This window comes from Salipaludibacillus aurantiacus (assembly GCF_900111295.1).
Taxonomy (GTDB): Bacteria; Bacillota; Bacilli; order Bacillales; family Salisediminibacteriaceae; genus Salipaludibacillus; species Salipaludibacillus aurantiacus.
In genome coordinates this window covers 1-57,671 of the sequence record NZ_FOGT01000019.1, presented here as the reverse complement: position 1 = coordinate 57,671, position 57,671 = coordinate 1, and the positions used below count along the sequence as shown (strand labels likewise).

Annotated in this window: 56 protein-coding genes, 10 tRNA genes and 1 riboswitch (1 of these 67 running past the window's edge); of the genes, 47 read left to right on the top strand and 19 right to left on the bottom strand. The window is 42.4% G+C overall.

All coding sequences use genetic code 11. From position 1 onward, the window contains the following. Window positions 1-165, top strand: partial view of a cold-shock protein CspD gene (gene cspD / locus BMW59_RS18180; RefSeq protein WP_093055155.1) — the 3' portion only. The gene continues 33 nt to the left of window position 1, outside the view; only the last 165 of its 198 coding nucleotides appear in the window; the start codon falls outside the window, past its left edge; its stop codon occupies window positions 163-165. A gap of 107 nt (window positions 166-272) precedes the next feature. Here cspD and BMW59_RS18175 read toward each other — a convergent pair whose 3' ends face one another. Beyond that, entirely contained in the window at window positions 273-581 is a 309-nt protein-coding gene (locus BMW59_RS18175; RefSeq protein WP_093055153.1) for an STAS domain-containing protein, read from the bottom strand. Between the two features lie 369 nt (window positions 582-950). On the opposite strand from BMW59_RS18175, the gene BMW59_RS18170 reads away from it, so the two are divergent. The 4 genes from BMW59_RS18170 (at window position 951) to crcB (ending at window position 4,681) form a co-directional block, all read left to right on the top strand. After that, a complete protein-coding gene (locus BMW59_RS18170; protein WP_093055151.1) occupies window positions 951-1,943 on the top strand; it encodes a LacI family DNA-binding transcriptional regulator in 993 nt (330 codons plus the stop codon). A gap of 132 nt (window positions 1,944-2,075) precedes the next feature. Then, window positions 2,076-3,488, top strand: coding sequence for a sucrose-specific PTS transporter subunit IIBC (locus BMW59_RS18165; protein ID WP_093055149.1), 1,413 nt, complete (start codon window positions 2,076-2,078; stop codon window positions 3,486-3,488). Between the two features lie 405 nt (window positions 3,489-3,893). Beyond that, window positions 3,894-4,301, top strand: a complete 408-nt coding sequence (locus BMW59_RS18160; protein ID WP_093055147.1) for a fluoride efflux transporter FluC — start codon at window positions 3,894-3,896, stop codon at window positions 4,299-4,301. Further along, entirely contained in the window at window positions 4,298-4,681 is a 384-nt protein-coding gene (gene crcB / locus BMW59_RS18155; RefSeq protein ID WP_093055145.1) for a fluoride efflux transporter CrcB, read from the top strand. Before BMW59_RS18160 ends, crcB begins: the two co-directional genes overlap by 4 nt. A 36-nt stretch (window positions 4,682-4,717) precedes the next feature. Here crcB and BMW59_RS18150 read toward each other — a convergent pair whose 3' ends face one another. Then, window positions 4,718-6,736 carry a BCCT family transporter gene (locus BMW59_RS18150; protein WP_093055143.1) on the bottom strand — a complete coding sequence of 673 codons (2,019 nt, stop codon included), beginning with the start codon at window positions 6,734-6,736 and terminating at the stop codon, window positions 4,718-4,720. 462 nt (window positions 6,737-7,198) lie between these two features. Between BMW59_RS18150 and csaA the strand changes: the two genes are divergently transcribed. Further along, window positions 7,199-7,531: a chaperone CsaA gene (csaA, locus tag BMW59_RS18145; protein ID WP_093055141.1), complete on the top strand. Its 333-nt coding sequence runs from the start codon at window positions 7,199-7,201 to the stop codon at window positions 7,529-7,531. Window positions 7,532-7,708: 177 nt separating this feature from the next. Here the strand turns inward: csaA and BMW59_RS18140 are convergent, their stop codons facing one another. Then, window positions 7,709-8,608, bottom strand: coding sequence for a DUF2628 domain-containing protein (locus BMW59_RS18140; RefSeq protein ID WP_177174423.1), 900 nt, complete (start codon window positions 8,606-8,608; stop codon window positions 7,709-7,711). Between the two features lie 200 nt (window positions 8,609-8,808). Between BMW59_RS18140 and BMW59_RS18135 the strand changes: the two genes are divergently transcribed. Together BMW59_RS18135 and BMW59_RS18130 are read left to right on the top strand one after the other, a co-directional pair. Beyond that, window positions 8,809-9,174 carry an ArsR/SmtB family transcription factor gene (locus tag BMW59_RS18135; protein ID WP_093055137.1) on the top strand — a complete coding sequence of 122 codons (366 nt, stop codon included), beginning with the start codon at window positions 8,809-8,811 and terminating at the stop codon, window positions 9,172-9,174. Continuing rightward, the gene (locus BMW59_RS18130) at window positions 9,167-11,287 is read left to right on the top strand and encodes a heavy metal translocating P-type ATPase (RefSeq protein WP_093055135.1); all 2,121 of its coding nucleotides are present in this window, start codon (window positions 9,167-9,169) and stop codon (window positions 11,285-11,287) included. Before BMW59_RS18135 ends, BMW59_RS18130 begins: the two co-directional genes overlap by 8 nt. A 28-nt stretch (window positions 11,288-11,315) precedes the next feature. On the opposite strand, the gene BMW59_RS18125 is transcribed toward BMW59_RS18130, so the two are convergent. Then, a complete protein-coding gene (locus BMW59_RS18125) occupies window positions 11,316-11,876 on the bottom strand; it encodes a flavin reductase family protein (RefSeq protein WP_093055133.1) in 561 nt (186 codons plus the stop codon). Window positions 11,877-12,441: 565 nt separating this feature from the next. Then, window positions 12,442-13,233: a GerMN domain-containing protein gene (locus BMW59_RS18120; RefSeq protein ID WP_177174422.1), complete on the bottom strand. Its 792-nt coding sequence runs from the start codon at window positions 13,231-13,233 to the stop codon at window positions 12,442-12,444. A 248-nt stretch (window positions 13,234-13,481) separates the two neighbouring features. Between BMW59_RS18120 and BMW59_RS18115 the strand changes: the two genes are divergently transcribed. Further along, window positions 13,482-14,591 (top strand): DUF4097 family beta strand repeat-containing protein, encoded by a 1,110-nt coding sequence (locus tag BMW59_RS18115; protein WP_093055129.1) that lies wholly within the window; start codon window positions 13,482-13,484, stop codon window positions 14,589-14,591. Between the two features lie 173 nt (window positions 14,592-14,764). Here the strand turns inward: BMW59_RS18115 and thiO are convergent, their stop codons facing one another. From thiO to BMW59_RS18080, 7 genes are all read right to left on the bottom strand, one after another. After that, complete coding sequence (gene thiO / locus BMW59_RS18110; RefSeq protein ID WP_093055127.1) at window positions 14,765-15,877, bottom strand: glycine oxidase ThiO; 1,113 nt, start codon at window positions 15,875-15,877, stop codon at window positions 14,765-14,767. Window positions 15,878-15,898: 21 nt separating this feature from the next. Then, window positions 15,899-16,678, bottom strand: a complete 780-nt coding sequence (locus BMW59_RS18105) for a thiazole synthase (RefSeq protein WP_093055125.1) — start codon at window positions 16,676-16,678, stop codon at window positions 15,899-15,901. Window positions 16,679-16,681: 3 nt separating this feature from the next. Then, complete coding sequence (thiS, locus tag BMW59_RS18100) at window positions 16,682-16,879, bottom strand: sulfur carrier protein ThiS (protein ID WP_093055123.1); 198 nt, start codon at window positions 16,877-16,879, stop codon at window positions 16,682-16,684. Continuing rightward, the gene (gene thiE, locus BMW59_RS18095) at window positions 16,879-17,505 is read right to left on the bottom strand and encodes a thiamine phosphate synthase (RefSeq protein ID WP_093055121.1); all 627 of its coding nucleotides are present in this window, start codon (window positions 17,503-17,505) and stop codon (window positions 16,879-16,881) included. Before thiE ends, thiS begins: the two co-directional genes overlap by 1 nt. A gap of 127 nt (window positions 17,506-17,632) precedes the next feature. After that, a riboswitch (TPP riboswitch) is annotated at window positions 17,633-17,741 on the bottom strand. A 174-nt stretch (window positions 17,742-17,915) separates the two neighbouring features. Beyond that, the gene (locus tag BMW59_RS18090) at window positions 17,916-18,866 is read right to left on the bottom strand and encodes a glycine betaine ABC transporter substrate-binding protein (RefSeq protein ID WP_245733219.1); all 951 of its coding nucleotides are present in this window, start codon (window positions 18,864-18,866) and stop codon (window positions 17,916-17,918) included. Between the two features lie 205 nt (window positions 18,867-19,071). Next, on the bottom strand, window positions 19,072-19,962 hold the full coding sequence (locus BMW59_RS18085) for an ABC transporter permease (RefSeq protein ID WP_093055119.1): 891 nt from the start codon (window positions 19,960-19,962) through the stop codon (window positions 19,072-19,074). After that, window positions 19,955-21,151, bottom strand: coding sequence for a quaternary amine ABC transporter ATP-binding protein (locus BMW59_RS18080; protein WP_093055117.1), 1,197 nt, complete (start codon window positions 21,149-21,151; stop codon window positions 19,955-19,957). The genes BMW59_RS18085 and BMW59_RS18080 overlap by 8 nt, the downstream gene beginning before the upstream one ends. A gap of 296 nt (window positions 21,152-21,447) precedes the next feature. On the opposite strand from BMW59_RS18080, the gene BMW59_RS18075 reads away from it, so the two are divergent. From BMW59_RS18075 to BMW59_RS18060, 4 genes are all read left to right on the top strand, one after another. Then, on the top strand, window positions 21,448-22,011 hold the full coding sequence (locus tag BMW59_RS18075; protein ID WP_093055115.1) for a GbsR/MarR family transcriptional regulator: 564 nt from the start codon (window positions 21,448-21,450) through the stop codon (window positions 22,009-22,011). Window positions 22,012-22,388: 377 nt separating this feature from the next. Then, window positions 22,389-22,943 carry an RNA polymerase sigma factor SigX gene (sigX, locus tag BMW59_RS18070; protein WP_093055113.1) on the top strand — a complete coding sequence of 185 codons (555 nt, stop codon included), beginning with the start codon at window positions 22,389-22,391 and terminating at the stop codon, window positions 22,941-22,943. Further along, window positions 22,933-24,183 (top strand): hypothetical protein, encoded by a 1,251-nt coding sequence (locus tag BMW59_RS18065; RefSeq protein WP_093055111.1) that lies wholly within the window; start codon window positions 22,933-22,935, stop codon window positions 24,181-24,183. Before sigX ends, BMW59_RS18065 begins: the two co-directional genes overlap by 11 nt. Before the next feature lie 356 nt (window positions 24,184-24,539). Further along, window positions 24,540-25,829 carry a mechanosensitive ion channel gene (locus BMW59_RS18060; protein ID WP_093055109.1) on the top strand — a complete coding sequence of 430 codons (1,290 nt, stop codon included), beginning with the start codon at window positions 24,540-24,542 and terminating at the stop codon, window positions 25,827-25,829. A 113-nt stretch (window positions 25,830-25,942) separates the two neighbouring features. Here BMW59_RS18060 and BMW59_RS18055 read toward each other — a convergent pair whose 3' ends face one another. Further along, window positions 25,943-27,352 carry a sigma-54 interaction domain-containing protein gene (locus BMW59_RS18055; protein WP_093055107.1) on the bottom strand — a complete coding sequence of 470 codons (1,410 nt, stop codon included), beginning with the start codon at window positions 27,350-27,352 and terminating at the stop codon, window positions 25,943-25,945. A 222-nt stretch (window positions 27,353-27,574) separates the two neighbouring features. Here BMW59_RS18055 and pruA point away from each other — a divergent pair, with 222 nt between their 5' ends. The 5 genes from pruA (at window position 27,575) to BMW59_RS18030 (ending at window position 32,805) form a co-directional block, all read left to right on the top strand. Next, complete coding sequence (pruA, locus tag BMW59_RS18050) at window positions 27,575-29,125, top strand: L-glutamate gamma-semialdehyde dehydrogenase (protein WP_093055105.1); 1,551 nt, start codon at window positions 27,575-27,577, stop codon at window positions 29,123-29,125. Window positions 29,126-29,142: 17 nt separating this feature from the next. Beyond that, window positions 29,143-30,336, top strand: coding sequence for an ornithine--oxo-acid transaminase (locus tag BMW59_RS18045; protein ID WP_093055103.1), 1,194 nt, complete (start codon window positions 29,143-29,145; stop codon window positions 30,334-30,336). Between the two features lie 183 nt (window positions 30,337-30,519). Further along, a complete protein-coding gene (locus BMW59_RS18040) occupies window positions 30,520-31,425 on the top strand; it encodes a proline dehydrogenase family protein (RefSeq protein WP_093055101.1) in 906 nt (301 codons plus the stop codon). Window positions 31,426-31,455: 30 nt separating this feature from the next. Continuing rightward, entirely contained in the window at window positions 31,456-32,358 is a 903-nt protein-coding gene (gene rocF / locus BMW59_RS18035) for an arginase (RefSeq protein ID WP_093055099.1), read from the top strand. Between the two features lie 207 nt (window positions 32,359-32,565). Beyond that, window positions 32,566-32,805: a hypothetical protein gene (locus tag BMW59_RS18030; protein ID WP_093055097.1), complete on the top strand. Its 240-nt coding sequence runs from the start codon at window positions 32,566-32,568 to the stop codon at window positions 32,803-32,805. A 55-nt stretch (window positions 32,806-32,860) separates the two neighbouring features. Here BMW59_RS18030 and mgtE read toward each other — a convergent pair whose 3' ends face one another. The 4 genes from mgtE to BMW59_RS18010 all read right to left on the bottom strand — a co-directional run bounded on the left by mgtE (window position 32,861) and on the right by BMW59_RS18010 (window position 36,688). Continuing rightward, entirely contained in the window at window positions 32,861-34,204 is a 1,344-nt protein-coding gene (gene mgtE, locus BMW59_RS18025) for a magnesium transporter (protein WP_093055095.1), read from the bottom strand. 137 nt (window positions 34,205-34,341) lie between these two features. Beyond that, window positions 34,342-36,042 (bottom strand): b(o/a)3-type cytochrome-c oxidase subunit 1, encoded by a 1,701-nt coding sequence (locus BMW59_RS18020; protein ID WP_093055093.1) that lies wholly within the window; start codon window positions 36,040-36,042, stop codon window positions 34,342-34,344. Beyond that, complete coding sequence (locus BMW59_RS18015; RefSeq protein ID WP_093055213.1) at window positions 36,042-36,509, bottom strand: cytochrome c oxidase subunit II; 468 nt, start codon at window positions 36,507-36,509, stop codon at window positions 36,042-36,044. The genes BMW59_RS18020 and BMW59_RS18015 overlap by 1 nt, the downstream gene beginning before the upstream one ends. 23 nt (window positions 36,510-36,532) lie before the next feature. After that, window positions 36,533-36,688 (bottom strand): cytochrome c oxidase subunit 2A, encoded by a 156-nt coding sequence (locus BMW59_RS18010; protein WP_093055091.1) that lies wholly within the window; start codon window positions 36,686-36,688, stop codon window positions 36,533-36,535. A 389-nt stretch (window positions 36,689-37,077) separates the two neighbouring features. Between BMW59_RS18010 and BMW59_RS18005 the strand changes: the two genes are divergently transcribed. The 3 genes from BMW59_RS18005 (at window position 37,078) to BMW59_RS17995 (ending at window position 41,233) form a co-directional block, all read left to right on the top strand. Further along, a complete protein-coding gene (locus tag BMW59_RS18005) occupies window positions 37,078-38,136 on the top strand; it encodes an ABC transporter ATP-binding protein (RefSeq protein ID WP_093055089.1) in 1,059 nt (352 codons plus the stop codon). Window positions 38,137-38,368: 232 nt separating this feature from the next. Next, the gene (locus tag BMW59_RS18000) at window positions 38,369-39,526 is read left to right on the top strand and encodes an extracellular solute-binding protein (RefSeq protein WP_093055087.1); all 1,158 of its coding nucleotides are present in this window, start codon (window positions 38,369-38,371) and stop codon (window positions 39,524-39,526) included. Between the two features lie 21 nt (window positions 39,527-39,547). Next, on the top strand, window positions 39,548-41,233 hold the full coding sequence (locus BMW59_RS17995) for an ABC transporter permease (protein WP_093055085.1): 1,686 nt from the start codon (window positions 39,548-39,550) through the stop codon (window positions 41,231-41,233). A gap of 228 nt (window positions 41,234-41,461) precedes the next feature. Here the strand turns inward: BMW59_RS17995 and BMW59_RS17990 are convergent, their stop codons facing one another. Next, window positions 41,462-42,217 carry a rhomboid family intramembrane serine protease gene (locus BMW59_RS17990; protein WP_093055083.1) on the bottom strand — a complete coding sequence of 252 codons (756 nt, stop codon included), beginning with the start codon at window positions 42,215-42,217 and terminating at the stop codon, window positions 41,462-41,464. Between the two features lie 147 nt (window positions 42,218-42,364). On the opposite strand from BMW59_RS17990, the gene acpS reads away from it, so the two are divergent. The 15 genes from acpS (at window position 42,365) to BMW59_RS17915 (ending at window position 55,084) form a co-directional block, all read left to right on the top strand. Then, complete coding sequence (gene acpS / locus BMW59_RS17985) at window positions 42,365-42,733, top strand: holo-ACP synthase (protein ID WP_093055081.1); 369 nt, start codon at window positions 42,365-42,367, stop codon at window positions 42,731-42,733. Between the two features lie 70 nt (window positions 42,734-42,803). Next, window positions 42,804-44,336, top strand: coding sequence for an NAD(P)H-hydrate dehydratase (locus tag BMW59_RS17980; RefSeq protein WP_177174421.1), 1,533 nt, complete (start codon window positions 42,804-42,806; stop codon window positions 44,334-44,336). A gap of 53 nt (window positions 44,337-44,389) precedes the next feature. Continuing rightward, window positions 44,390-45,427 (top strand): LolA family protein, encoded by a 1,038-nt coding sequence (locus BMW59_RS17975; RefSeq protein ID WP_093055077.1) that lies wholly within the window; start codon window positions 44,390-44,392, stop codon window positions 45,425-45,427. 149 nt (window positions 45,428-45,576) lie between these two features. Further along, window positions 45,577-46,746: an alanine racemase gene (gene alr / locus BMW59_RS17970; protein ID WP_093055075.1), complete on the top strand. Its 1,170-nt coding sequence runs from the start codon at window positions 45,577-45,579 to the stop codon at window positions 46,744-46,746. A gap of 138 nt (window positions 46,747-46,884) precedes the next feature. After that, entirely contained in the window at window positions 46,885-47,157 is a 273-nt protein-coding gene (locus BMW59_RS17965; RefSeq protein WP_177174426.1) for an antitoxin, read from the top strand. Between the two features lie 4 nt (window positions 47,158-47,161). Next, window positions 47,162-47,512: a type II toxin-antitoxin system PemK/MazF family toxin gene (locus BMW59_RS17960; RefSeq protein WP_093055071.1), complete on the top strand. Its 351-nt coding sequence runs from the start codon at window positions 47,162-47,164 to the stop codon at window positions 47,510-47,512. A gap of 253 nt (window positions 47,513-47,765) precedes the next feature. Then, window positions 47,766-48,590 carry an RsbT co-antagonist protein RsbRA gene (locus BMW59_RS17955; protein WP_093055069.1) on the top strand — a complete coding sequence of 275 codons (825 nt, stop codon included), beginning with the start codon at window positions 47,766-47,768 and terminating at the stop codon, window positions 48,588-48,590. A gap of 14 nt (window positions 48,591-48,604) precedes the next feature. Beyond that, on the top strand, window positions 48,605-48,961 hold the full coding sequence (locus tag BMW59_RS17950) for an STAS domain-containing protein (RefSeq protein ID WP_093055067.1): 357 nt from the start codon (window positions 48,605-48,607) through the stop codon (window positions 48,959-48,961). A 3-nt stretch (window positions 48,962-48,964) separates the two neighbouring features. Continuing rightward, on the top strand, window positions 48,965-49,366 hold the full coding sequence (locus tag BMW59_RS17945; RefSeq protein ID WP_093055065.1) for an anti-sigma regulatory factor: 402 nt from the start codon (window positions 48,965-48,967) through the stop codon (window positions 49,364-49,366). A gap of 15 nt (window positions 49,367-49,381) precedes the next feature. Further along, window positions 49,382-50,395: a PP2C family protein-serine/threonine phosphatase gene (locus tag BMW59_RS17940; RefSeq protein WP_093055062.1), complete on the top strand. Its 1,014-nt coding sequence runs from the start codon at window positions 49,382-49,384 to the stop codon at window positions 50,393-50,395. A 69-nt stretch (window positions 50,396-50,464) separates the two neighbouring features. Beyond that, window positions 50,465-50,797 carry an STAS domain-containing protein gene (locus BMW59_RS17935; RefSeq protein WP_093055060.1) on the top strand — a complete coding sequence of 111 codons (333 nt, stop codon included), beginning with the start codon at window positions 50,465-50,467 and terminating at the stop codon, window positions 50,795-50,797. A 1-nt stretch (window position 50,798) separates the two neighbouring features. Then, window positions 50,799-51,293 carry an anti-sigma B factor RsbW gene (rsbW, locus tag BMW59_RS17930; RefSeq protein ID WP_093055058.1) on the top strand — a complete coding sequence of 165 codons (495 nt, stop codon included), beginning with the start codon at window positions 50,799-50,801 and terminating at the stop codon, window positions 51,291-51,293. Beyond that, the gene (gene sigB / locus BMW59_RS17925; protein WP_093055056.1) at window positions 51,253-52,056 is read left to right on the top strand and encodes an RNA polymerase sigma factor SigB; all 804 of its coding nucleotides are present in this window, start codon (window positions 51,253-51,255) and stop codon (window positions 52,054-52,056) included. Before rsbW ends, sigB begins: the two co-directional genes overlap by 41 nt. Next, on the top strand, window positions 52,057-52,659 hold the full coding sequence (locus BMW59_RS17920; protein ID WP_093055054.1) for a SpoIIE family protein phosphatase: 603 nt from the start codon (window positions 52,057-52,059) through the stop codon (window positions 52,657-52,659). A 238-nt stretch (window positions 52,660-52,897) separates the two neighbouring features. Next, window positions 52,898-55,084: a Tex family protein gene (locus BMW59_RS17915; RefSeq protein WP_093055052.1), complete on the top strand. Its 2,187-nt coding sequence runs from the start codon at window positions 52,898-52,900 to the stop codon at window positions 55,082-55,084. Window positions 55,085-55,570: 486 nt separating this feature from the next. On the opposite strand, the gene cmpA is transcribed toward BMW59_RS17915, so the two are convergent. Then, window positions 55,571-55,690 carry a cortex morphogenetic protein CmpA gene (gene cmpA, locus BMW59_RS17910; RefSeq protein WP_093055050.1) on the bottom strand — a complete coding sequence of 40 codons (120 nt, stop codon included), beginning with the start codon at window positions 55,688-55,690 and terminating at the stop codon, window positions 55,571-55,573. 123 nt (window positions 55,691-55,813) lie between these two features. Between cmpA and BMW59_RS17905 the strand changes: the two genes are divergently transcribed. The 11 genes from BMW59_RS17905 to BMW59_RS17855 all read left to right on the top strand — a co-directional run bounded on the left by BMW59_RS17905 (window position 55,814) and on the right by BMW59_RS17855 (window position 57,522). Next, window positions 55,814-56,287: a SprT family protein gene (locus BMW59_RS17905; protein WP_093055048.1), complete on the top strand. Its 474-nt coding sequence runs from the start codon at window positions 55,814-55,816 to the stop codon at window positions 56,285-56,287. Between the two features lie 165 nt (window positions 56,288-56,452). Further along, window positions 56,453-56,527 (top strand) — tRNA-Asn (locus BMW59_RS17900). A 3-nt stretch (window positions 56,528-56,530) separates the two neighbouring features. Then, window positions 56,531-56,621: transfer RNA gene (locus tag BMW59_RS17895), tRNA-Ser, on the top strand. Window positions 56,622-56,641: 20 nt separating this feature from the next. Then, window positions 56,642-56,716: transfer RNA gene (locus BMW59_RS17890), tRNA-Glu, on the top strand. 8 nt (window positions 56,717-56,724) lie between these two features. After that, window positions 56,725-56,800 (top strand) — tRNA-Val (locus BMW59_RS17885). A gap of 29 nt (window positions 56,801-56,829) precedes the next feature. Further along, window positions 56,830-56,905, top strand: a tRNA-Asp gene (locus BMW59_RS17880). 8 nt (window positions 56,906-56,913) lie between these two features. Continuing rightward, window positions 56,914-56,998: transfer RNA gene (locus tag BMW59_RS17875), tRNA-Leu, on the top strand. Window positions 56,999-57,024: 26 nt separating this feature from the next. Then, a tRNA-Leu gene (locus BMW59_RS17870) sits at window positions 57,025-57,110 on the top strand. A gap of 82 nt (window positions 57,111-57,192) precedes the next feature. Further along, window positions 57,193-57,269: transfer RNA gene (locus BMW59_RS17865), tRNA-Pro, on the top strand. A 34-nt stretch (window positions 57,270-57,303) separates the two neighbouring features. Next, a tRNA-Gly gene (locus tag BMW59_RS17860) sits at window positions 57,304-57,377 on the top strand. A gap of 68 nt (window positions 57,378-57,445) precedes the next feature. After that, window positions 57,446-57,522, top strand: a tRNA-Ile gene (locus tag BMW59_RS17855). Window positions 57,523-57,671 lie beyond the last annotated feature (149 nt).

Sequence of the window (57,671 nt, the reverse complement as noted above, 5' to 3'; positions counted from 1 at the left end):
AAAGGTTTTGGTTTCATCGAGCGTGAAGATGGCGACGATGTATTCGTACACTTCTCTGCTATCCAAGCTGAAGGTTTCAAAACTCTAGAAGAAGGTCAAGAGGTTGAATTCGAAATCGTTGAAGGTAACCGTGGACCACAAGCTTCTAACGTAGTTAAACTATAATTTAGTTTTATAAAACTAACACTCATATAACCTGCTCCCCAGAGGAGCAGGTTTTTATAATTCCGTGGACATTCCATACGAGTGCATGAGAAATAAAACTTTTCATTTTAATTTTCTTCAACTCGGAAGAGGCCGTCCAGTTTAGTAAACTCAAAGATCTCTTTTACCGGTCCTTGAGGATTCGATATTTTAACTTGTCCGTTATGCTCGGCTGCCCGTTTATAAATAGCTGTCAAAACTCCCAGTCCGCTGCTGTCCAGTGAAGTAACGTTTGAAAAATCGAAATCAAAATAAACACAGCCCGATTCTGCATACTTAATCAGTTGCTCTCTAATAATGGAAGCCTCTTCAAAATAGATATCACCTTCTAATTGTACTTTTACCCAGCCATCCTGCTCCTGAATTGTTTTTATCATCCAATCGCTCCTTCCTCGTGCTGAATCCCTCCTGTAAAAATTTCCCTTGTCTCATATTATCTTTTCCCGGGTATGTTGTTAACACCACGTCTCTTTTAAAATAATTATACCACTTTAAAAACAGGTATTGCTTGCAGCTCCTTTCCCTGACTAATTAATGACGAAACTAAAAGCAGGCCTGGTTATGGTCTGATAATAGAAATCTTTTGGCTACCTGTTATATTATATTAGTAACTGAGTAAGTAAATTTCCCCCTTTTTAAGAAAAAAGCCACTTATGCCCCTTTGAAAAGCAGGACATTAAAACTATTGAAAAAAATGGATTAATTACCCATAGTAGTAGTGATATGTAAATGAGAGGTGAGTCATATTGGTAACGATAAATGATATAGCTAAATTATCAGGGGTCTCCCGCACGACCGTGTCACGGGTGCTTAATAATTCCGGTTATGTCAGTGAAAAAGCTAAAAAGAGAGTACTGGAAGTTATAAAGGAGACAGGCTACGTTCCGAGTGAACAGGCAAAGTCCCTCAGAACAAAAAAGTCAAAAGTAATCGGTGTTATTCTTCCGAAAATCAGCACTGAAACTTCAAGCCGGGTAGTGGACGGGATCGACAGGGAGTTAAGCAATCACGGGTACCATATTCTACTTGCAAATGCGAATTTAGACACAGACAAAGAAATTGAGCACTTTAAGCTTCTTCAAAGCAGACGGGTAGACGGAATTATTCTCGTAGCCACAAATATTGAGGACAGATTGATTCAAACCATTAAGGATGTTAATGTTCCGGTTGTGGCACTAGGGCAGGATGTGCCAGGAGTGTCCTCTGTTTTATATGATGATTACCACGCAGCATTTGATGTGACCTCGCTGTTTATTAAACGCGGCCATAAACGTATTGGTTTTATCGGTGTGGATGAAACTGACAGAGCGGTAGGCTACGAAAGGAAAAAAGCCTATTTTGATGCAATGGAAAAAGCGCGGTTAAATGTCGACCCGGCGTGGGTTCAAAAAGGGGTATTTGATATTGAATCGGGAGAAAAAGCGATGTTAACTATGCTGGCTGATTCCAAAGAAGCACCTACTGCTATTTTTGCCGTAACTGACAGGCTGGCAATTGGAGCGATGCAAGCTTTAAAGAAAAAAGGTATAAAGATTCCGGAAGAAATGTCGGTAATGGGTATAGGTGCATCGGACTTGTCGAAATATGTCACTCCTTCTTTGTCAACAGTGGATTATTATAATGAAAAAGCGGGAACAGAAACAGCAAAGTTAATGATTGAGCACATTAAAAATATCACAGAAATGACAAGAAAATTGTCGATGAGCTATGGACTTATAATAAGGGATAGTTTATTATAGGTGGTGGAATCGATTACATAACGATTTTCTTATTTTTTACACGTTATGGAATCGATTACACATTATTTGAACTCATTGTATGGCTCTTATCAGTCAGGGCATAATGTAAAAGAATGAAAGGAGAGTTTTATGATGGCAGATGAAAATCGGAAAATAGCAGAAGAACTCATTGAAGCTGTTGGCGGATTAGAGAACATTGACTCTGTTGCTCATTGTGCTACAAGATTGCGTATCATGGTTAGAGACAAAGAAAAAATTGACCAGAACAAAGTAGAAGACCTGGATAAAGTGAAAGGCGCGTTTTATACCGCTGGTCAATTCCAGGTGATTTTTGGAACGGGCACAGTAAACCGGATTCATGAACAGGTAATTGCTCTCGGTGCGCCGGAGTCTACTAAATCAGAACAAAAGCAGGAAACGAAAAAGCAGGGTAACAAGTTCCAAAGACTTCTGCGTACGTTTGGTGACATCTTTGTTCCAATTATTCCTGTTTTAGTTGCGACGGGTTTGTTTATGGGACTTCGCGGTCTTGTGACCCAGGAAGATATTCTCGCTTTATTCGGTACGACTCCTGAAGCGATCCCGGAGAATTTTATTCTCTATACTCAAGTATTAACTGATACAGCCTTTGCTTTTTTACCGGCATTAATTGCCTGGTCGGCGTTCAGGGTGTTTGGAGGAAGTCCAGTTATTGGTATTGTCCTCGGTTTAATGCTTGTTAACCCGGTGCTTCCTAACGCTTATGCAGTAGGTGCGGGGGATGCAGATCCGCTTTATTTCTTAGGATTTATACCGGTTATTGGCTATCAGGGTTCCGTATTACCAGCATTTATTGCAGGTTTCCTTGGAGCTAAACTGGAAAAATGGCTAAGACAGCGTGTACCGGAATCACTGGATTTAATTCTTACACCATTTTTAACGTTACTTATCATGATTACAGGTGCGTTATTCTTAATCGGTCCTATTTTCTCCATTGTCGAAAATGTCATTATGGCAGGAACGTCTGTCGCTCTAGAATTACCGTTAGGATTAAGCGGCCTGATTGTCGGTGGTCTTCACCAGCTGATCGTAATTACAGGTGTCCACCATATTTTCCACCTGTTTGAGATCCAGCTTCTTGCTGAAGACGGATTAAACCCGTTTAACGCACTTATTACCGCGGGTATTGCAGCTCAGGGTGGTGCAGCGCTTGCTGTTGGTTTAAAAACAGCTTCAGGTAAGCTAAAGGCCTTGGCAATTCCTTCTTCTATCTCTGCGTTTTTAGGGATTACAGAGCCTGCGATCTTTGGTGTTAACTTACGTTATATCAAACCATTTGTTATGGGTCTCATCGGAGGGGCAGCCGGCGGTTTCTTTGCGGCACTCTTCAACCTTCAAGGTTCAGGGATGGCAATTACCGTTATACCGGGAACGCTTCTTTATATTTATGAAATCCCAAGCCTGATTTTATACCTGATTACAAATGTTATTGCTATTGGAGTGGCTTTCACACTTACATGGTTATTCGGTTACTCAGATAAAATGAAAGAAGAAATGGACGGTTAATAGTTTGTATGAAATATGGGGTTGTTCCGAAATCCGGACTTTTGGGACAACCCCTTTTTTAGTGTTTACGCGGAAACGAACCACTCAGTCAGAGCCGAATCTGCTAATTTTATAATAAACAGAAAATTAAACCCTCTCAGAAGGCATACAGCAAATGAGTGCCTAAACAGGCATTATAACCAAAAGGGGATACAGCTCGAAAATAGTGATGAACCTCACTAGTCAGTCTCTCGGGGCTTTAAGGAAGCTTTTTAAATACATGAAGTGCCTCCCGATTTAGATCGTCTCCTCATACAAATTCTGATAAAATAGAAAGTCAGCAGAGCAGCCTTGCTGTGCTTATTTTATAAATAGATCAAGCTGTGTGAAAGTTATACATAAATTTTTTATAATAAGGTGATACAGATGAAGAGTAAGCTTCTCGTAATAGCAGCTGTTTTTGCCGGGGGGGCGGCAGGTACCTTATTGAGGTATGTGATTAACTTACAAACAATAACCCTCCTTTTTCCTTTAGGCACCATAATAGAAAATCTCGCCGGGAGTTTGTTGCTCGGCTTTCTTACAGGCTGGGTGCTCGTGAAAATGGTCCCCTCTTTTGTAAAAGAGGGACTTGGTGTGGGGTTCTGCGGAGGTTTCACGACAATGTCCACGCTTGCCGCGGATACTGTTTTTCTTACAGAAGGAGGTTCTTTATATATGGCAGGCCTGTACCTTATTATTTCTTTGACAGGCGGGGTTACGCTCGCTATAGCCGGCATGGCTTTAGGCCAGCATGCCGCACATAAGAAAAGGGAAGCAGGTGAGGGGGCTTGAATGTTTTTCTGGTCGCTCTTGGCGGAGGAGCCGGAGCAGTGGGGAGATACTTGCTCGGTCTGTGGATTAAAGATAGAATGCCGCAAAAAAAGATCCCAACTGCCATGCTCTTCGTTAATTTAACAGGCTCTTTAGGTCTGGGGCTGTTTTTTGGGTTTATTTACAATGAAGTGCCTATACTCGCTTATAATGATCCGCTTTTCCTGCTAGTTGGTATCGGATTTTTCGGTGCATTTACGACATTTTCCACTTTCAGTATTGAAACTTCTGCTCTGCTTCAGAAAAAGAAGTGGCCTGAGGCCGCTCTCTACACTGCATTGACCATAGGAGGGAGCATAGCAGTTTTTTTAACAGGTATGACACTTATGACACTATTTTAAAAAAAACCGCCCTTTTAAAGGACGGGTTAATAACTCTTATTTCTTTCTCCACTTTCTCTTTCGTTTCGGCTCATTGTTTTCTTTGGCTTCTAAGTCCCCTTTCAGCTGGTCACCGATGTCATCACGTAAATCTTCGTAAATTTTTTGTTTAAATTCTTCATACACTTCTTCCTTAATATCATCATAAACTTCGTCTTTAACTTGTTCATATACTTCATCTTTTATATCTTTGTATGCTTCTTCTTTGAAGTCTTCGTAAACTTCATCTTTTACCTGTTCGTAAACTTCGTCTTTAATTTCATCGTAAGCTTCTTCTTTAAAATCATCATAAACATCATCTTTTACTTGCTCGTAGACTTTGCCTTTGATGGTGTCTTGGGCGTTGTCTTTAAAGTCATCATAGACTTCGCCCTTCATTTGTTTATAAACTTCATCCTTCATTTCATCGTAAGCTTCTTCTTTAAAATCCTCATAAATGTTTTCTTTCATGCCGCCGTATACTTCTTCTTTAACTTTCTTCCGTTCCCGTTTAGTTGAACGTAATTTTTCTGCATGCAAATCTTTTCCCATCATAATAAGCAGGGAAAAAAGCATGACAACCATTATGATGGCAAACGGAAGAGCAGCGACAATGGAAGCAGTCTGCAGTCCCTCCAGACCACCACTGATTAACAGCACACTGGCTGTACCTGCAATCAGGAATCCCCAAATGACTTTAATGCTTAGTTTAGGGCTCAGACTTCCTGCACTTGTCATGGCCCCTAAAACATAAGAGGCGGAGTCGGCAGACGTAATGAAGAAAATGATAATAAGTATGACTGCAAGGACACTCATTATTAGACTAAACGGTAAATTCCCTAAAGTAGCAAACAGGGCAACTTCCACGTCTTCCATTACAAGGTTTCCGATCTGTTCATTCCCTCCAAGAATCATATCCAGGGCAGTTCCGCCAAATGCGGTAAACCAAAGGGCGGCTAACACAGACGGTACGATAAGTACACCCGCTACAAACTCCCTGATTGTCCGGCCCCTGGAAATACGGGCAATAAATATGCCCATGAAAGGCGCCCAGGAAATATGCCACGCCCAAAAGAAAATAGTGTTGTTACCTAGCCATTCTCCGTCTCCGAAGGGATTTAAATCAAAACTCATCTGAACAACATTCGTCATATAATCGCCTATTGTGGTTACAAAGTTCTGAGCGATTAACAATGTTGGCCCAGCTATAATAACAAAAAGCAGTAAAACAGTTCCTATAGAAAGGTTAATCGTACTTAAGATCTTAATTCCTTTATTAACGCCTGAGGCTGCGGAGAAAATAAATAAAACAGTAATAATAGAAATAATAGTCAGCTGTGTTCCCCAGTTATTCGGAACGCCGTCAATTAAGTAAGAAAAGCCGCCGGAGATTTGCAAGGCACTAAGACCAAATGTCGTAGCAACCCCTGTGGATGTCGCAAGGACGGCTAAAGTGTCGATCCCTTTTCCGAACGGCCCGTATGCTTTATCACCCAAAATCGGCTGAAAAGCTGAACTGATTAAGGCTGGCTGGTCTTTTCGAAACTGGACATATGCTAATGTAAGAGCGACTAATGAGAAAATTGCCCAAGGGTGCATTGCCCAATGGAAAACGCCGTAACGAAGCCCTGCAGCAGCTCTTACGCCATCAGGGGCACCCACATAATCCGGATGGGGATCAAAGAAATACAGGACAGGTTCCGCGACTCCCCAAAAGATAAAACCTACACCAATTCCTGCGGAAAAAAGCATTCCGAGCCATGTGTAGAACTTATATTCAGGTTTTTCGTGTGGCTTGCCAAGTTTTAGTTTTCCGAAAGGGCTGACAGCTAAAAAGAGTACAAATGCAATAAAAAAGGCAGTAGAAAGCATGTAAAACCAGCCGAAGTTGTCTAAAGTAAAAGCTAAAGCCCTTTCTGAGACTGCAGCTAAAGATGCTGGTCCTACCGCGCCCCACAGTACAAACAGGGCAACTAATGGAGCTGAAATATAAAATACGATATTAGGTTTTTTCGTTTCATATTCGTAGTTTTTCATAGTGATGGCATCCGAAGCGGATGGCCCTCCTCCCGTATTGTTAATTACTGGCTATAAAAAGAATACCACTTGTCATGATAAATATATTTACCCCGTTTGTCTATAGCATGAAACAATTCGTGGAATAACCATCAATAATTAAGATATTGGTTATAAACAGGGCGCTAAAGAAAGACTGATATATGAAACCATATAAACAAATCTAAAGGAAATAGAGCGTCTTAAAAGAAATAATTAAAGAGCGGGCACTGGAAGAAATATAGTTAATGAGAGCCGTGCCCGTAACATGCAGCCAAGATAAAGTTTGCTCTATTTTTTAGCTGGTAGACCATAGGGTAAAAGCCTATCGGCGGGGAGAATTAATTATTAATATCATGGAGGAGGTGCTTGTTGAAGTGCTTCTTTAAACGTGAAAGGTTGGCCGGAGAATAAGGTAGTAAAAAAATTAAATGAGGTGACGTCATGGCGACAATTGATGATTTTCAAAAAATTGATATGAGAATTGGCACAGTTGTAGAAGCTGAGCCTTTTCCGGAAGCAAGAATCCCTGCTATTAAATTAAAAGTAGACTTCGGAGAAGAGATTGGAATAAAACAGTCTAGCGCTCAAATAACAAAACGTTACGAGCCAAAAGACCTGATGGGGCGTCAGGTCATGGCCGTGGTTAATTTTCCCCCAATGAAAATAGCCGGGTACTCTTCGGAAGTACTGGTCATGGGCGGAGTGCCCGAAAAAGGTGATGTTGTGCTGTTAAATGTGGATGAAGAAGTACCCAACGGAACAAAAGTCAGTTAATAAAATGAATCAAGTAGTAGGAGGTTTTTAGCCATTTAGATTTGTCAGCCTAAGAGCATATGGGCCGGGCCCGAAGATGCCCGAGCGGTGTGCAGGACAGATGAAAAGGCAAAAAGACCATCATTCCAAATAAGCATCCATGCTTTCATGTGCCGCTGCCAAATACTTAACCCGTATTTACTGGGGAGGAGTAATTGTAAACTCCTCCTCAGCTTCCAGGCTGCCGTCTATATGGATTTCAAGGCGGTACTTTCCTGTTTTGGCAGCAGGATCTTCAGCATCAATCAAATCGAGGGAGACACGGTCAGAAGTGAAAAAGGTATACGTCCGTTCCCGCTCCAATGTCCAGCTGTTATCCTCCTCTTCTTTATAAAAAAGCAGCACATCGAAACGGCGGTTATCTACAGGTTCGTCCCCGTAATACAGGAAATTAATTCTGGCAGAGTATTTTTCAAATGACGGAGTTCTTTTAACATCCAAAACACCTTGGGGGGAAGGTTTGTCGTCTGAATAGACGTAAACCCCATATTCCAAAGGCGGGTTGTAAACCCAGGAATCTACTGTCTGATACGGCACAAACAGGAGAAGCCATACGATTGCCGGGGTAACAAAAGCGCTCAGCCAGGAGCCTCCCGTTTTAGTAAACAAAGGTGCCATAGGTTTATCAATCTTTCCTTCTTTCCATTGCACAAGTTTTGCTGTACGTTTTCCGTATAAAGCATTTCCTTTTAAACCGAAAAACACATTGATCAGTACAGGATAGACCATTTGCCACACAGGCAGAACATACTCAGGAATTCCCCCGTAATAAATCATGGCAGGCAAGAATGCGATCACGGCTATACCTGATAAATAGAGCAGGAAAAAAACCATGACCCAGACATACATATGACGATAGGCAAGCCAGAACGGAGTAAAGAAAAAAGCGGGCCAGTTCCAGCCGCTGTATACACCGGGATTTTTATACTTTTGCCATTTCCCGGTATAATAACTGGTGTTTTTTTCGATAATGCTCTGGACCACAGGGTTTTTATTAGTAAGAAGCACATTATTTATATAGGGGCCCGGTCTGTTCATACTCATTAGCTCCTTCAACATTTAAATCTGAGTCTATTTTACCTTAAAACCCGCGGCCTGAAAAACATTTGGAAAAAAGACTGCAGAGCCCCTGCTTTCCCGAACATTCAAATATATATTTGAATATATTCCCCTGATAAAGTATACTATATTCAAACTACCGTTTGAATATAAACTATACCCGCAGAGGAGGCGGTAAGATGGCTAAAGATACTTGTGATGTCTATTGTTATGATCCTGAGAAAGTCTCACGTTTAAAAAAACATATGGATAAAGACATGCTTCGCGGGACGAGTCTGATTTTTAAAGTTCTGGGGGATGAGACAAGGCTGAAGGCGGCTTATGCGCTGTCGAAAGAGGAGGAGCTTTGCGTGTGCGATGTTGCCAATATACTTGGCAGCTCCGTAGCAACAGCTTCCCATCATTTGCGTATACTAAAGAAACATGGATTGGTTAAATACAGAAAAGAGGGAAAGCTTGCTTTTTACAGGCTTGATGACCACCATGTCCGGGAGCTTATTGAAGTGGCGTCAGAGCATATGAAAGAAGGCAAAATAAATGAGTAAAAAACACATTTACAAAATTTCAGGATTTACATGAGCAAGCTGTGCTGCTCGGTTCGAGCAGAATGTGGAGGCCCTCCCTGGTGTTCAGGAGGCTAAAGTAAATTTTGCTGCCGAAAAACTGACTGTTGAAGGGACAGTTACAGTTTCAGAAATTGAAAAAGCAGGGGCGTTTGAAAACTTGAAAGTCCTTCAGGGCAATGAACGATCAGATGACCTGCCTGTCTGGCGAAGAACAAAGTGGCTTAGGGTAGGGGCAGCCGCTTTACTCGTCACAGCCGGCTGGATCAGTCACTTATTATACGGTGAATCGCACGGGTTAACGGTCTTATTATTTTTATCAAGTATGGTTATCGGCGGTTACGCTATGTTTTGGCAGGGTTTTAAAAATCTAACCCGGTTAATTTTTGATATGAAAACCTTAATGACAATCGCTATTATTGGGGCTGCAATTATTGGCGAGTGGGGAGAGGGAGCACTTGTAGTCGTCCTCTTCGCAATCAGTGAAGCCCTCGAAAGTTATTCAATGGACAGAGCGAGACGATCGATCCGCTCTCTCATTCATAAGAGCCCTAAAGAAGCTATAGTTATCCGTCATGGGAGCGAAGTATCTGTGCCTGTGGAGGATGTCGGCGTAGGGGAAAGAATCATCATTCGTCCGGGAGAAAAAATACCGTTGGACGGAGTAGTTACTGATGGTTATTCTACAGTTAATGAAGCTGCTATTACAGGTGAAAGCATCCCCGCAGGCAAAGAGCAAGGTGACAGTTTATTTGCCGGGACGTTAAATAAAGAAGGGGTGCTGACGGCTGAAGTAACTAAACTGGTGAAAGATACCACCCTTGCTAAAATCATTCATCTGGTAGAAGAAGCGCAAGGGGAGAAAGCTCCGGCACAGCAGTTTATAGACCGGTTTGCGGCTTATTACACCCCGGTCATTATGCTCCTTGCTTTTATGGTAATGACCGGGCCTCCTCTTCTGGCAGGTGCTCCATGGGAGCAGTGGATATATTTAGGGCTGGCTACTCTTGTGGTTGGCTGCCCGTGTGCGCTGGTTATTTCGACCCCTGTGGCGATCGTAACGGCGATTGGGAATAGTGCCAGACAAGGCGTCCTTATTAAAGGCGGAGTGTATTTAGAAGAGGCGGGACGAATAAACAGCCTCGCATTTGATAAGACAGGGACACTGACAAAAGGATTTCCTGAAGTTACTGATGTGATCCCTTTTAATCCCGTCTCCCGTTCTGATTTGCTGAATTATATTTACAGCCTTGAAAAACACTCGACACACCCTTTGGCTAAAACCCTTGCAGCGTATGCGGCGTCGTCAGGCTGTGAAGGAATTGGCTGTGAGGTCAGCGAAGCGGAAGCCATCGCTGGGAGAGGCGTATCAGCTAAAGTTAACGGAGAGTTTATTTATCTTAGTAACCCTTCATATGTTGATAAGTATTACCAGGACATTTTTTCACCCGCTGTGAAAAACCAGGTGGAAGATCTGGAAAAACAGGGGAAGACGGTCATCCTGGCAGGAAAGCCGGGCCGGTTACTCGGTCTGGTAGCATTACGGGATGATGTCCGGAAAGAAGCCGGAGATTCCTTAAAAAAATTAAAGCAGCTTGGCATAAAGCAGATCATAATGCTTACAGGAGACCAGCCGTTCACTGCAGAAGCAGTTGGAAAAAAAGCGGGAGTTACAAAAGTGGAGGCAGGGCTTTTACCTGAAGAGAAATTAAACAAAATTAAGGAATTGAAAGAAGAGGGAAAAATAGTAGCCATGGTAGGGGACGGCATAAATGACGCGCCGGCAATGGCTCAGGCCGATCTCGGCATAGCTATGGGGGGCGGCGGGACTGATACCGCCCTGGAAACAGCAGATATTGCACTTATGGGAGATGAACTTCATAAACTGCCTTATTTAGTATATTTAAGCAGGAAGACACTTAAAATTATTAAACAGAATATTGCTTTTTCGATTGGTTTAAAAGTGATGGCCCTATTACTTGTCCCATTTGGGCTGCTTACCTTATGGATTGCGATTCTTGCAGACATGGGAGCCACGCTTCTTGTAACGTTTAACAGCTTACGTCTTATAAAAAATAAAAGAAATCTGTTGTGACCATAAGCACAACAGATTTTTTTATAATTTATTTATCCAAATGGATCTCTTTCATAGTCGTTGCTTTGTCGGCAATTAAGTATTTGGACTGGCCCAGGAACAAAGGGAGCTGTAGTTTGCTAAAGTCAGGCAAGCCATTCTCCTCAAACCTTTCTTTGTCCTGATGAAACAATGTGATCTTTCCAACTATCCAGTCGTGATCTCCGTAAGTATTTATATCCATTACTTCACACTCATAGGCTACATAGGCGTTTTCCAGAATTGGCGCCCCGGTAGCTTCGCCTTTTTTCCACTTTGCCATCAGCTTAGTAAATTTATCTCCGTCAGAACCGGACTTTTTACCTGATGCTTCAATAAAATGAGCGTATTCCGCAGGGACAAAGTTAATGGCAAAGTTGCCGCTTTCTTTAATGAGATGATGTGTAAAACGCTCTTTTGCAACAGCTACCCCATAAATAGGCGGGTCATACGATATGTATGAGTGCCAGCCTGCAGCCATAATATTTTGTGTTTCATCATTTTTAGCTGTGACGAGGGCAATTAATCCAGGATAACAGTGCATCACAGTTCGCGGGGTGCTTTCTAACATTGAACATTCCTCCCAGTGTTTTAAATGCACCTTAATTATAATCGACAGACGCTTGAGTTGCACTTTTTTTATTATTTGAAAAAATAGGAAATCCAGCCAATTAAGAAGAGGCTGGGACAAAACTAAATTAAATCCAGGATAACCGAAGAATGAATTCACAATAGACCATAACATGAGATGAAGGTTCATAAATGCACTCGCTTGCCGCAGGCATCTCTTCAGCTCCTCGGCAAAGATCGCATGCGGGATCTTCAGAAGATGCTTTTCCTGCAGGCGTCTCGTGATTTTTGAACCTCATCATTTTTTAGTTTTTTTTGATTGAAGGACAGAAGGCGGCGACGCCACAGGGATGAAGTGCAGTCTGAAGATCCAATTCAACGAAGCTACCGGCTGAGTTGAATTTAGCTGAAGACAAGCCCCTGGGCAAGCGTCCGCCTGGCGGACTGATATCACTGCCATTACTATTTATCATATTAAGTACAAAAGCGAAAAGCCGAACAAAAATCATAAGATTAGTTCGCCTTTCTTTATTATTACTATTCTTTTGTCCCGGCCTCTTCTTATATTATTCAATCCACTCGAAGTCTTCAGGGTTTCCTGCTGAGACAGGTTCGGTGAGGTCGGCATGACCAAGAAAGTCGTCTACTTCTTCTCCTGAAATAAGGATTTTAGTCTGATCATAACCAAATTGCTCCATCATCATAGCAATTTGTTCAATAAGCATTAATTCACCGCTTGAACCGAGGTTTGCTTCTGTAATCTCTTCAGAAAAAGAAATATGGGCTGTATCACCCTGAAAATTAATATGTTCAACGGCAGTGCCCTCAGGTAATAAAGTATACAAGTCGTCATGTGACGGACCTGCTGTCCATAAGTCCATGGCTTCCATAGCTCCATGCTCATCCGCGCTGACTGAAAGATCAGTTTTTTCCCGGTAAGTATTTAACAGCTGGTCGTCGGAAAAGTAAAGTGTCACCGGATCCACGACTCCGTCTTCGTCTTCAGCTGCTCCTTCTTCATTGGCTTCTTCGTTAATATCCTCGTTCATATTGCCTGCATTACCTGCTCCTTCCTCAGCAGTTTCTTCATTAGCTTCGTTTGAAGTGATGTTATTTTCATTGTCGTTATCAGCATTATCATTATTATTATTACCGGCAAGGTTATTTTCATTTTCTTCATTATTTGTTTCTGCAGCGTCATTTTCATCGGTCTCTTCTACTTCTGTTTCGTTTGATTCCAGTCCTGAATTCTCTGTGTCATTACCATTTTCTTCTTCAACTACGTTCTCATTTTGTCCGCAGGCTGCTAAAACCAGCAATAAGGACAAACTTAATACAATCATTTTTAAATGTTTCATCATCCAGTCCCCTTCTTTTTGTATGTATAATTCAACTGATTAGTCGTTATAAGTAAACAGATGTTACAACTTTTCGAAGAAATATTGTCATTTATGAGAAAAGAACAGCTGCAAGGACGATTCTGGGACTATTAATTTTTATAATTGTACGCCTTAAGACGTACGAAATATATTTCCCAGGACCATACTTTCAAACCGTAAAATCGTATAAAATAGAATTAAAGAACAATATACGAGGAGGGCTAATTATGAAAAAGCTTGGCCGCAGGACATTAGGTCTTTTGTTTATACTGACTGGAGGTATATTTCTGGCTCAGCAGCTGACTGGTATTTCCTTAATGGAAGCTTTTGGTTATGTGTGGCCGATTATTTTAGTCGCCCTCCTTATCGAAGTCATATTTTTTTATCGCAACAGGGAGGATGGAGAGACCATTTCCTTTGATAAAGGAGCTCTCGTCATTATCATTATGGCGATGGTTGTTAGTGGAAGTATCCAGAACACCCAATGGTCAGGATCTGGTTTAGCACAGGGTATTCCGTTTTTCCAATGGACAGTTAACGGGGCGGAAGCAGAAGTGGAAGAAGCATACGACATACCTGCTGATATAAACGAAATCATTCTTGAAATCCCAAACGCGAAACTGCGTATAGAGGGAACGTCGGAAAATGTTATGACACTGGAAGGTATTGTCCGGGGTAATGGAAATGAGGCAGAAGTGATAAAAACTTTTGAGGAAGTAAGAAACGCTGAAATGAAAGGCGGCAGTTTCAATTATACTGTTGAAAAGCCCGGCTCATTCTGGTTTTTCCAGACGGATCAGATAATTGCAGATTTTATAGTTTACGTGCCGGAAGACAGAAAGCTGGAGGTGGCTGTCACCAATGGCTCAGTTGATGCCGGCCATCTGTTAGATGATCTGGCAGTCCGGACAACCAATGGCAGGGTGCAGGCCGAAGAGATAAAAGGAAATGTTGAAGTCGTAAATACTAACGGTCTCGTTTCTCTGAGAAATATTTCAGGGGACGCAGATGCTGCAACAACTAACGGGCGGATGTCCGCTACAAATGTGATGAAAAGCGTTAAATTAAAAACAACAAACGGCACGGTAGATGCGGAAAGCGAAAAAATTGGTGGAAACTGGGACATCAAAACTACTAATGGAAATATTACGGTTCTTATTCCAAGAGACAGCGATTTATCAATTGACGCCAAAACGACAAACGGTAACGTAGGCGGAGATGTAGAATGGACGGATAAAACAGAACGGAAAGAAGGGTCAGCTGCTATAGGCGCCGCGACCTATCATCTACAGGCGAAAGGAACAAACGGTTCTATCCAGGTGTCGTTTCTGGATTAACTTTTTTAGGTAATCGTTCTGATTAAAGGCTTCCACGCTTTCGGAAGGAAGACCTTATTCGGGAAAAGAATATGCAGTTGAGCAAGTGATATCGAAATTAAGGCCCGCTCGGATGGCATCAAAGCATCCGAGTGGGCCGAAAAATAATGCTTGTCCTTTTTATAGAACCTTGATCACGTAAACCTTTCCGGTTGAAAGGCCGTTCGGTAATGGTCATCTATCTGCTTTCCGGAGATATAGTCAGCTACTGTTTCTCCAGTGACAGGACTTAATAAAATTCCGTTTCTGTAATGGCCGGCAGCAAAAATGATATGCGGATGATCTTTAAGAGGGCCTATTAAAGGAAAGCCGTCCTGGGTAGCTGGACGGAGGCCAGCCCAGGTATGAAAAGGGCTTTTTTCTTTTAAAAAAGGCAGGATACGGCTGTTCCAGTTAACCAGCCGCGAAATCCCTTTGTCAGTCACTTCTGTATTAAACCCGGCTATATCTTCTGAAGCTCCGTTAATAAGTGTGCCATTCGACTTTGGAACAAGATAGCCCTGGCTGGTGGTTATAATATGATTAACTGTTTCATCCCCTTTATCATAAGCACAAATTTGCCCGCGTATCGGATAAACCGGTATACGGATATTAAAAACTGTTTCCAATTCCCCGCTCCAGGCACCTGAGCAGACAACGAGGGTATCCCCTGTAAAAGTCCGGCCAGACTCGGCCTCCAGCACCGGCGCTGATTCCCACTTTTTTATACGCACCTTTTTCAGGTTATCAACAATACTTACGCCATTTTTTTCGCAGGCTGTCTTTAAAGCTTTTACATAGTCCGGGGCGAATACGTGACTTTCTTCATCTGAATATATCCCGGCAATGACCTCGTCTGACAGGTTTGGCTCAAGGGATGTTAGTTGTGTTCCTTCAATAATTTCAGCCTGAGAACCGAATTTTTTCTGCCAGGCAATCCTTGATTCCAACGGAAGGGTGTCTGATTCATGATAAACAGCATGTATACTTCCGCTTTCTGTATACTCAAAATCCATGCCTGACGTCTCTTTTACATCCTGCTGCCATTTTTTAAACATACGCAGGCTATCGAGGCAAAATAAGAAAAAAGGGTCTGGATCTTCACTAATTTCAGAAAACGGAGCAAGCATTCCTGCAGCAGCCCCGGACGCCTGTCCTCCGCATTGGTTTTTCTCGAGAACTGTGACGTCGTAATCCCGCCGGCTTAATGAAAAGGCTGTAGCCAGGCCGATGACGCCCCCGCCCAAAATCAAAATTTTCTCTTTCAAAACCGGTCACCACCTGTCTGCTTAATAAGAAATAAAAGAAGGAAGACCGCTTGAAGCAGTGGCGTATCTTTTCTTTGGTATTCTTCCTGCTTCATATGACAGTCTGCCTGCGTTGATCGCATGTTTCATGGCCAAAGCCATCTTCACTGGATCTTTCGCTTTAGCTACCGGTGTATTCATTAACACACCGTCTACCCCTAATTCCATGGCTTGTATAACATCCATAGCAGAACCGAGACCGGCATCCACGATTACAGGGACAGCAGCCTGTTCGGTAATTAAGGACAAATTATACGGATTTAATATTCCAAGTCCTGTGCCTATAGGCGAGCCTCCAGGCATAACAGCAGCTGCCCCTGCTTCTTCAAGTCTTTTACACAATACAGGGTCATCAGAAGTATAAGGGAGAACAGTAAAACCTTCCGAAGCAAGGATTTCGGTAGCTTTCAGCGTTTCTACCGGATCAGGGAGCAGCGTTTTTTCATCAGCGCTGATTTCAACTTTAATCCAGTCGCTGAGACCTGACGCTTTGGCAAGCCTTGCTATTCTTACAGCTTCTTCAGCTGTTTTAGCACCAGATGTGTTTGGAAGATAGGTGAATGAATGATTATCGTCCAGATGCTGTAAAATCGCGTCTTCCCCTGGTGTTTCCAAGTTAACTCTTCGGATGGCAAAGGTAAGCACTTCTGCTTCCGAAGCCCGAATGGCTTCATTTTGTACATATGGATTAGGATAGCGTCCGGTCCCGAGAAAAAAACGGGAAGAGAGCTGTTTTCCTGCAATTGTTAATTGTTGTGCCATCTGTTATCCTCCTCCAATAAATTCAACGATTTCAATCCTGGAACCATCCTGCAAAGCAGTGCGGTTCCATGCTTCCTGATCGACAATTTCACCATCTACTTCGGTAATAATAAGGTTTGGTTTCAATTTAAAGTGGGAGACGACATCTTTAACTGTCTGAACATTAATTTCATGCTGTTCTCCATTAATCGTTAAGTTCATTAGTTACCTCCTTCAAGTTTGGCGCGAAGCTCCATGCAGACACTGCGAACGTCCTTAGCTCCTGATATTTCGCTGATCATGCAAATGCGTTCTGCTCCGGCCTCAAGCACCTCATTGACGTTATGACGTTTTATTCCGCCTATCGCTACAAAGGGGATAGAAATTTCTGCTTTTACCTGCTTAATATAATCGGTAGTCACAGGAGAGGTCACGTCTGCCTTGCTATTAGTGGCGAAAACAGGTCCTGCTCCTATATAATCAGCCCCTTCTTTTTCGGCGGCTTTTGCTTCATCGATGTGATGAGTGGAGATGCCGATGATCATGTCCTTACCTGTGATTTTCCGCGCTTCAGTTAAAGGGAGATCATCCTGGCCCAGATGGATACCGTCTGCATGAACTGCCATAGCCACGTCAATATGATCATTTACAATAAATATCACGTTGTGCTTGAGGGTAAGTTCCCTTAAAGCTTGTGCTTTCTCCAGCACTTCACGTTTACTGCCCGTTTTATCCCTGAGCTGAATAATGTCAGCGCCTCCGATAATTGCTTCTTCCATAACATCCACCACATTTTTACCCGGATGGAATTCTTCACCGGTAATGGCGTATAAACTGAATTCTTTCAAAACTTTCCCACCTTCCTGTAATAGCTTGAATTAAGAAAACCTGGGGGAATAAAAGTTGTATATAAGCTGCGAAAAATAAAAAAGCCGCATTCCGGAGCATATGGAATACGGCTGCAATCAATTTGTTTATTCGTTGCATCGACTTCCCTACGCTGGTATAAGCCAGATCAGGTTCGAGGGTAAAAGGAGTCTACCTTTTTCTCAGTTTATTTCAATAAACACCCCTAGTCTTAAAAGCTATTAAATTTTGACTCAGTTATATTGTAAACGATTTACAAAGATGGGAAAAGGGAGATGCTTAAATAAATAAACCAGCTGTACGCGGAAGGCTGCCAGGTGTCCGAAGGCGTAATAAAAAAATGTCCCCTGAGTGCATTGTCAGTACTCAGGGGACATCTTAAAAGATAATATTATTGGAGATCTTCAATAGAATCGATATCCATATATTCAGGTACTACAAGCCCTACTCTGGCTCCTTCAAGGTTAACTCCAAGATCCACCATTGTATCACCGTATTGTTCAAGAAGGTGGTCATGAGTATGAGGCAGCCATGCTGCTACCATGGCATCTGCCTCCCCTTCTGCCACTGCCTGGAACATATAAGTCGCTTCAAGAGGAGTGAGAGAGACATCATACCCGATGTCTTCAAGTACGAGACCGATCATATTGGTAGACGCGATTTCAGAATCCCAAGCGACAAATACGAGTTCGATGGCTTCACCATCTACTGAATCTACTCCATCAGTCCATTCACTGACAAGATCTTCATTATTGTCAATCCATTCACGGGCAGCTTCTCTTTCATCTGCACCTTCGTTGACGTCCATCATAATTTCTCCCATGTCTTCTTCAGACCATTGGAAGTTTTCAAGCACAGTGTAAGCTTCAGGCATGTCGTCTTCCAGACCTTCACGCACAAAAGTTTTAATATCTTCGGCATCACCGAATACACCCTCAGGATCTTCGAGATATTTCAGGTCATAAGCAGCGAACTTCCAGTGAGGAGTCCAGCCTGTGACAACAATCGGTTCCTCATTTTCGTAAGCGTCACCGAGTGCCTGAGTCATAGCCGCGTCTGAACTTGCTTGTACAGTCCAGTCTTCCAGATCGTAAACTTCTAAAGCTTCTTCAGCGGCAGACATAATTCCAGCCCCTGCATCAATACCTGTAATGGTGTAATCCAGTTCTTCACCAGCATTTGCACCTGCATTGTCTTCTGTTTCATTGTTGTTACCTGCATTGTTATTCACATCGTTGTTATCATTTGCAGGTGCGTTATTTTCTTCATTGTCTGTTCCGCATCCTGCCGCAACAAGTGCCATTGACATACCTGCTGCGATACCTAATTGACGTAGTTTCAATTTGACCCTCTCCTTTTCTTTTTTCCAGGCTCTGTTAAATTTTGCTGATTTTAAAATAAATATTCATCTTTAGCAGAGCCTTTTTAAAATTTGATAAACCTTTTTTATATACCAGGCAATGTTGAAGAGCATTGCAGCTTTATCACCGAGGTGAGGCATACACCTCACCTCTACTATTCAACAGCGCCTAATAAAACCAGTTAAATTATTTCTTAGCAGGATTCAGCGCTTGAGTAAGCCTGTCTAAAATAATAGCCAGAATAACAAGACAAATACCTGCTTCAAATCCCATAGCTATATCGTTTCGGCCAACTGCATAGTAAACCTGGCGTCCGATACCGTCTGTACCGATCATAGCGGCGATAACAACCATTGATAAAGCAAGCATAATTGTCTGGTTGATCCCGGCCATAATGGTGACTTTCGCCATCGGCAGCTGGACTTTATAGAGTTTCTGCTTCGGTGTAGAACCGAAAGCATCAGATGCTTCAATCATTTCAGTCGGCACCTGGCGTATTCCCAGGTTAGTTAAACGCACAGTCGGAGGCATAGCGAAAATAACGGATGCTACCACCCCTGGCACAATACCGATACTGAAGAAAGCTACCGCCGGAATTAGATAAACAAAGGCCGGCATGGTCTGCATGAAGTCCAATATCGGAGTGACTATTTTCTGAACTAAATTGTTTCTAGCCATCCAGATTCCAATAGGAACACCTAATAAAACAGATATAAGAGTAGCGGTTAAAACAAGTGATAAAGTTAACAAAAGGTCGTCCCAATAATCCACACTTTCGATTAACAAAAGTCCGAAAAATACTAAAGCGGGCAGGCCGTAAGACTTCTGCTTTCTAACAAGTAAATAAGAAAGCCCTGTTAATACTAAAATAAATATTATCGGCGGGATGAGCTGGAAAAAATTCAAAAACACATCTGAAGCAATAAATGCAATGAGACCTCTTACACCGTCGAAAAGAAACTGGGCATTCTTCAGCCAATCTACAAAACTTTCAACCCAGGACCCTAATGGAATTCTAGGTACAAAATTTAACAAACTTTCAAACCACGCATAAATTGATTCATACCATTCAGGCATTCCCATTCACCTCGTTTCCGCTTAATGCAGACAGTACTGCACTTCGGATAATAATACCTTTAAGACGGTTGTCGTCGTCTAATACGGCTATCGGAACAGGGGAATTGGAAACAGTATCAAACAAATCATGCATTGGTGTATCTGTATGAACTGTCGGCACATCTTTTTGCACAAGCGGCTTAAGGTCAGCAGCATTTTCTTTTACGGCTTTTGAGACCTCATTAGCGTGCACAATTCCCACCAGTTCTTTATTTCGTTTAACAACATAAACACTGGAAATCCCTGCATCTTTCATTCTTTGTAAAGCCACACGCGGACCGTCTTTCTCAATAGTTATCATTTCCGGGCGAACCATAATGTTTCCGGCTGTGAACACTTTCGAGCGGTCAACGTCTTCAACAAACCGTTCAACGTATTCGTTTGCCGGATTTGTAAGAATTTCTTCAGGCGTCCCGACCTGAACGACTGCACCGTCTTTCATAATGGTTATCCGGTCGCCTATACGTAAAGCTTCATCCAGATCGTGCGTGATAAAGATAATCGTTTTCTGCATTTTTTCCTGCAGTTCAAGAAGTTCATCCTGCATATCTTTTCTGATTAACGGGTCTAAAGCTGAAAAAGCTTCATCCATTAAAAGAACACTTGGGTCATTGGCAAGTGCTCTTGCTAACCCGACACGCTGCTGCATTCCTCCGGATAACTGATCCGGATATTGGTTTTCATAGCCTTTCAGACCTACCAACTCTAATGATTGAATAGCTTTTTCGCGGCGTGTTTTTTCATCTACACCCTGCACTTCCAGCCCATATTCAACATTGGAGAGAATGGTACGGAAAGGGAATAAACCGAATTTCTGGAAAACCATACTCATTTTTTCCCTGCGTACTTTCCTTAATTCTTTTTCATTCATTTGGGCGAGATCTTCGTTGTCAATCCAGACTTTTCCGTCGGTAGGGTCAATGAGTCTGTTCAGTAAACGGACAAGTGTGGACTTCCCGCTTCCGGAGAGACCCATAATTACAAAAACCTCGGCATCCTTAACTTCAAAGGATGCCTGGTTTACCCCAACTGTTAAACCTGTTTCCTTCAGAATCTCGTCCTTGGTTTTTCCTTCCTTTAAGAGCTTGAGACCTTGTTTCGGTTTTTTGCCGAATATCTTGGTTAAACCCTCAACTTTAATTTTAGCCACGGTTATACACCTCTGCTTTTATAATTGTTAAAATGTGGGACTTTGTTTCAAAATGTGAATGATTATGGGATTTGTCGACCTTTATTACTATAACCGTTCGCCCAAGTAAGAGCAAACGGCGTATATGTCGAATTTTGTAGTAAAAGTTCGTACAGAAAAAACTGTACAGAGTTTACTGAAGTACATCTGCTAAATACTCTGTTTTACTTATGTATGATAGGCAGGACGCTACTTTCTTTTACTAAAGTCGTTTTGTTAACATCATATATGAAGAAAAAAAGCAAAGGAGGCAGACGATGGAATCGAATGGGGATTTAGACGCAGATTTAAATAAATTAGAAAAAGCGCGCCATCGTTTTATCTCGGAAATCGCTAAGAACGTTCATTTATATGGTATTAGCCCCTCGGTTGGACGGCTTTACGGGACTGTTTTTTTCTCTGATAAACCTATGACGCTGGATGAGATGAGCGAATCACTGGGAATGAGTAAGACGAGTATGAGTACCGGGATTCGAGCTTTATACGAAGCCAATATGGTCGAGCAAGTATGGGAGAAGGGGGTACGGAAAGATTTATACAAGACAGAAGAGGACTGGTATAAATCTTTCTCGACAGTATTTATTACGAGATGGAGAAACGCGACTGAAAAAAATGTAACAGCGATTAAAGAAACGAAAAGCATGCTTCACGAGCTTGGAGAAACAACTTCCTGCGATGAGATTAAGGAGAAGGTGACCAGGGATTTAAATAGATTAACTGAAGCTGAAGCGTACTATGGATGGATTAACGATGTTATTTCCTTATTTGAAAGCGGTAAAATATTCGATATTGTGCCTAAGAAGCAGAAAGTGAATACTTAAAAGGGTTAATTCAGCTGTTGTTCATGTTTTTAAATGAGCAGCAGTTTTTATTATGGGTAAATTTCTTCTCATAGTTTGAAGGTGAAAAACCGGTCTTGCGCACTCCCGGTCCAACTTCCCAGTGGCTAACTGTTTCTTTCTTCTATATAATGTGAAGCGGGAACAATAGAAAAAGGGTTGGTGAAAAATATGAAACTAAAAAACTGGCAGGTAGCAGTGCTTTTATTAATATATGCCTTTGTAGGCGGAGCCATATTTTGGATTTGGGCGTTGGCCAGATAACTTGTTCATTGTCGTCATCTTTTACTAAAGAATAAATAGTTTGTAACGCTTCGTTTGTTAATGACGACAAAGACAATAGCCAGGGAGGGAATGACGTGAGAGAGGAGTTTGAACGGTTGTATGAAACATACCACCATCAGCTTTTCCAGTATCTTTTTTATCTTGTGCGCAGCCGTGAAACAGCCGAAGAGCTGGTTCAGGAAGTATATATTAAAGTATTAAATTCATATGAAACATTTGAGGGTAAAAGCAGCGAAAAAACTTGGCTTTACTCAGTAGCAAAACATGTAGCTATAGACTGGATAAGGAAACAGACACGAAAAAAACGAAAATCAGACGGAAAAGAATACGAGTGGACGGAGAGGGAATTTGAAGTTGAAGACAGAGCCCCTCTTCCTGAAGAAATCATTGTGCAAAAAGATGAAGTTCAGCAAGTATACCGCATGCTGGAAAAGTGCAGTGAGGACCAGCAGCAAGTGGTCCTTTTGAGATTTGTTCAGTCTTTATCTATTTCAGAGACGGCAGAAATACTCGGGTGGACTGAAAGTAAGGTGAAGACGACGCAGCACCGGGCGATAAAAACACTTAAGAAGCATCTTGAAAAGGCTGAAGAGGATTATCTGAAAAGGAGGCAAGCAAATGAACAATAAATGGGATGAAAAAGAAATAGAAAAGACGTTATCGAAGCTTCCTCCCGTCAAAGATCATCAGTCAAAAGATGATTTATTTCAAGCAATTGAAAAAAAATCAAAAAAGGAACTCCCTTCACGTTATTCGCCCCGTAAAAAAAGACCTTGGATCGTTCCATCACTGGCAGCCGCTGCAGCGATGTTCCTGCTATTATTAATCGTTCCTCCTCTGTTTGATAATGGTGACCAGCAATTTTCTTCAGATGAAGCAGCTGAACAAAACATGATAAATACAGCCATATATAATGATAATGAAGAAAATGAACGGAATGAAGAAGAGGGATTTCCTGAAGAGAATCCACCTGATGAGGAATCAGCCTCTAATAACAGCCTGAATGAAACCGAGGAAGAAACAGGTGAAGAAGCAGAGGAACACAACTCCTCTTATGAGGAAAATAATGAAAGTGATACATCTCCGGATGCTGAGCAGCCCGCACCGGTTTATGTAGCAACGATCTACACAGTGGAAAATGAAGACTCTGTTTCCGAATATGTTGTACTTGTAGAAAGTGCGTTAAATAGTGAAGCAGGTATAGAAGAGGCAGTTAAGCATTCTCTTCAGGAAAGTGATTTGACATCTGGCCAGTATATGGATAATCTAGCCGATATTTCTGCAGAAGGCGACACCGTCGTTCTCAATTTCGCAGATGAAGCTGCTCTTGAGTCTTTAACGAGTGCCGAAAGCCATTTTTTAAATGATCTGTTCCAGGAACTATTTACGGTTTATGGCTTTAATCAAGTAAGTTTTGAAGCAGAAGGGGAACCGGGAATTATTTATGGCCAGCACGGAGAAGTTGAATCGATCCCCGTTTCTTCTCATAACAGAGGCTATTATCTTATTGAAGGGGAAGAAGACTTTTACCTTATCAGTGGAATAGCGGCTGGCGAGCAAATAGAGGACAATGATAGTGGAAATCCATTGACCTTTGAACAAACAGTGGAAAAAATGAAAACAACCAGTGAAGACGCAGACTGGTACGATTCAGCTATCCCGCCGGAAGTGGAAATTAAAAGTGTCCGTATACCAGGAGACACTGCCAGAGTTTCTTATATACTCGACAGAGATGAAGAAGAAGTAAGTGACGAAAAGCTGGATACGTTTTTTGAGGCTCTGAAGTTGAGCGCAGCTCCCTTCACGCTTGATTCTCTTGAAATAGTCAATGAGGAAACAGGCGAGAAGGTTGAGTTTGAATTAGATTAATAACTGTTGGCTGATTGGCCAGGCGGCTCTAAACTGCCTGGTTTTTTTAATGCAAAGAAAATTGCCCTCCTGTAAAACACGTTTATGCTTTAAATTCGAAGTTTCCAAAAAGGACCAGACTTAATTACTTTTCTCAAGTTTTCTTTTTTAGTTTTTAAGTAAAAATACCACAATTTTCAACATTTACAAATCAAATCCTTTAATACTGGGCGTTATAGGTACTGAAAGGGCAGTTTATCTGGATATATAAGGAAGAAACAGACGCTTAGCAAGGCATGTCTTCAAGAAACCAAGTTTATCTCTTCTCTTTAGTGGAAATGGACTTTGTAACTTTATTATAAGGAGGAGATAAATTTATGGATAACATAGGAGATCAATTCCAAGCGATGCTTAGTGATTTAATATCGCTTATCCCAAATCTGATTATTGCGCTTCTTTTACTGCTTTTAGCATGGGGTGTAGCGACACTGGCTAAAAATGTCATTGCAAAAGGTCTTGTAAAAATGGGTGCAGCCCGAGGGCTTGCAAAAACACGCGTAATTGAAAATGAAGAGAAAGGCGAAGAAACTCTCAAGTATATTTCAAAAATTGTTTATTTCCTCGTCTTTATTTTGTTCCTTCCAAGTGTATTGGATGCACTAAACATGGAAGCTGTTTCGCAGCCAATCACAAATATGGTACAAACCTTCCTTGCATTCTTACCTAATGTGTTTGCGGCAGGGATCATTCTGTTTGTCGGTATTTTTATTGCCAGACTCGTGAAGGATTTAATTTTTAAGTTTCTTGAAAGCCTTGATATTGACCGTTGGTTTAATAAAGTAACAAAATCTAAACAGACGGCAGAAGGGTCAACAAAGTTATCATCTATTTTAGCTAACATCTTATTTGTTGTTATTTTAATTCCAATTATTACAGTGGCATTGGAAACATTGAATATTGATACGATCTCCCAGCCGATTGTATCTGTACTCGACAGTGTATTAAGCATGATTCCTAATGTATTTGTAGCTATTGTGCTTGTACTTGTAGGTTATTACCTTGCTAAGTTTGTAAGCGACTTGTTAACGAGCCTGCTGCAGCGAACAGGCATTGACAATATTTACAGTTATTTCAATGTTGATACTTCCAAGGCGCCGAATTTTAAAGTATCTACTATTCTGGGGCATATCACCAATGTCATTATCATTCTGTTCTTTACAGTTGAAGCATTGGGTGTCCTCCAATTAGAGGTTTTAAATAATATCGGTAATGCCATCCTAATGTATCTTCCGCTGTTAATCAGTGCACTCGTTATTTTGGGAATTGGCTTGTTTGCAGCCGACTTCCTTGGATCTCTAGTAAGAAAGTATACTAACAGTTCTTTCTATTCATCAGTTGTTAAGTATATTATCATTATTGTGGCTGTATTTATGACATTTGACCAGCTTCAGTTTGCAAGCACAATTGTCAATATCGCCTTCTTACTGATCCTTGGCGGTATTTCAGTAGCATTTGCGATCGCCTTTGGTGTAGGAGGCAGAGACTTTGCAAAAGGCAAACTGAATGAACTGGATAACAAAATCAAAAAAGAGAATAAAACAGGATCTCAACCAGGTTCAACGGAAAAACAGAACAATTTAAAAGATTTAGACGGACCTGATGTTTAAACTATAAAAAAACGGGACGGCTCAGAAAAGCCGTCCCGTTTTTTACAGTTCAGAAGAAAGTAATGTTTCCCGGGAAATAAATTTGTAGAAACAAGCATTTAATTCGTTTAATTTTAGGAATGCCGTATATTGAGCCGGTATTTTCTCAGTCTGTACTGCAGGCTTTGGCGACTCAGGCCGAGCTCATCTGCAGCTTGTGTCACATTTCCGCTGTGGCGTTTCAGAATCTGTTCGATATACACTTTTTCGACTTCTTCCATATATTCCTGCAGCGGCTTAGTAGGAGGAGCGTTTGGAACGACAAGCGCTTCCGGAGCGTGGGATATGTCGTTATAGGAAGGAAACTTGTTACGGACATGAACCGGCAGATGAGTATAGTCAATCCTTTCGTCGTAATAGATTAAATTCATGGCTCCTTCCACCATATGTTCAAGTTCTCTTACGTTCCCCGGCCAGTCATATTCCTGGAAAAGCTGCTGGACACCTTTCGCTATCCCGGGCACGTTTAACTGAAACCGCTTGTTATATTTATTAACGAAGTGGTTTGCCAGCACCGGGATATCTTCTTTTCTCTGTCGAAGAGGAGGCACCAGTATAGAAACGACACTCAGCCGGTAATAAAGGTCTTCTCTTAACCGGTTCTTTTCCAAAGACACAGCCGGATCTTCATTTATTGTAGCGATAATCCGGACATCCACCGAGCGATTTTTCGTATCGCCGATTCTTCGTATGGATTTTTCCTGAAGTGCCCGCAGAAGTTTGGCCTGCAGCGGCGCACTTAAGGAGTTAATCTCATCCAGCATCAGCGTCCCGCCATCTGCTTGCTCAAACAGCCCCGGGTGATCTGCAGCTCCCGTAAAAGCCCCTTTAACCGAACCAAACAGAATACCCTCAATTAATGAATCCGGCAATGCAGCGCAATTTTGGCTGATAAACGGCTTGGAAGCTCTTTCACTTCCGTTATGAATACTTTGGGCAAATAGTTCCTTTCCTGTCCCTGTTTCACCGGAGATAAGAACGGAAGAAGTAGTTCTGGTAGCTCTTCGCGCGTTCTCTACCACTTCCCTGATAGCATTAGAGTCTCCGATAATTTGATCAAATGTGAATCTCGCATCCTGCTTATCCCTGGCATTCTCCCTCGTAAGGCGTTCGAGCCGGGTAATATCTTTAGCAATCTCTACTGCTCCAATTCTTTTTCCCTCGTAAATAAGTGGAAAGGTGTCATTAATTGTTGTGATTTCCTGTCCTTTAAAATTAAAATAGACCTGTTTCGCATTGTGGTGCACCTCTCCATGATTCAGAGCCTGGAGAAGCCGGCTTTCTTCTTCTTTATTAAAAAGAAAAATATCCATGATGTTTTTATGGAGGACATCTTCTTTCTCCATATCTTCAATTTCCGACATCTTCCTATTATATATAATGGATTTTCCTTCATGATTGATAACATGGATCCCTATATCTATTGCATCCAGCAACTGGCGGTAGACAGAGGGCAGAGCAGGGGCAGATAACGTTTCAGCCATAGTGGTACACTCCTTTCTTATAATTTCATTGTACTCACTTTAGAAGACGACCTGCAAATATTTTTTGCAATACACCGCAAAATAATTTATCCGTGCAAAATAATTTTTCGGAAAGGCTTTATGTAAAGGCTTACATAAAGCCTTTTTAAGTTGGCATGATTATTGCAACATATTTAACTGTTAAATAAATAAATTATAAGATTTAAAGGAGTGGATCAACCCATGGTAGTACCTTACAAACATGAACCATTTACAGACTTTACAGTGGAGGAGAACCGTAAAGAATATCAGAAGGCGTTAGATTACGTGAAGAGCCAGTTAGGCCAGGAGTACCCTCTCATTATTAATGGTGAAAAAGTGTTTACTGAGGATAAAACTGTCTCAGAAAACCCTGCTAATAAAAAAGAAATTGTCGGGTACGTATCAAAGTGCAGTCAGGAACTGGCAGAGAAAGCAATGCAAGCTGCTGACGAAGCTTTTAAATCGTGGAGCAAGTGGGATCCGGCCTCTCGCGCTGACCTCCTGTTCCGTGCTTCTGCCATGATTCGTCGCAGAAAACATGAATTTTCTGCATGGCTCACTTACGAAGCCGGGAAACCATGGAAAGAAGCAGATGCTGATACAGCAGAAGCGATTGATTTCCTTGAATACTACGCGAGACAAATTCTTCGTCTTAAAGACGGTATTGAAATCAATTCAAGAGAAGGCGAGTTTAACCGGTTTAATTATATTCCGCTTGGTGTAGGGGTTACTATTTCTCCATGGAACTTTGCCTTTGCTATTATGGCTGGAACGACTGTTGGTCCAATGGTTGCAGGTAATACTATTCTTTTAAAGCCTGCAAAAACAACTCCTGTCATTGCATATAAATTTATGGAAGTTCTTTTGGAAGCCGGTCTTCCAAAAGGGGTAGTGAACTATATTCCTGGAAGCAGTGCAGAAATGGGTGACTATGTCGTTGATCATCCAAGAACACGTTTTATTAATTTCACAGGCTCTAAAGCAGTCGGTCTTCATATTGCTGAGCGTGCGGCAAAAGTTCAGGATGGCCAAAAATGGATGAAACGTGTCATTTCTGAAATGGGCGGTAAAGATACCATTATTGTAGATAATAATGCTGATCTCGATTTAGCTGTTGAGTCAATCGTTTATTCAGCTTTCGGTTTCTCCGGCCAAAAATGTTCCGCGTGTTCCCGTGCAGTCATCCATGAGGATGTTTACGATGAAGTACTTGAAAAAGTTGCGGCCCGCACGAAAGAATTAACAGTCGGCCCTACTTATAAAGATAACTCTAACTTTATGGGACCTGTAAATGATCAGGCTGCCTTTGATAAAATACTTGATTATATTGAAGTCGGCAAGAAAGAAGGAAGGTTAATGGCGGGAGGAGAAGGTGACAGCTCTGAAGGCTACTTCATCCAGCCGACGGTATTTGCTGATGTGGACCCTGAAGCCCGCATTATGCAGGAAGAAATTTTCGGACCAGTTGTTGCTTTCTCTAAAGCAAAAGATTTTGACGAGATGATTGAGATTGCAAATAATACTGAATACGGACTGACAGGGGCTGTTATTTCCAACAACAGAGACCACCTTGAGCAGGCGCGCCAGGACTTCCATGTCGGAAACTTGTACTTTAACCGTGGATGTACAGCGGCTATTGTAGGCTATCATCCATTTGGCGGCTTTAATATGTCCGGTACAGACTCTAAAGCAGGGGGACCTGACTACCTGCTGCATTTCCTTCAGCCGAAGACTGTATCCGAAACATTTTAAGTGAAAGGGGACTTTAAATGGCAACAACTACGGAGATTATCGATGTAACAGAGAAATACGGAGCCAGAAACTATAATCCTCTCCCGATTGTCATTTCCAAAGCGGAAGGTGTATGGGTGGAGGACCCTGAAGGCAACCGTTATATAGATATGCTTAGTGCCTACTCGGCAGTAAACCAGGGACACAGGCATCCTAAAATTATAGAAGCATTAAAAAATCAGGCGGACAGAATTACGCTGACGTCCCGCGCGTTTCATAATGACCAGCTTGGTCCTTTCTATGAAACAGTTTCTAAATTAACTAAAAAAGAGATGGTTCTTCCAATGAACACAGGTGCCGAAGCGGTAGAGACAGCAGTTAAAGCTGTCCGCCGCTGGGCTTACCGTGTAAAAGGAGTCGCATCTGACCAGGCGGAAATTATCGTCTGTGAAGAAAACTTCCACGGAAGAACGATGACAGCCGTTTCTCTCTCGTCTAACGAAGTTTACAAAAAAGACTTTGGCCCGATGCTTCCTGGTATTAAAGTAATCCCATACGGAGATGCTCAGGCACTGAAAGAGGCGATTACCCCTAATACCGCAGCTTTCTTATTCGAGCCTATTCAGGGAGAAGCAGGGATTAATATGCCTCCTGAAGGTTTCCTGAAAGAAGCATATGATATTTGTTCGGAAAATAACGTGCTTTATGTGGCTGATGAGATCCAGTGCGGGCTTGCACGGACTGGGAAAATGTTTGCGTGCGACTGGGAGAATGTCGAACCGGACATGTATATTTTAGGTAAAGCCTTGGGCGGAGGAGTTATGCCAATATCAGTGGTGGCTGCAAATAAAGATATTCTTGGAGTGTTTGAACCAGGCTCTCATGGCTCAACGTTCGGAGGAAATCCATTATCATGCGCCGTATCGATAGCTGCACTGGAAGTTATTGAAGAAGAGAATCTTGTAGAGAGATCTCTTAAAATGGGACAGTATTTAAAGGATCATTTAAAAGAAATTAATAATCCTAAAATTAAAGAAGTAAGAGGGAAAGGGTTATTTATTGGACTAGAGCTGACTGAGCCGGCACGTTCCTACTGTGAAAAGTTAAAAGAGAAGGGGCTTCTTTGTAAAGAAACGCATGAAAATGTGATCAGGTTTGCGCCCCCTCTCGTTATTTCGCAGGAAGACCTTGATTGGGCAATTGTAAAAATTAAAGAAGTATTGGCTCAATAACTAATTTCTCAACAGCACTGGAACCGCACCTGTTAAGAGGAGAAATCTCAAGAAAAGAGGGGACTTCGTTTAGGCGGGTCTTCCTCTTTTTTCACATAGTTGCACGGGACGGTTGCGATGAGCCTCTATAAAACATGAGTTTAATTTGGCTGAATCTGGAGAAAAGAAAGGGGTTGATTGGAGATGATTACAAGAAATTTCTTCCTGTTTTTGTCCCAAAACAAATTTGTAAAAACGAAAGCAACGAAGTGGGGCCCTAAGCTTGGTGCTAAGTCAGTGATCGCAGGCGAAACAATTGATGAGGCAATGAAAACCGTAAGGAAATTAAATGAACGCGGGCTGACTTGCACCGTAGACCATTTAGGCGAATTTGTTTACAACCGGGAAGAAGCAATTGAATCTGCAGAATACTGCATTAGAACGCTGGACGCGATTGCTGAAACAGGAGTGGATTGTAATTTATCTTTAAAGCTTACTCAACTCGGGCTTGATGTTGACCGTAATTTGTGCCGTGACAACATGATGAGGATTCTTGAAACAGCTGAGAAACACGGAAATTTTGTCCGTATAGATATGGAAGACTATTCCCATTTAGATGCAACATTAGAGCTTTTACATGAGCTGCGCCGGCGGTTTGATAATGTTGGAACTGCCATTCAAGCTTACCTTTACCGGGCAGATAAAGACCTTCGTGAACTTAAAGGGACTAATATCCGGCTGATCAAAGGGGCTTACAAGGAATCGCCTGAAGTGGCTTACCAGAAGCAGGCTGAGGTTGACCGTAATTATTTTAATATTATAAAAACTCATCTGTTAAATGGCAGCTATGCTGCTATTGCGACGCATGACCATCAAATAATAGACCAGGTCAAAGCATTTGCAAAAGAAAACGGCATAAGCAAAGACCAGTTTGAATTTCAGATGCTTTACGGGTTCAGAAGTGAACTCCAGAATGAAATAGCAAAAGAAGGCTATAAAATGAGAGTTTACGTGCCTTTTGGTGAAGACTGGTACGGATACTTTATGCGTCGTCTGGCAGAACGTCCTCAAAACGTGACCTTTGCGATTAAAGGGCTGCTTTCAAAATAAAAGCAATATTTTTAAGAAGAGGTGGAAGGGTTGAATAGTAAAATTTCGATTATAGGCGTCCCGATGGATTTGGGGCAGAACCGCCGCGGTGTGGACATGGGTCCCAGTGTGATCCGTTATGCCGGGATAGAAGAACGCCTGAAAAATTTAGGATATGAAGTAAACGACCGGGGAAACATTGATATTGGCCGCCCGCCTCAGCTTGACGTAAAGAATGAAGATAACCTAAAAGATCTGGAAGTAGTGGTTGAGGCTAATCAAAGTTTGGAAGAGAAAGTGTCTGAAGTCATAGCCGAAGGGGATTTTCCGCTAATATTAGGGGGAGATCACAGTATTGCTATCGGAACGTTGGCAGGGGTCGCAAATAAAGCAGATAACCTGGGGGTCATCTGGTATGATGCACACGGTGATTTAAACACAGGTGAGACCTCTCCTTCAGGAAATATCCATGGTATGCCGCTTGCAGTCAGTTTAGGTATAGGCCATCCTTTACTTACTGAAATAGGCGGATACGCACCGAAAATTAAACCTGAGAATGTGGTGATTATCGGTGCCCGTTCTCTTGATGAGGGAGAAAGAAAACTTATTAAAGAAAAAGGCATTAAAGTGTACACGATGCATGAGATTGATCGAATGGGCATGAGTAAAGTGATGGAAGAAGCGATTGAGCATGTCTCGAAGAACACCGATGCAGTACACCTCAGTCTGGACCTTGATGCGCTTGACCCACATGATGCTCCTGGGGTCGGCACACCAGTCATTGGCGGACCAAGTTACCGGGAAACCCACTTGGCAATGGAAATGCTTGCAGAGAAAGATATTATTACTTCTGCGGAGTTTGTAGAAGTTAATCCTATCCTGGATAATAAAAATCAGACGGCCGAGGCTGCGGTGGGCCTCGTCGGTTCTCTCTTTGGCGAAAAACTTCTTTAACAGATTAATAGATTTATTTGACCGGACGTTCCAGAGTTACTAACGTTCGGTTTTTGTTTAGTGAGAAGTGATGAGAGCAGATTTTTTCTATGCTGTGGAAGAATAGTGCCGGTCAAGGGGCTAAACCCTGTTATTCGAACGCTATTCTAAAAATACGTTTAGTTCTGGGAATACGTGGGAACCCGATTTACACAGGAGGGTGATACGATGTCAAAACCAGGACTGAATACTTTAAAACCAGGCCAGCATTATCTTGCAAAGGATTTGGACAGCTTCATATCATCTACCGATGCGGTGCTGCTGTCTTCCAATGATAATCAGCTGTTCACTGAGCCGGAACGTGAATATAAAGTGGTGCATGAATTTACCGGTTTTTTTGAGCACTCAATGGAAGATGGCGAAAAATACTTCAGGGAAAAGAAAGCTTATGTTGTAGAAAAAGCTTAAGAATTGAGAAAAGCCATTCGTGGAAATCACAGCTTCCATGAATGGCTTTTCTTTTTCAAATAAGCAGATGCATCATACTGGTCGCGATGCCGAAGTAGATTAACAATGAAAAAATGTCGTTTAAAGTTGTAATTAACGGACCTGAAGCAACAGCAGGATCAAGCCCGACGCGGTATAGAACAAGGGGGATAACGGTGCCGGCCATGGTCCCTATAATAAGTGTAGCGAGAAGGCTTACTCCTACTACGACACCAAACATAATGGACTGCCAGAAAGTCGCTACTAAAAAGACGAGTATACCGCACACAACCCCGATAATAATCCCTACTTTAAATTCCCGCCATATGAGCTGAAGAATAGTTTTACGGTCTGTTTCATTAGTTACAAGGCCGCGCACAACGACTGCAAGCGACTGTGTCCCGGTATTTCCGGTCATACCCGCAATCATCGGCATAAAGAATATGAGAGCCACCACTTGTTCAAGAGTATTTTCAAAACTGTCCAATATACCTCCGGAAATAAGGCCGATAAACAGGAGGAGAATGAGCCATGGAAGTCTGCGGTAAGAAGCGACATAGGCTTTCGTCTGAAAATCAATATCTTTCCCGGAAGCCGATAATTTTTCAATATCTTCCTGTGCTTCTTCAATAAATACATCAATAATATCATCGACTGTGACAATTCCTTTTAGAACATTTTTATCATCGACGACGGGAACAGCGAGAAAGTCATACCGCTGAATGAGCTGGGCAACGTCCTCCTGGTCAGTGTCCGTAGCCACGGAGATTACCCTGTTAAACATAATGTCATATATTTTTTCGTTCATATCCGCCAGTAAGAGATCCCGGTACGAGACCACACCGACAAGTTTTTTATTCTCATCAATCACATACAGATAATAAATGTTCCTTGTGAATTCAGCGAAACTTTTAAATTTATCAACAGCTTCCCGGACAGTATAATAATCACGAATCCATACAAATTCATTAGTCATAATACCGCCTGCTGTTTCCGGCGGGTAACTCATCAGCTGCTGGACGGTCCTTGATTCATCTTTTTCCATAGCTGATAAGTATTCGTCCAGTTTTTCCTGAGATATTTCGCTAAGTAAATCTGCCAGATCGTCATTATCCATAATATCCATAATTTTAGATGACTTTTCAATCCCCAGCTTCTGAAGAACTTCCTGCTGCATGTCGGCATCCAGTTCCATCATTAAATCCGCTATATCTTTAGAAGTAATAAAGGTAAGGAATTTAAAGTGGTGCTTTTCTGGAAGCGCTTTGTAAAGCTCTGCAAGATCGTACGGGTGCAACTCTTCGATTATCTCCTGTAAAGCTCTTTTCTTATTATCTTTTAAATACTTTATAGCTAAAACAGTCAGTTTGTCAGTATCCATAGAGAAACACCCTTTCTTAAGTATTCAACCATAAAGGTAACAATGGGAGGTTTAAATAAATAATATTCATTTAAATGGCAATTGGACATTAAAAAACCGCTGTTTTGAGTATATCACTCTTACAGCGGCTTTATCATTTATCTTATTAAATTATTAAAAGCAGGGGACCCTGGCGGTGCATTGACAATCATATCGTAAATCGGAATAGTGTATGCAAATAAAATTAATACGACAGCAATACCGATCCACAATTTCCAGTTTTCCAGAAGTGCCGGTGTATGCGGGGTGTCGTCCGGATCCGGAGTCATTGGGAATTCAGTTTCACCCTTAGGAGCGAACCATGCTAAATAGATAAAGTTGTAAAACATGAGAATTCCAGCTGCTGTTAGAATGACCCCGCCGATAGCAACGGTGATATGGCTGGCAAATATCCCTTCAAACCACGACATAGCCTGCGGATGGTCCTGGTAGGTTGTATAAGCTGTCCGTCTTGGAGCACCAAATAGACCTAGAATATGCATTGCCCCCGACATGAGGAACATACCGATCGTCCAAAGCCAGGTAGTTACCATTCCAGACCGGTTCATAGACTTTGTCAGACGGCGGCCTGTAACGACAGGGATCAGCCAGAAGGCCATTCCGAAGAAAGTCAGGATGACAGTCGTACCCACCGTTAAATGGAAGTGGCCGACAACCCACAAAGTGTTATGGACTACAGCATTAAGCTGGAAACTGGCATTAATTAAACCGCCTGCGCCAGCAGGAATAAATACGAGCATTCCCATAAACGGGGCAAAAAACCTGACATCTCCCCACGGTAGTTTTTTAATCCAGCTGAACAATCCTTTTCCGCCCTGTTCCCGGCCGGTTTGTTCAAATGTAGCAAAAATAGAGAAAGCAGTCAGTAAGGACGGAACCACTACTACAAACGTCAGGACTGTCTGAATATACTTCCAGAACTCAGTAATCCCGGCTTCCATCAGCTGATGGTGAAAGCCGACAGGAATAGAGAACAATAGAAACAGAATAAATGCAAGACGGGCAAGAGACCCGCTGAAAAGCCTGCCGCCTATCACTTTAGGTATAACCAGATACCAGACCATATAAGCGGGCATAATCCAGAAATAAACGAGCGGGTGACCGAAATACCAGAAAAGCGTTCTGCTTAACAGGACGTTAATTTCATCAGTCATCCCTAAAGCCCATGGCAGCATTTGTCCCAGTACTGTCGCTGCTACACCCAACCCCGCGACAACCCATAAAATGAGTGTGGCAGTGGCCATAAAGCCGAAAAGCGGCGTAGGTTCACCGGGATGCTCTTTTTTCCATTGAAAATAGTGGGCCATAATAGCCGCTCCAGCCACCCAGGTTCCAACAACAAAGAGAGCCAGCCCGCTGTAAAAAATATAGTGAGCCTGTAAAGGAGCGTAAAAAGTATATAAAACAGAGGCTTCATTCGCAATAATCATGGAGGCGGCCATCAGTGTACCAATTGTCGTAATGATAAACCCTGCCCATCCCATTTTCCGAAGGCGGTCAGAAAAAGCTCCATGCGTTCTGCTCATACCTGCAAAAAAGAAGCCGAAAATTAAATAAGTAGTAAAAACAAGTGCTAATAATACCCCATGAGCAGTGAGAATCTGATAGTAGCCAAGCCAAGCGGGGAGTTCAATAATGCCGCCGCGGGCAAGACCCTGAAGCAGTCCGCCGAGAATACCGATAAGAAAAGCGAAAAATGCGACCACAACATGGACAAACGATAATGTTGCATCTTTGGAAGCCACGTGGGCAGGTTCTTCTGTGATTGGCAGTTTATAAGCTAAATTAGATTGTAGCATTACGGTGTCACCTCAATTTTCATCTGCATATAATGATGGCCTGTGCCGCAATATTCATTACAGATCACTAAATATTCCCCAGGTTCCGTAAATGTATGTTCAGTCATATTAACGTGCCCTGGTGTAATCATCATATTGACGTTTGTCCCTGGAATGGTAAAACTGTGAACCACATCCTGGCTTGTTACTTCAAAAATAACCGTAGAGCCAGCAGGTATTTCAATGGTGTCCGGACTGTAACCATAAGTCATAGCCACGAGCCGTGCACGATAGGTATCTTCATTGATCTGATCCAGGCCTGGTTCTGCAAAAACGGTATCTTCAAGGTTTTGAGAATCTACAGAAGCCATATGGCTGGGCGGCTGCTGGCCAAATGCAAAAGCGGCCACGCCTAAAACGGCAAGAAACAATACAAGTGACCCTATACCGAAGGTTAACCAGATTTTTTCATATTTGTGTAAATGCATCCCCATACTCCCCCCTCTGAAAGTTATGTTCTAATTATGAAAAGATAGAAAACAGCAAACCATGAAACAAGAATAAAAGCACCAAGAAACATAACAAAGACCAGTGTCCCTTTTAAAGATGAATGATCTTCCTGCTTAAGCTGCTGATGCTGCTGAGTTTTCAGCACAGTCCGGCTCATGTGATCCCCTCCCGCGGAAATTTACATAATTTTTTACTCCGTGTCATTTCTATCATATAAGAACGAATGAGTGTGATGAAAAGCAAATTGTGAAGAATTAGTGAAATGTTTAACAAATACTTTTAACACTGTGGCAATAGTATTTAAGAGGGAGGGATATACACAGTTTTCTTTATAAAGTCAACATTTAAATTTAATAAATGAAAAGGTTTGCAAATATTTATGACAGTGTTTTGAACAACATTGACGCTAAAAAAAATGATGTGCTATAATTCACTTATAATGAAAATCATTCTCAACTAATTTTTAATCATTCTAATCTAGTAATATAAAAACGTTCAGCCATGAGATGAAGATGACCATTCAAGTATTTCCGGGAGGTAGGAACGATGAGCTTTATTCAGCTGGAAAATATCACAAAGGTCTTTGCGGGGGGAGAAAAGCCTGCAGTGGATCACTTACAATTAAATATTAATAAGGGTGAAATTATTACTCTGTTAGGGCCGAGCGGATGTGGTAAAACAACAACTTTACGTATGATTGCCGGATTTGAGAACCCTACTAATGGAACCATCCAAATAGGTGATAACGAAGTTTTCAGTGATGCACATTCTCTGCCCCCTGAAAAAAGAGGAATAGGAATGGTCTTCCAGGATTACGCTCTTTTTCCGCATATGACTATTATTAAAAATGTTATGTTTGGTTTAAATAAATGGGGAGCAAGAGAGAAAAGAAAACGTGCGAAAGAAGTGCTGGAACTTGTAGGGTTAGAGGATTATGGAAGCAGATATCCGACTCAGCTTTCAGGAGGCCAGCAGCAAAGGGTGGCATTGGCGCGCGCTTTAGCACCAAAGCCGAATGTTGTCCTCATGGATGAACCTTTCAGTAATCTGGATGCCGGCCTTCGCGAAAAAATGAGATTTGATGTAACAAACATATTGAGAAAGACCAATACGACAGCTATTATCGTTACTCATGACCAAAAAGACGCCTTCGCGGTGTCAGACAGGGTAGTTGTCATGAAAGACGGCCTTATTCAGCAGATCGCAGCACCGAAAGAAATGTACAGGTGTCCTAAAAACTGCTTTGTCGCCCAGTTTGTCGGTAAAACCAATTTGCTTACTGGCACGATGGATACTGATTTGAGGAATATCCATACCCACATAGGGAAAGTGACGCTTCCTAATGAATGGCAGGAACGGCTTGATACCGTCAAACTGTCTATCCGTCCTGAAGGATGCAGCCTGTCAGATGAAGGCGCCTATTGCGGACAGGTAGAACGTGTCACATACAGCGGCGAATATCAGGAACTTCACGTTCGACTGCACAACGAACCGGAATTATCGGAAGAACCGATGCTGATTTATGCGCCGGTAGAAAAAGATGTTGAGATTGGAACGATTGTTTCATTTGATATAAAACCCGAACTGGTCGCTCTGGTAGAGTAGATTTTTTGCAACTATCCCGGTTTTGGGGTAGTTGCTTTTTACTGGGGACAGCAATATAAAAGCGATAATAAATACTTATTAATAATTATTATAAACTGACATTAAAAAGTCAAGAGTTTTTATTGAAAAAACTAATTGACAATCTTTCTCAATGAATATACACTGAGTTTAGTTGATAATGATAATCATTTTCAACGAACATAATTTAAACTTTAAAACGGGGGTATCAGCGATGAAGAAAGTACTTATGTTTTTATTATTAGCCGTTTTATCACTCGGCATTTTAGCAGCGTGCGGAGGTAATGGGAATAATAACGCGGCTGAAAATGCAGATGATAATGCAGGTGAGAATGCAGCTAATGAAAACAATGATGCAGTTGAGAACGAAGCTGAAGAAAATAACGATGCAAACAATAATGAAGAAGCAGTGGAATTAGATGGCGAACTTGTAGTATACTCAGCACGTAACGAGCAATTTGTACAGGCTCTATTAGATAAATTTACAGAAGAAACAGGCGTTGAAGTGAGAGCTCTTCACGAAGCCGATCCTCTTCAGCTTCAGGAAGAAGCGGGCAACGTACAGGCAGATGTGTTTATTTCAAACGACCTTGGTGCCCTTGAGTACTTAAACCAGCAAGACCTTCTTGAAGGATTTGATCCGGAGAATGTGGAATCAATCGACGAGCAGTTCCGCGCTGAAAATAACGAATGGATTGCTATTTCAGCCCGGGCACGAGGATTTATTTATAATAAAGATATGATTTCTGAAGATGAAATGCCGACAAAAATGGAAGACCTGCTCGACGCAGAATGGGCAGAAGTGGAAAATGGTTATGCGATTACCCGCGGAGGAAACGGCGGCATGATCGGTAACGTCTCCGCTTTACGTTATGAGTGGGGAGATGAAAGAACAACTGAATGGATTAATTCAATTCAGGAAAACGCAGCTGGAATTTTTGAAGGACATGGTGATATCCGCCGTGCTGTAGGAGCAGGTGAGCATGCTTTCGGTCTGGTAAACAACTATTACTACCACCAGCAGCTTGAAGAGCCTACTGATAATAATGTTGGCTTTATTTACACAGACCAAGGCGAAGATGAAATGGGAGCTATTGCCAATGCTGCCGGGCTAGGGCTTGTAGCTGGGGCACCAAACGATGAAAACGCACGGGCGTTTATCGAATGGGTGCTTGAAGAAGAGAACCAGCTGGCCTTTGTAGGGGAGTCATTAGAGGTACCTATTAACACTGATCTGGAACCGCCTTATGAAGAAGCTGTACCGTTCAGCGAATTGAAAGTTCAGGATATGCCGCTGAAAGAACTAGGAAACTACTTCCAGGATACACGGGCATTAATTGAAGATGCAGGATTGGACTTGGAGTTAAGATAATAAGTCAGTGGGAGAGGGCATATGAAGCAGGATAAACAGCAGGAGAGTAAACAGAATAAAGAACAGTATGCCAAGGTTGGGGATAAAAAATCCCCAGCCATTCTCCGTTTTATTAACAGGAAATGGCTGAATGTGTGGAAAGGGAATCCTCCAGGGATCGTTTTAGTCCTTATTGGTCTGTTTGTTGCTTTTGTCATGTCTGTTCCAATCATGTATGTGATGTGGCGGTCCTTGTCTGCCGGTGCGGACAGCTGGATGCGTTTATTGGGGGACCGTATTCCAGGGCTTCTTTGGAATACGCTTTCTTTAACAGGTGCGGTTACGTTTTCAGCTGTCCTGATCGGCGTGTCACTTGCCTGGATTGTGGTGAGGACAGACTTGCCTGGAAAAAAAGTGTGGCAGTGGATGATGGCATTGCCTCTTGTTATCCCGCCATACGTAGGAGCAGTCACTTACATTATTGTTTTCGGACCAAGCGGCTGGGCGCGTGACCTTTGGCAGGAAATAACGTGGCTTAATAATTTATTTGGCAGTTACCCTGTTAATATATATTCATTTTGGGGTGTATTTACCGTATTAACCCTTTTCACTTATCCTTATGTCTTTCTTATAGCAAGTGCTTCACTAAGGAAAATGAACCGTAACTTTGAAGAAGTAGCAAGGTCCCAGGGGATGACAACTTCGCAGATTTTCTTCAAAGTTAATCTGCCGTTATTACGCCCGGCGATTGGGGCGGGAGCCATTCTTATTTCTTTATATGTGCTGTCAGACTTCGGGGCCATTGCCATGCTTCGTTATGTGACCTTCACAGCGGCAATTTACTATCAGAGAGCTGGATTTGATATTCCTTCTGCTTCTGTATTAAGCCTTGTGCTGATTGTGCTAACAATTTTTATACTATGGATTGAAGCCCGTACACGCCGGAAAAATAAATATTACCAGACTTCCAACACATATAAAGAGCCTGATACACTGTCTCTCGGAAAATGGAAGCCACTAGCAGTCCTGTACGTAGCAGGAGTTTTCACCGTCGCTGTTATTCTTCCAATTTCTGTTCTTATCTATTGGACTGTGATTGGTGCAACGGCTGGAACAATAGATGCAAGGTTTTTTGGTTTTGCGTGGAACAGCATTAAAGTATCCGGGCTTGCAGCTTTATTATGTATGATACTTGCTACACCTATTATTTATCTTAAGTCCCGGCATCCGTCTGCTATTTCAACTGTGATCGATAAACTGAGTTATGCCGGTTATGCCCTCCCGGGGGTTATTGTGGCGCTTGGAATGGTCTTTATTTTTAACAACCACATTCCTGCTTTATATAACACGTTTTATATGATAGCTATTGCTTTTGTAGTCAGGTTCCTTCCTCAGGCTATGCAGTCCGGTGAAGCGTCGTTAAGCCTTGTCTCACCCAGGATGGATGAAGCGGCACGAAGCTTAGGCTATCCTGCCTGGAAAGTGATGATTAAAGTGATCATACCAACGATTCTCCCTGGTATTCTCGCAGGCGGCGCTCTTGTGTTTGTAAGCTCGATTAAAGAACTCCCGGCAACCTTAATGCTTCGTCCGCCAGGTTTTGATACGCTGGCTGTGAGAGTTTATTATGAAGCTTCAGAAGCACTGTACCATCAGGCGGCACCAGGAGCACTGTTAATTGTATTAGTCTCCATCATTCCGCTTCATTATCTGCTGAGAAAATATTAAAAAGGGCAGGCTCAATGTATGAGCCGCCCTTTTTTTGTGAGGTGGAGGTTTCTCCTGGTATTGGGTGAATTACTTTGGAGCTGGCTATTTAAGTGATCGGCCCTGGCCCTGCTTTTGCCCGTTCAGCCAGGGCTTTCTCCGCCCAGGCACAACCCGTCTTGGCGGTTCATCCTCTGCAGGAAAGTCAGCTGAAAACTTCCTCTGTATATATTAAAATCAGTCTTTTTTTTAAAGTAAAAACGTAGAGACGAGGTAGAAAAACAGAATCATTCCGATAAAACCGGCAATGCTGTAAATAAGATACCGCTGCTTGCGGTTGGCTCGTTTGGCCCATCGGTTAGGGTCAAAACCAATATCACCAGGGGCATGAACGTGGGTTTGATGGTGATGAAATCTGACATTCGCCAGGATCAGAGGAGCAAGAACCGCCCCTGAAATAAGTCCGAATAAATGAGCGAGAATATTAATCCCCGGATTGATAAATGTCATGATGACCCCGAGTACCACAATCGTCATAATCAACTGGGAATTCATCCGGTTAATCAGATCTTTCCGGAAGACTACCATATAAACATAAATTCCGAATAAACCAAATACAGCTCCGGAGGCACCAAGGTGGCTGACTAATGGATTCCCTAAGAAATAATAGGCAATATTCGCAAGAATCCCTGTAGCAAGATAGGCTGCCAGGAACCTTTTCCACCCGAGCAAAGATTCGAGGGCGGGCCCGAATAAGACGAGTGAAAAGGAATTAAAAGCCATATGCATGAGTCCGCCATGTAGAAAAATTGGAGTGACCAGCCGCCAGTATTCTCCCATGGAAATCATGATGTTGTTTCCAATTCCAAGATAACGGATTTCTGCTCCTCCTAAAAAAGGGAACCAGTAAATCCATATATAGAAAAAAATATGAATGGCAACCAGGCTTGTAATGACTTTATAGGACTTTATAAAACTTTCAAAACTTTCGTTTCGAATAAACATAGACTGAACACCTCTTCTGTTTAAGTCTTATTTATTTTATCATATGTTTGAATTGCAAGCCTATTGTTAAGAATTTGTTCCATTACAGATAACAGGGGCCTTAATAAAACGTGCCCGGATGTTATGATTATAAAAAGAGGTGGAAATATGATACAGGGAATTGGGTTAGATGTGGTAAGCCTGGACCGGATCGCCAGGGCATATACAAACAAAGCAGGGTTTGCGGACAGGATATTAACGGGAAAAGAGAAAGACCTTTTCAAATCATTTTCAGATAAAAGGAAAATAGAATTCCTTGCAGGCAGGTTTGCTGCCAAGGAAGCTTATGCTAAGGCTCTCGGCTGCGGAATAGGAAAAGATGTGTCTTTTCAGGATATTGAAATCTTGTCAACTGAAAAAGGGAAACCTGAATTAGTGAATTTAAAAGATAATAAAAAACCTCTGGTTATTCATTTGTCTATTACTCATACGAATGAATACGCTGCTGCACAAGTGGTTATTGAAAAGAGAATGTAGCTGCTCTATCTAATCAGCATAATGTTGTGGACGACCTCATATAGTGTTAATGCGGATGGGAGGGACAAACATGTACGTGGTAACGGGTGACGAAATGCACCAAATTGATCGCTATACCATGGATCATATCGGTTTGAATGAAGAAACACTGATGGAAAATGCGGGTCAGGCATTTGTGCGCCAATTATCCTTAATTTTAACCGGAAGAGAAACAATCACGGTGCTCATTGGAGCCGGTAATAACGGAGGAGATGGTTTTGTTATCGCCAGGCTTCTGATGGAGAAAGGTTTCGACACAGAGACCTGGGTGATCCCGCCTGCGAACAGGATTAAAGGAACAGCCAGAAAACATATGGAAATTTACACACAATGCGGGTACACTTTCCATTCCTATGAAAAGGAGCAGGCTGTTTTTTCTGAGAAGGCGGGCAAAGGCGGAATAATCATTGATGCTTTGCTGGGAACCGGTATCAGAGGCGATTTAAGGCCTCCTTATAAGGAGATTATTAAGCGGGTCAACGCGTCTGAAAGCAAGGTTATCTCAGTGGACATACCAAGCGGCCTGCCGTCCAGTGAAGGGGCGGAAGTCAATGAAGCTGTAATGGCGGATCATACCATTACCCTTCAGGCGCCTAAGCTGACTTCTTATTTATATCCTGAAGCCGACTTTTTTGGAGAGCTTCATATCGTGGATATAGGGATTCCCAAAAAGGCTTTTAAAGAGGTTGCGCCTTTCCGGAAACTAGTTACAGAAGAGCAGGTGAAATGTACTTTAGCAGGGAGAGAAACGAGTGCTCATAAAGGAAAAGCAGGCCGTGCTTTAGTGATTGGAGGCTCACTGTCCATGACCGGCGCTCCTGTTTTGACGGGGGAAGCCTGCCTGCGGGCTGGGGCAGGGCTTGTAACGTTAGGCGTGCCGGAATCAATACACCCGATTGTTGCACAGAAAATAACTGAGGCGATGTTTCGCAGGTTAAGTGAAGATCAGGGAGAAATAACAGAAAAAGCTCTCTATAAAGATATGGATCTAAGCCAGTTTAATGGACTGGCGCTGGGGCCGGGACTTGGAAGGGGGAACCACCTTCCGCTGTTCAAGCGTCTACACAGTTTTGAAGGTCCTCTCGTTATTGATGCCGATGGGTTATTTCATATGGCAGAAGAGCTTTCTGACTGGGCAGCCAATCCCCGGCCGCACCCGACTGTCATTACCCCTCATCCGGGGGAAATGGCGCGGCTTACCGGTTTAACAGTTAAAGAAGTGGAAAAGCGCCGGTTTGAAGTGGCCCGGGAGTTTGCCGCGGCATACAATGTATACGTGGTGCTTAAAGGCCCCTTTACGATTGTTTCTTCTCCTGACGGAAGCCAGTGGGTGAATACGACAGGCAATGCGGCCCTTGCTAAAGGCGGTTCTGGAGATGTGCTGACAGGAATTATCCTTGCGTTTCTTCTTCAGCCTCACTCAGCCATTCATGCTCTCTGTAATGCTGTATATATCCATGGTAAACTGGCGGATAAAATCCTGGAAACTCATGATCTGTTCAGTGTAAATGCTTCAGATCTCATTCAAATGCTGCCCGAGGTCATTCGTTCATCCCGTTACTGACTGCATGATATTCCCCTCCTTTGTCGTCGAAATGACACAGAGGGGTTGAGTAAATGAAAAAAATCATTTCCTTGCTTATCTTATTGGCTGCTCTGACCGGCCTTCTTACAGCGTGTGGAGAAAAAAGCCAGGAAGACGTTATAGAGGATTTAGAGAGAACACTTGATGAACTGACAGGGTACAAGACGCAGGCTACAATGACGCTGCAGACAGGTGAAGAACCGCAGGTATACGAAGTTGAAGTGTGGTACAAAAGCCCTTCCTTTTACAGGGTGGCATTAAGTCATACTGAAAAAGACCAGAATCAGATTATTTTGCGGAATGAGGAAGGGGTTTTTGTACTCACCCCGGCCCTGAATAAAAGTTTCAGGTTCCAGAGTGACTGGCCTGAGAACAACAGCCAGGTTTACTTGTATGAATCCTTAATGAATGATATTTTGATGGATCCTGAACGGGTTTTTGCAGCAACAGAAGATCATTATACGTTCCAGACTAATACCACTTATACGAATAAAAATTTAAACCAGCAGGAGATAATGCTGCGTAAGAAAGATTTAACTCCTGCTTCAGTAAAGGTTATGGATGTTGAACTAAATGTTCTGGCTGAAGTGCTGTTTGATGACTTCCAACTGAACGCGGATTTCTCAGAAGGCGATTTTGATATGGACCGCAATATGACGGCAGCCCAGCTGCAAATGGATGTACCTGCCATGCTGGAAGAAGAGGGAGAGGCAGATAAAGAGTTTACAGTCTTCTATCCTATGTATGAGCCGCAGGGCACCCAGTTTTCTCATTCAGAAGAGGTTGTTTCGGATAATGGGAAAAGGGTTATCCTGAGCTATGAAGGAGACCAGCCGTTTACGCTAATTCAGCAGGGAAGCCGGGTCATGGAAGCGAGTACACCTGTTAAAATGTCAGAAGGGGAACCTGTTGATTTAGGAATGGCGGTCGGTGTTTTCACGCAGGACGGTGAAAACAAATCAGTTTCATGGTCATATGAAGGCACAGACTTTTTCCTTATATCCCAACATATGGAAAAAGAAGACTTGATGGCTGTAGCCCGGAGTGTCTATGGGACGCATGAAAAATAAATAATGAACGCATGGAAGCCTGAAATGCTTTCCGTGCGTTTTTTCTATTTTCAGTTTCATTCTTTTATCCAATTGACATTGGTAAGTTGTGCGATAATATTAAAACAGAAACTGAAAGTGTATAAGTACTGTTATTGGAGGAAGCAAAAGTGACACATTTACACCCTTTTTACAGAGATACGTGGGCTGAAATTAACTTAAATGCTATTTCAGAGAATGTTAAAAATATAAAGAATAATTTACCTCAGGACGTTGAAGTGATGGCTGTAGTTAAAGCCAACGCATATGGACATGGGGCAGAAGAGGTGGCCAGGGAAGCATTAAGCGCTGGGGCGACCTACCTGGGTGTGGCTATTCTTGATGAAGCCATTGCTTTGAGGAAGGCGGGGGTCGATGCTCCGTTATTAGTGCTTGGATTAATTCGTCCTGAAGACGTTCAGAAAGCGGCCGAACTGGATATTACAATTACCATTTTCCAAAAAGAATGGCTGGACAAAGCCGCCGGATTCCTTTCGGAGGAAGGCGAAGTAACGTGCCATATTAAGTTTGACTCCGGCATGGGCAGAATTGGCCTGAGGACACGGGAGGAAAAAGAGGAATTGATTAAAAGCCTTCAGGCCGCTCCTAACTTTAAGGTGGAAGGTTTATATACCCATTTAGCGACTGCCGATGAAAGAGATCTCTCCTATTATGAGAAACAGCAGCAGCGGTTTTCGCATATGATTAAGGAATTTGAAGAGTTATACGGGGAGGGAGTTAAGCTTAAACACTGCGGAAACAGTGCGGCGGCGCTCCGGTTTGGGACAGAGTGTTACAATCTCGTCCGTGTAGGTATTGCGATGTACGGGCTGTCACCGTCTGAAGCGATTAAAGATTTGGTCGAAGTACCGTTGAAAGAAGCTTTTTCTCTGCACAGCCGTATTACTCATATTAAAAAGCTTCCTAAAGGTGAAGGGCTGAGTTACGGAATTACTTATGAAACTGAGGGTGAGGAATGGATTGCTACTGTTCCTATCGGCTATGCTGACGGATGGATCCGCGCGAACCAGTCAGGGGATGTGCTTGTCAATGGCAAAAGGGCAAAGATTGTAGGACGGATTTGCATGGACCAGATGATGATCAGGTTAAATGAACGGGTTAAAGAAGGGACTCAGGTCACTCTGATCGGAAGAAATGGAGGGGCATTCCTCTCCGTCGATGAAGTAGCAAGACGCCTTCAAACAATTAATTATGAAATTCCGTGTATTATCAGCTACCGTGTACCAAGGGCTATCGAAAAAAATAATGAAATATTAAAAGTTCACAATAATATTTTTTAAAAGAAAAGGTTTTTCCCGATTTTTGGCGAATTAAACATAAAAGAATTTAAAAGTCACTTTGCAATGGCCCAATGCAAGTGATATGATAATAATGGATAAAAAATCGGTCGATAGCTGTGTGGAGGTGTTTTTGTGTCTATGGATAACACAAAAAAGATTATGGTTAATTTACCACAACATTTAGTCAATGAACTTGATGCACTAACTGAAGGAGCAGACATCAACCGCTGCGACGTTATTCAGAAAGCTACGAAGATTTATGTGCAGGAACAGAAGAAACAGCAAATCCGTGAGACAATGGAACAAGGGTATATGGAGATGGCGAAGATTAATTTAAATATTGCAACCGAGTCCTTTTTAGCGGAGGAGGAGGCTGAAAGCACGGTGGATCGCCTGGTTAGCGGGGTGTAAGGGATTGATAGTAAAGCGCGGTGATGTTTATTTTGCAGACCTTTCACCTGTAGTCGGGTCAGAACAAGGCGGGGTCAGACCTGTATTAATTATTCAAAATGATATAGGGAACCGGTTTAGTCCGACAGTCATAGTAGCAGCCATCACTGCTCAGATTCAAAAGGCTAAGCTGCCGACACATGTAGAAATTAACGCAAAACGGTACGGATTTGACCGTGATTCAGTCATATTACTGGAACAGGTCCGGACAATTGACAAACAGAGGTTAACAGATAAAATTACTCATCTAGATGATGATATGATGTTGAAAGTGAATGATGCACTTAATATCAGTATAGGTCTGATTGACTTTTAATATCATCTTGGGAAAGCTGCTTTTTAAACTGAAAAGCGGCTTTTTCTGTTTTCCCTTCACTGTGGCTTGCTTATGTGTCATTCAGCCACACTATAAATAAACAAGAGTGGAATTAATTGTTATCCCCTGTCCCCCTTCACATTTGCTTTGTTAAATAAGTGTTACAGAAAATCTGGAAGCCCCTCTTTCATTGCAATCTGTCTAAATCAATGAAATAATAAGATCATTACAGCTTAAAATGGAGGAAGACAGAATGAAACCATTTATTCGTGACATAATTTTAGAGCATAAAATAGAAATTATGGAAGAATGGCAAAAAGAGATTAATAAATTCAGAACAGATGATTCACTTCAGAATATTACAGATACGATGTATGAAAATACAAACAGGGAATTTGTAAACAAACTTATCTTAACAGTTCAGACTGAAGGTGGAGGCGATCACGATGAACTGATTCAGTTTGCAGAGCGCCTCATTCAGTTAGGATGGCCTTTGAATTATATAACGCGGGGCCTGCAGGAGTTTCGGAAAATTACGATAGAAACATTGTCTGAAACCTCGGACAACTACTGTAAGAGCATTGAATTTTTCCAGGAAATTGAAGACTGGATTGACGGAATTGTTAATTTGCTAGTTAATCAGTATTCAGGATCGTGGGAAAACACGGTGTTTTTACAAAAAATGGCGTTAAAAGAATTGTCAGCCCCATTGATTCCAGTATTTGATAATATCAGCGTCATGCCTTTAATTGGTACAATTGATACGGAGCGGGCAAAACTCATTATGGAAAATCTTCTTGACGGTGTGATTGAACACCGCTCTCAAGTTGTTTTAATAGATATTACAGGAGTGCCGGTCGTAGATACGATGGTTGCGCATCATATCATACAGGCATCTGAGGCAGTCAGATTAGTTGGAGCAAAGTGTATTCTTGTAGGCATAAGACCGGAAATCGCCCAGACTATTGTCAACCTTGGCATCGACTTAGGGAAGTTTCCAACTAAGAGCACGCTGAAAAAAGGAATTGAGTCTGCACTGGAACTAACAAAGAGACAAATAGTAGAAATTGAGCAATAAAGGAGGAACTGGCATTGCGAATTCCAATTCTGAAACTACACGATTATTTATTGATTTCTGTTCAAGTGGAGCTGGATGATCAGACAGCGCTCCAGTTCCAGGAAGATGTGTTAGGGAAAATCCACGAAGAAGGTTCAAGAGGTGTTGTAATAGATTTGACCTCTGTTGAAATGATTGATTCATTTATTGCTAAAGTTCTTGGTGACGTGGTGGATATGTCCAATCTTATGGGAGCTAAAGTTGTTTTAACTGGAATACAGCCGGCCGTTGCAATCACTTTGATTGATATGGGTATTGTCTTAGATGAAGTACCCACTGCATTGGACCTTGAGCAAGGGTTGGAGAGACTCCAGCTCGAATTGGAGGGTTGATATATGCAAGTCCAAACCCATGTAGATATCCACAGTGAGTGGGGGATAGTCGCTGCAAGACAAGCAGGACGCAAACTTGCACGCGAAATCGGGTTTGGTTCCGTTGATCAGGCGAGAATCACAACTGCGATTTCCGAACTAGCCAGAAATATATATTTATACGCTAATAAAGGGCAAATTCAAATTGAAGAAGTCACGGTTTCGGGGAAACGCGGTATCAAAATTATTGCCGTTGATGAAGGCCCCGGGATTAAAGACCTTCGCCGGGTGATGGAAGATGGTTTCACCACTTCAGGCGGATTGGGTGCAGGACTTCCGGGAGTGAAAAGATTAATGGACGAATTTGATATAGATTCAGAAATGAATGCCGGTACCTCGATTTCGGCAATTAAGTGGCTTCGTTAAAGGAGGTGCTGTTGCTTGGAAGAGACGAAGATTTCAATGTATCAATTATATAAAGATATGCTTACCAGTTATTTAAAAAACAAAAGTGAACATGCTCTGTATCATGCGCAGCAATTCAGCAAAGAGATGATGGAAAAAGATATGTCGCCAGAGGAAACGGTCAGTCTTCATCTCTCTGTCTTTCAGGAACTGGCAGAGGACCTTCCTGAAGAAGTAGTAGACTCCTTTGATTTATTGCTTGAAGTCATGATTGGTTATGGACTTGCTTACCGTGAACACCAAAGTCTTCGCGACCGGCAGCGTCAGATCGAGTCAGAGCTGAACGTTGCTGCAAGAATGCAAAAGTCCCTTCTGCCGAATGGAGAGATTTCCCTTGATTCGGTAGATCTTGGGGTAATTAGTGTGCCGGCAGGAAAAATGAGCGGTGATTACTATGACTATTCTTTAGATGAGCACGGCAATATTGGTGTAGCAGTAGCGGACGTGATCGGTAAAGGTGTGCCTGCTGCTATGAGTATGTCCATGATCAAATATGCCATGGATACGCTGCCTGAACAACGGCTTGAACCAGGTGCCCTTCTGGAAAGCTTAAACAGAGTGGTGGAAAGAAATATTGACTCGGATATGTTCATTACAATGATGTATGGATTCTATCACCCTGAAGAACATTATTTCAGTTATGCCAGTGCAGGCCATGAGCCTGGATTTGTCTATAACTTGGAAAAGGATTCATTTGAAAGCCTCGAAGCAAAAGGCCTCGTACTTGGTGTGTCCCCTAAAGTAAGGTACAAACCGGATGTCATCAACTTAAATGTAGGAGATTTTATTGTCCTGCTTTCAGACGGTGTAACTGAATGCCGTGTCGATGAGGAGTTTATCGAGAGGGAGCAGCTCGTTCAAATGATTCGTAAATATAAGCATTTGTCTGCCCAGGAAATTGTGGAACAAATTTATCAGGACCTGGAAAAAGCTCAGGAATTCCAGTTGAGGGATGACTTTACTCTTCTTATTTTACGCCGAAAGGTTTAAAAGCATCGCAAACGTGGTAAGTAGTTAAAGTGGAAAAACTTGAAGGTTGATATTTTAGGAGGGGAAAGAATGAATCTGGAAATAAATGTAACTGAGACGGATAATCAAAATGTAGCTTACCTATCTGGAGAAGTCGATGTTTATACGGCATCTAAATTAAAAGAAACGCTTACGCCTTTAGCTGAGCAGAGTGATAAGAATTTAATTGTAGATTTATCCGGTGTCGACTATATTGACAGTACCGGTTTGGGTATTTTTATTGGTACGCTTAAAACCACTGAAAAAACCGGAAACACATTAATGCTGACCGGATTAAATGAACGTGTACGCAGACTTTTTGAGATCACTGGGCTTAACGAAGTAATCGATATTGAGGTCGATAATAAAAGGGAGGAAGCTTAGTATGACTCGGACCTCTGATTCTATTGAAATGAAAGTGCCTGCTAAGCCTGAATATGTCGGAGTTGTCCGCTTGACTGTTTCAGGCATCGCAAACCGCCTTGGCTATTCATATGACGATATTGAAGATATCAAAATTGCTGTGGCGGAAGCGTGTACTAACGTAGTTAACCACGCTTACAACGAGGGCCAGGAAGGCAATGATATGCAAGTGAATTTCGGTGTGTATGAAGACCGGCTGGAACTGGTTATATCTGACCAAGGCGGAACGATAGACGTAGAAAAATTAAAACAAGAGCGCGGTCCCATTACTGAAAACCAGGCTATTGAAGATTTAAAGGAAGGAGGGCTTGGGCTCTTCTTAATCGAGACGTTAATGGACGAAGTGGAGATCCGCGGTGACTCAGGAGTTATGATAATCATGACAAAGTTCCTGCAGAGAGATGAGGTGGAACACCATGGCTATGGAGTCTCAAAGGAAATCCCCGAACAGCAGTAAAGAAAAGAATAAAGAAGAAATACTGAAATGGATTGAAGAATTTCAGCGTACAGGGGACGATGAACTCCAGACAAGACTGGTGAAAGAATATGAGAACCTTGTGCATTCTTTAGCAAGGAAATTTTCGCGTGGACAGCGTCATGATGAAGATTTAATTCAGGTAGGTATGATTGGTCTTCTGGCGGCTTTAAGGCGTTTTGACCATTCCTATGGAAGAAGTTTCGAATCATTTGCTGTCCCTACTATAGTCGGGGAAATTAAACGGTTTATCCGTGATAAGACCTGGAGTGTCCATGTTCCCCGGAGAATAAAAGAACTTGGTCCCAAAATTAAGGGAGCTGTGGAGGATCTCACGACTACTTTGCAGCGCTCGCCGAGAGTTGAAGAAATAGCAGATCACCTCGGCGTTTCTGAGGAAGAAGTACTGGAAACAATGGAAATGGGAAAAAGCTATCAGGCTCTTTCTGTTGACAGGTCAATCGAAGCAGATGACGAAGGAAGTGCAGTCACTTTACTCGATCTGGTCGGGTCAAGTGAAGAAGGCTATGAACAGACAGACCAGCAGATGCTTCTGGAAAAAGCATTTACTGTACTTACCGATCGTGAAAAGCAGATTTTACAGCTCACCTATTTTGAGAATTTAAGTCAAAAGGAAACCGGAGAAGAGCTGGGCATTTCGCAGATGCATGTCTCCAGGCTTCAACGGAGAGCTTTACAGAAACTGAGGGAATCCATACGTATAGAATCAACGGAGTGCTTATAAATGATTGAGCATCAAGTATTGAAAGAAATGGATATCAGTATTTACCAGGTCGCTAAAAAAGGAAACTGGTGCTCGGGTGACGCTTTTTATACTGTCCGCACAGACAATTATATATTATGTGCAATGGCTGACGGATTAGGCAGCGGTGAAGAAGCAATGAGCGCTTCTTCAGCTGCCATGTCAGTTATAAAGAAAGATCATGATCTGGATACAGAATCTTTAATGGACAAATGTAACCAGGTAATGTGGGGCACCCGCGGAGTAGTTTTAACCATTCTGAAGTTTGATTTTCGTTCAGGCGTCATTGAGTACACGAATGTAGGAAATATCTCCTGCACTTTTTACAAACCATCGGGAGAATTATACAGGCCTGTTCCAGTTAGAGGTTACTTGTCGGGTAAGAAGAAAAAATTCAAAACCCAGCGAATCCCTTACGAAAAAGATACAGTTTTTATTATTTATTCAGACGGAGTGGTATTTGATCCGGTATATCATGCTCTTTTTTCCAAAAAAGACACTCCGGAAAGGATGCTTAACAGAGTCGTAGATTTAATGGAAGAATCTAATGATGACACAACCCTACTTGTAGGCAAAGTTAACTGATTTATCCCGCAAAAAGCCGGACCATCGAAAAGATTTCGATGGTCCGGCTTTTTGTATTGAAACAGCAGTTCTTTAAAGGTGGTTGCCCCGGGCATAATTCAGGTATAATCTATGGAGTATACCTGTGTTATTAATGTGCTGATTATAAGGGGGAAGGTATAAGGGAAATTAAGACCTTCGCCATCAGGCGGCAGTGTGCAAGTTTTTTAACTGATATACATAATGGAGGAGATAATACATGGAATGGCACGAACAGCAGCTGAATATTCTTAAGCTCGTAGCAGGAAAAATAAAACTTCAGGAAAACCGGGTTAAAAACGTGATAGAAATGTCAGAAGAAGGCAACACAGTTCCGTTTATAGCTAGGTACAGAAAAGAAATGACTGGAGGCATGGACGAAGAGCAGATTAGGAGTATTCTTGAAGCCTGGGAATATGGTTCAGCTCTTGCGAAACGCAAAGATGAAGTCATTCGTTTAATTGAAGAACAGGAAAAAATGACACCTGAACTGAAAAAAGAGATTTTAAAAGCTGAAAAGCTTCAGGAAGTTGAGGACTTGTACAGGCCTTACAAACAAAAACGCAAAACAAAAGCTTCAGCAGCCAAAGAAAAAGGACTTGAACCTCTTGCTCAATGGCTTTTATCCTTACCTTCTTCAGGAAATGCAGAGAAAGAAGCGGAGAAGTATATTGACGAAGAAAAAGGCGTTAATAATACTGAAGAAGCGCTTCAGGGAGCTAAAGATATCATCAGTGAATTCATATCTGATGACCCGTCTATCCGTAAAAAGGTAAGGGAGCTGACCTTTAAAGATGGTAAACTGACATCTGAAAGAAAGCCTAAAGCTGAAGATGAGAAAGAAATTTTTGAAATGTATTATGATTATTCCGAACAAGTACAAAAGATCGTGCCGCACCGGGTCCTTGCGCTGAACCGCGGGGAAAAAGAAGGTGTATTAAAAGTGGCTGTAGAAGCGCCGGCAGACCGGATTTTAAGCTGGATTGAAAGACAGATTCTTAAGAACAGACAGACTGTCGTGAAGGACCTGCTGACAGAGGCTGTAGAAGATGGCTATAAACGGCTGATCCAGCCTTCAGTGGAAAGAGAAATTAGAAAAGAGGCCAGTGAAAAAGCTGAAGAGCAGGCTATCCACATTTTTTCCGAGAACTTAAGAAACCTGCTGCTGCAGCCGCCGTTAAAGGGAAGAACGGTTCTGGGTGTTGATCCGGCATACCGCACCGGGTGCAAACTGGCTGTTGTTGACGACACAGGTAAGATGCTTGAAGTGGGCGTCATTTATCCAACGAAGCCATGGAACAAAGTAGAAGAGGGGAAAAAGGCAGTGAAAAAACTGTTAAAAACCTACGGCATCGAAATGATTGCTATTGGCAACGGGACAGCCTCGAGAGAAACAGAGCAGTTTATTGCCGACCTTATAAAGGAAGTAGATGAGGAAGTTTTTTATCTTATTGTTAATGAAGCGGGAGCAAGTGTTTACTCGGCATCAAAGCTTGCTAAGGAAGAATTTCCTGACCTTCAAGTAGAGGAGAGGAGCGCTGTTTCTATAGCCCGCCGTATTCAGGATCCTCTTGCGGAGCTTGTGAAAATCGACCCTAAATCTGTAGGGGTCGGGCAGTACCAGCATGATGTGACGCAGTCCAAGCTGAATGACAGCCTGACTTTCGTTGTAGAAACGGTAGTTAACCAGGTTGGGGTAAACGTGAATACAGCTTCGTCTTCTTTATTGCAGTATGTGTCAGGCTTATCGAAAAGCGTAGCCAACAATATAGTTAAACGGAGAGAAGAAGAAGGGAAATTCACCAGCCGCACTCAATTGAAAAAGGTGCCGAGGCTGGGGGCTAAAACATATGAGCAAAGTATCGGCTTTATCAGGGTGCCGGATGGGGAACAGCCGCTCGACCAAACGGCCATCCACCCGGAAAGTTATCCAGTGACGAAAAAAATAATGAAGGAGCTGGATATTGCAGTAGGCGGGATAGGAACTGAAGAAGTGAAAACTAAACTTTCTTCAGTTGATGTTCAGCATCTCGCAGAAAAATATGAAGTGGGTGTGCCGACGCTGCAAGATATTCTCGATGCTTTGAGCCAGCCTGGGCGTGACCCGCGTGATGAAATAGAGAAACCTTTATTGAAAACAGATGTTCTCTCCATGGAAGACCTCTCCAGGGGGATGGAACTGCAAGGCACTGTAAGGAACGTAGTGGATTTCGGCGCATTCGTGGATATTGGAGTAAAACAAGATGGACTCGTCCATATTTCCAAACTGGCAAGACGTTTTGTTAAACATCCAATGGAATTGGTATCTGTGGGAGATTTAGTCACCGTATGGGTGGAAGATGTCGATGTGAAGAAAGGCCGGGTTGCTCTGACAATGCTTCAACCTGAAAATCAGCCTTCTTCATAAAAAAGGCTGGGACAAAACTAAAAACAAGTTTGTAAAAGACGAACCATATTTTTTATCAGAAAGGCGTGTCACTTTTAGTTTTACCAGTTATTCAATAGCCTCAGCTTTTTTGATTGAAGGACAGAAGGCGGCGACGCCAGAGGGAGTATGCGCAGTCAGAAGATCCAATTCAACGAAGCTTCAGGCTGAGTTGAATTTAGCTGAAGACAAGCCCCTTGGCAAGCGTCCGCCTGGCGGACTGAAATCACTCCTTTTCCCAAAAAGAACAGCCGGACAAAATCGAAAATTTTGTTCGGCTTTCTTTATGATTACTATTCTTTTGTCCCGGCCGCTTTTTTATTAATTGACAGAGAGAGGAGGGAGAGTAGCTGGGCTGGTTAATAAAACAGTGCATGTATGTGTTTAAGGCGGTCTTTTATAAGCGAAAAGCATGGCGGCACCATGCTTTAGCTTTATTTATGTGCTCGCAGTCAGAGGCGGGACGCTTTAATCTGCATTAGAACGTGAGTTTTTATAATAAAACCAGCATTGGTTAAGGACTTTTATTCTCCTTAAATCTCTTCGGTCATAAGCTTCCTGTAACTGCCGCTTTAACCAGGACGGCATCTGAATTTCCCCCTTTCGTTCAGTTGTGATTTTTCCTGTAAAAGTAGTAGTATTAGTAGTGTATGAACGAAAGGTTGGCCAGGATTTTAAAATATGAAAATTTTTTACAAGGAGTTTCATTGGATGACTAATGACGAGCTGCAAACATTGACAGAAAAAATATCGTTAGAGTTTTTTAAAGAACCATTCAGGCATACAGCTTTCTTTAATAAACGATTACGAACAACCGGGGGCAGATATTCATTAAACTCCCACCATATTGAAATTAATCCGAAACATTTACAGTACTATGGAGAAGATGAACTGGTCAGTATTATCAAACATGAACTCTGCCACTATCACTTGCATTTGCAGGGAAAAGGATACCAGCACAAAGACAGGGATTTTAAAGTGCTGCTGAAGAAGGTGGGCGGGAGCCGGCATTGTCAGTCCATTCCCCAGGCGAGGAATGAGGTACGGACGCTGCACTTATACAGCTGTACAAAGTGCGGAACAGAATTCCGCCGGAAGCGGCGTATTAATACAAAACGGTTCGTTTGCGGAAAGTGCAAAGGCACCCTGAAAAAAATTAAAACAAGGTCTTTAAAAAGTCATTGACGAGTGATAATATCATATGGTACATTATAAAAGTCGCTGACAAAACAGCCCGTAAAAAAAGCTGTTGACAATTTCGGGTAAATCAGTTACAATGTAATTCGTCCTTGAGAAAATAGCGATTACATAAGCTCGGAACACAAAGAGATTCGCAGCTTAAAGCATTATTCCACAGTAGCTCAGTGGTAGAGCAATCGGCTGTTAACCGATCGGTCGTAGGTTCGAATCCTACCTGTGGAGCCATACGGAGAAGTACTCAAGTGGCTGAAGAGGCGCCCCTGCTAAGGGTGTAGGTCGCGCAAGCGGCGCGAGGGTTCAAATCCCTCCTTCTCCGCCAGTAACGTTCTTTCATTTACTGGCCCGTTGGTCAAGTGGTTAAGACACCGCCCTTTCACGGCGGTAACACGGGTTCGAATCCCGTACGGGTCACCATACATAGTGGAGGATTAGCTCAGTTGGGAGAGCATCTGCCTTACAAGCAGGGGGTCGGCGGTTCGAGCCCGTCATCCTCCACCATTAATTTTCATATTTTTTATTATTTGAGTGGTCCCGTGGTGTAGCGGTTAACATGCCTGCCTGTCACGCAGGAGATCGCGGGTTCGATTCCCGTCGGGACCGCCATTGATGATGCGGGTGTGGTGGAACTGGCAGACACGCTAGACTTAGGATCTAGTGCCTTCGGGCGTGGGGGTTCGACTCCCTTCACCCGCACCATTTAATTAAATATTTCAAGGTGTTAAGCGGTCGTGGCGGAATGGCAGACGCGCTAGGTTGAGGGCCTAGTGGGAGAGATCCCGTGGAAGTTCGACTCTTCTCGACCGCACCATATTATATTTAATAGTTTTTCATTTACATATTCTGCTTTTAAAAAAGTGTCGGTTGCAACAACAAAATACGGCATTTGAAATCGGGAAGTAGCTCAGCTTGGCAGAGCACTTGGTTTGGGACCAAGGGGTCGCAGGTTCAAATCCTGTCTTCCCGACCATTTTTATTTTACAAGTATAATTATTATTTATTATGCGGGTGTAGTTTAGTGGTAAAACCTCAGCCTTCCAAGCTGATGACGAGGGTTCGATTCCCTTCACCCGCTCCAAAAAATTATTTTAAAAAAACTCTTGCATCATCACACTGTTACATGATATAGTAACTAATGTTGCTTGAGGGCCTGTAGCTCAGCTGGTTAGAGCGCACGCCTGATAAGCGTGAGGTCGGTGGTTCGAGTCCACTCAGGCCCACCATTTATATTGACCTTTGAAAACTAAACAAAAAGCCAAGCGAAGAGGGATATTTAAATATCCCGTCAATGAATTATTTTTATTTTGATGTCAGAGACATCGAACTCTTTTATGGAGAGTTTGATCCTGGCTCAGGACGAACGCTGGCGGCG

Bases quoted from the DNA above. Each gene is read 5' to 3' on its own strand.
- BMW59_RS18060 (WP_093055109.1), top strand. From the start codon at position 24,540: ATGGATAACATAGGAGATCAATTCCAAGCGATGCTTAGTGATTTAATA.
- BMW59_RS18040 (WP_093055101.1), top strand. From the start codon at position 30,520: ATGATTACAAGAAATTTCTTCCTGTTTTTGTCCCAAAACAAATTTGTA.
- BMW59_RS18005 (WP_093055089.1), top strand. From the start codon at position 37,078: ATGAGCTTTATTCAGCTGGAAAATATCACAAAGGTCTTTGCGGGGGGA.
- BMW59_RS18165 (WP_093055149.1), top strand. From the start codon at position 2,076: ATGGCAGATGAAAATCGGAAAATAGCAGAAGAACTCATTGAAGCTGTT.
- BMW59_RS18085 (WP_093055119.1), bottom strand. From the start codon at position 19,962: ATGCCTGAATGGTATGAATCAATTTATGCGTGGTTTGAAAGTTTGTTA.
- BMW59_RS18125 (WP_093055133.1), bottom strand. From the start codon at position 11,876: ATGTTAGAAAGCACCCCGCGAACTGTGATGCACTGTTATCCTGGATTA.
- csaA (WP_093055141.1), top strand. From the start codon at position 7,199: ATGGCGACAATTGATGATTTTCAAAAAATTGATATGAGAATTGGCACA.
- BMW59_RS17995 (WP_093055085.1), top strand. From the start codon at position 39,548: ATGAAGCAGGATAAACAGCAGGAGAGTAAACAGAATAAAGAACAGTAT.
- sigB (WP_093055056.1), top strand. From the start codon at position 51,253: ATGGCTATGGAGTCTCAAAGGAAATCCCCGAACAGCAGTAAAGAAAAG.
- BMW59_RS18065 (WP_093055111.1), top strand. From the start codon at position 22,933: ATGAACAATAAATGGGATGAAAAAGAAATAGAAAAGACGTTATCGAAG.
- pruA (WP_093055105.1), top strand. From the start codon at position 27,575: ATGGTAGTACCTTACAAACATGAACCATTTACAGACTTTACAGTGGAG.
- BMW59_RS18020 (WP_093055093.1), bottom strand. From the start codon at position 36,042: ATGCTACAATCTAATTTAGCTTATAAACTGCCAATCACAGAAGAACCT.
- BMW59_RS17935 (WP_093055060.1), top strand. From the start codon at position 50,465: ATGAATCTGGAAATAAATGTAACTGAGACGGATAATCAAAATGTAGCT.
- BMW59_RS17980 (WP_177174421.1), top strand. From the start codon at position 42,804: ATGTACGTGGTAACGGGTGACGAAATGCACCAAATTGATCGCTATACC.
- BMW59_RS17965 (WP_177174426.1), top strand. From the start codon at position 46,885: ATGGATAACACAAAAAAGATTATGGTTAATTTACCACAACATTTAGTC.
- BMW59_RS18120 (WP_177174422.1), bottom strand. From the start codon at position 13,233: ATGAAACATTTAAAAATGATTGTATTAAGTTTGTCCTTATTGCTGGTT.
- BMW59_RS18010 (WP_093055091.1), bottom strand. From the start codon at position 36,688: ATGAGCCGGACTGTGCTGAAAACTCAGCAGCATCAGCAGCTTAAGCAG.
- BMW59_RS18015 (WP_093055213.1), bottom strand. From the start codon at position 36,509: ATGCATTTACACAAATATGAAAAAATCTGGTTAACCTTCGGTATAGGG.
- thiS (WP_093055123.1), bottom strand. From the start codon at position 16,879: ATGAACTTAACGATTAATGGAGAACAGCATGAAATTAATGTTCAGACA.
- BMW59_RS18045 (WP_093055103.1), top strand. From the start codon at position 29,143: ATGGCAACAACTACGGAGATTATCGATGTAACAGAGAAATACGGAGCC.
- BMW59_RS17990 (WP_093055083.1), bottom strand. From the start codon at position 42,217: ATGTTTATTCGAAACGAAAGTTTTGAAAGTTTTATAAAGTCCTATAAA.
- BMW59_RS18160 (WP_093055147.1), top strand. From the start codon at position 3,894: ATGAAGAGTAAGCTTCTCGTAATAGCAGCTGTTTTTGCCGGGGGGGCG.
- BMW59_RS18140 (WP_177174423.1), bottom strand. From the start codon at position 8,608: ATGAACAGACCGGGCCCCTATATAAATAATGTGCTTCTTACTAATAAA.
- rsbW (WP_093055058.1), top strand. From the start codon at position 50,799: ATGACTCGGACCTCTGATTCTATTGAAATGAAAGTGCCTGCTAAGCCT.
- cmpA (WP_093055050.1), bottom strand. From the start codon at position 55,690: ATGCCGTCCTGGTTAAAGCGGCAGTTACAGGAAGCTTATGACCGAAGA.
- BMW59_RS17905 (WP_093055048.1), top strand. From the start codon at position 55,814: ATGACTAATGACGAGCTGCAAACATTGACAGAAAAAATATCGTTAGAG.
- mgtE (WP_093055095.1), bottom strand. From the start codon at position 34,204: ATGGATACTGACAAACTGACTGTTTTAGCTATAAAGTATTTAAAAGAT.
- BMW59_RS17945 (WP_093055065.1), top strand. From the start codon at position 48,965: ATGCAAGTCCAAACCCATGTAGATATCCACAGTGAGTGGGGGATAGTC.
- BMW59_RS18000 (WP_093055087.1), top strand. From the start codon at position 38,369: ATGAAGAAAGTACTTATGTTTTTATTATTAGCCGTTTTATCACTCGGC.
- BMW59_RS17955 (WP_093055069.1), top strand. From the start codon at position 47,766: ATGAAACCATTTATTCGTGACATAATTTTAGAGCATAAAATAGAAATT.
- BMW59_RS18075 (WP_093055115.1), top strand. From the start codon at position 21,448: ATGGAATCGAATGGGGATTTAGACGCAGATTTAAATAAATTAGAAAAA.
- BMW59_RS18175 (WP_093055153.1), bottom strand. From the start codon at position 581: ATGATAAAAACAATTCAGGAGCAGGATGGCTGGGTAAAAGTACAATTA.
- BMW59_RS18115 (WP_093055129.1), top strand. From the start codon at position 13,482: ATGAAAAAGCTTGGCCGCAGGACATTAGGTCTTTTGTTTATACTGACT.
- BMW59_RS17975 (WP_093055077.1), top strand. From the start codon at position 44,390: ATGAAAAAAATCATTTCCTTGCTTATCTTATTGGCTGCTCTGACCGGC.
- BMW59_RS17915 (WP_093055052.1), top strand. From the start codon at position 52,898: ATGGAATGGCACGAACAGCAGCTGAATATTCTTAAGCTCGTAGCAGGA.
- BMW59_RS18135 (WP_093055137.1), top strand. From the start codon at position 8,809: ATGGCTAAAGATACTTGTGATGTCTATTGTTATGATCCTGAGAAAGTC.
- acpS (WP_093055081.1), top strand. From the start codon at position 42,365: ATGATACAGGGAATTGGGTTAGATGTGGTAAGCCTGGACCGGATCGCC.
- BMW59_RS17920 (WP_093055054.1), top strand. From the start codon at position 52,057: ATGATTGAGCATCAAGTATTGAAAGAAATGGATATCAGTATTTACCAG.
- BMW59_RS18055 (WP_093055107.1), bottom strand. From the start codon at position 27,352: ATGGCTGAAACGTTATCTGCCCCTGCTCTGCCCTCTGTCTACCGCCAG.
- BMW59_RS18030 (WP_093055097.1), top strand. From the start codon at position 32,566: ATGTCAAAACCAGGACTGAATACTTTAAAACCAGGCCAGCATTATCTT.
- BMW59_RS18105 (WP_093055125.1), bottom strand. From the start codon at position 16,678: ATGGCACAACAATTAACAATTGCAGGAAAACAGCTCTCTTCCCGTTTT.
- BMW59_RS18150 (WP_093055143.1), bottom strand. From the start codon at position 6,736: ATGAAAAACTACGAATATGAAACGAAAAAACCTAATATCGTATTTTAT.